We start from the raw sequence: 55,148 nt of genomic DNA, 5'->3' as shown, positions 1-55,148 counted from the left end.
CGACAAGCATCGCGGCATGGCGGCGCAGAAGGCCACCGATATCCGTCGCGTGATCGCCGACGTCGAGGCCAACGCGAAGCTGCTGCGTGACAAGCAGGGCGTTGTCGAAATCGAGATCCTCGGCGCGCCAGCCACCTCGTGGCCCGAGGCGGTGGCCAAGGCGCGCTACGTGCTCAACCTGTATTCAGCCGGCCTGCCGGCGATGGACACTCATCACCGTGACCTCGTGGCCGCGGTACTTGCGGATCTCACCCGGCTTTCCGCAGAGGAGAGCTGAACAAGACGCTCGGCCCAATAGAACGATGCACTTCATCCAGCCGTCCCGACCAGGATCGAACGGCGTAAACCGAAAGCACCTGATGCAAAATCTCTCGCCACGTCACGTCCTGATGGAAGAATCGCTTCGTCTCGGCGTCGAGTCCGGCTGGTACTCGACCAAGGTCAGCGGAACCTTCGTCTCGGGGCCGCATTCTTCTGAAGCGGACTGCCTGCGCAGGATCGCGGAAATCAATCCGCCGCCGACGAAAAGGAAGGCCTAGCCGGAAGATCGTTCCGTTTCGGGAGGAGAAGCCTGATGACATTCGCGCGCGGCAACATCCGGGGCTATGACGACGACCGAATGGTCCTGTTGTTTTCCATGATGGACGACGGCAGGGAAGTGCCCTGCGCCGTCAGTGCTTCGGCGATGGATGAACTGGAACACGTGCCACGCACGCCGGCAGCCCGGCGCGAGGAACAGTTCGCGCGGTTGCGGGACCGGATCGAGGCCTGTGCGTCCCGCAAATTCCAGGCGCGGGAGTTCGAGGGCACTCCTCCCGGCATCATCGTGCGTGGCATCGATTTCCGTTCCTAAAAGACGCTGCCGCTCGACGGCCGTCGCTGATGTCACGATGAACCGGTGTGCGGGCCGGTGAAAAGCAGTTCCGCCTGTTCCTCGATCATGTTTTAAGGTCCGAGCTATTTTCGAAGGGGCCGATTGCATGAACTTGCCGATGAGCTGGGACGAATGGGCTGACCACGACGGCGTCGCGCTTGCCGCGCGCGTCGCCAAGGGTGAACTGACGGCCGCGGAGCTGGCCACGCAGGCGGCCGCCGGCATCGCCAAGGTCGATCCCGCGCTTTCAGCCGTCGTCGAAATCTTCGAGGATGCGATCACAGACCCCGGCACCGACGGCACCAATCTCGACGGACCGTTTGCCGGCCTGCCGTTCCTGATGAAGGACCTCGGCCCGACGATGCAGGGCCGCCTGCAGGAAATGGGCTCGCTGATGATGCGCGGCAATCGCGCCGCGGCCGATACGTTCATGACGTCGAAGATGCGCGGGGCCGGGCTCAATCTGATCGGCCGCACCACCACGCCGGAATTCGGCGTCTGTAGTTCGGCCGAAAATCCCGCCGTCTATGTCACGCGCAACCCCTGGAATACCGATTACACCACCTGCGGCTCATCCGCCGGCAGCGCCGCGATGGTCGCCGCCGGCACGGTCCCGATCGCGCATGCAACGGATGGCGGCGGCTCGATCCGGATTCCTGCAGGGGTCAACGGCAATATCGGGCTGAAAGTCTCGCGCGGCGTGTTCTCGCTGTCGCCGCTTCTGTCCGACCTCAGCGGGCTGGTCTCGATTCAAGGCTGCCAGTCGCGCACGGTGCGCGACACCGCGGCCTTCGTCGACGCCTGCCGCGGTCCGGCGCCCGGCGAATTCATGCCGTTCTGGAGTCCGCCGGAGCCCTATACGCGGATGATCATGCGCGATCCGGGGCGGCTGAAAATCGCGCTGTCGTACCAGTGGGGCGATTACCAGGCGACGCCGCATATTGCGGCCGAGCTGCAGAAGGTGGGACGCTTCCTCGAAGGCCTCGGCCATCACGTCGACCACGCCTTGCCGGAGCTGGACTATCGCGAAGCGTTTGCGGCGCAGACCACCTGCTACATCAGCAATTTCGCGATCGTCATCGGCAACATGCTCACCGCGCGCGGGCTGACGCAGCCGCCGGCCGATCTCATCGAACCGGTCAATGTGCGGATCTGGGAAGCGGGCCGGCACATGAGCTTTGCCGACCGGGCGCGGATGCAGGCGGTGTTCAACACGACCTCGCGCGGCTTCGGCGCCTTCTTCGAGGACTGGGACATCATCCTGACGCCGATCACGGCATTGCCGACGCCGAAGGTCGGCACCACGGAGTATCTGACCATCAGCGACAATCCGTCGGTTCTGGACTGGTTCGGCAACCTCTGGCGCAATTTTGCCTTTACGCCGCTCGCCAATCTCTGCGGCATCCCCGCGATCTCGCTGCCGCTCGCCACCCATGAGCACGGCCTGCCGCTCGGCATCCAGGCAATCGCCAGGCAGGCCAATGACGGGTTGCTGCTGCAACTGGCCGCGCAGATCGAGCGAGCGATCGGCGGCAAGTGGAATGCGGGCGAGAGGCCCGGTGTGCATGTGACGAGCGGATGAATGGCTGATAATCTCAATCGTCATTGCGAGCGATGACAGCGGAGGGTCTGCCAACCGCGGCAAGTGGGAGAACACCGATGCCGGTATCTGTTGATTGGAATGAGCTGCTACATGCGTTCGAATTCGCCAGCTTCGGACAGCCGGGCGAGCATGAGGCCCTCCTCTGCCGGAAGACCGGCAAATTTCTTTGGCAGACCGACGTGGAGGAGGACATCGAAGCGTGGCCGGACGATGCCGACGACGAGGAAAAATATCTCTCGATCCCTCACAAGAAGGAACTCGACCTCGGCAAGCCGCTGGTGTTCGAGTTCGCCAGGCAAATTCTTCCGGACGAATACGATGAAATCCGGCGAATGTTCGACAAGAGGGGCGCCTATGCGCGGTTCAAGGATCTGCTGCAACGAAAAAACGCGCTCGATCGATGGTACGATTTCGAGAACAAGGCGACCGAGACGGCGTTGAGGGATTGGAGCGAAGTCAACGGCATAACGATCGAGCCTGCGGCCGGCCCGGCGTCGGAGCCGGACCGGCGTTGACTGGCCCCTGTTGATTTCGCTGCGAGTGATTGCAGACCATCATTGGAACGATAGAGTAACGCCACGGACCGCGGTCGACGGTCCCATGGTGGAGCCGGAATATGGCGCGCAAGCATTTGCTCGAGGGGCTGATGAAATGGACGACGCGCGAGCCATGGCGCGACCGGTTTGAAGCGGTCCTCGAAGATCACGTGTTTCCGACCTGCGACGAGACCGGCCTCGAGGCCGGCGCGATCGTCTCGGCCCTCGGCGAGGATCTGTTCATGCGAACGGTCTGGGCCAGCGCCTTCGAGGACCTGCTGACGCGGGAGTTCGACGACGGCAGCAACATCGTCGACGAGTATCTGAAGCGCCCTGGATCGACGGAAACCTCATCCGTTCGCGCCTATATGGCCGCTTTGCGAAATTCGGTGGTTAGTATCTACGAAGTGAGCGACGTCGTGCCCGATAAATCGTTTCGCGCGCGCGATCTCGTGCGCGGAGGCGAGCCGGTGCTGATCAGCGAGCGGTCGGCAACCCGCACCCTCAAGCAATGGGACCGCTTCGCCGGGCGCGTCGTTCAGGTGGGGCAGCAGACGCAGATCAGCGGCGCCGTGTTGTCGTACGAATACGAGACATCGGAAGATCTCATCAAAGGCTTTCGCAGCATCGGCAAGCTCACCCGAAAGGAAAAGAAGGAGTTAGCCAAAGCGATCGGAGAAGACTTCGACGCAGCCGTCATCACCAACCTTTCGGAAACCGAAAGGCTGCGTGCGGTAAGCTCGACGTTCACGACCTGCTGGCTCCTTGACGCGATCGATCGGGCCGAACAGCCGGAAATGCCCGATTTGCGCAACGCCGACGGCGATGAGCTCCTTCAATGCACGATTAGCTATCCGCTCGCCGACGGCACGGCGGACGACGACGTCCGCGCGGCGCTGGATTTATGCGCCGATCTCCGGCCGGCAACCGCGACGCAATGGAACTGGGTCCGTTTGAAGAAACGCGCCGCAGTATCGGCCGCCCGAGCCCGACCGTCGAAATCCCTGACCATCGAAACGACGCGCGACAACGGCGCGCTCGTGCTCGGCAGCGTTGAACTGGACGGCAGAACCCTGGTGCTATCGGTCAATTCGCTGGAGCGTTCGGAACGGGGGATTGAACTGTTGTCCACGATACTTGGAGAGCGCATCGGGCAGCCTTCGGTCGTGACGGAAACCGTCGAGCAGATGTTGGCGTCATACGATGCGGATGCGCCGCAGCAGTACGATGTTTCAGAGCAGGAGCGGAGCGCGATGATCCACGAAACCATGGACCGGCATTATCGCGACACGCTCGATCAACCCGTCCCGGCGCTCGGAAACAAATCGCCACGCGCGGCGGTCAAGACCGCAAGCGGGCGCGCGAAAGTCGCCGACTGGCTCAAGATGATGGAAAACCGGACGGCCAAGGCCGGCGAGTCCAATAGTGCGATGGCGACTTACAGCTTCGACTGGATGTGGACGGAATTGGGCATTGCCGAGTTGAGACGATAGATCACCAACCATGCTCCGTCATTGCGAGCCGCCGGGTCGACGCAAGGCACCGGCCGAGGCCCCGCGAAGCAATCGGCGGCTCTAGAATCTTCGTGAGGTTGAGGTCCCCGCGACTTCACTTCCCTTGCCGAGCAGAGCGTCACGGGCTTCCTTCAGGCGCTTCAAATTCTCCACGTTGGTCTCGCGCCTTTCCTCCAGACGATTGAGATAGGACAGTTCGGCCTTGACCTGGGCGAGGTTCAGAGCTTCGGCCATGCTGTTCAATCCTTGCTTTGCGGGCTGATCGGCTTCTTCAGGGGCTTTGTCGTGGGCGGGGCGAATTGATTTTAGCATGAAGATGCCGGTCCGGTTGTGAAGCTCACCACACATGGCGAACGCCCCCTTAGCCTGCGCCGCTGCGGGTGACATTGGAGAACTCGCCCTTGAAGGTGGCGCCGACCGCAAAGCCGTTACGCCATTTCACTTCGGCGGACGCCGTGGCCAGCGCGGCGTCGCGCCGCTCAACGTAGCAATAACGTGTATCGACCATTGTCCGCCCGGCCTGCCGAGACCCGCGCCTGTCCGGCATCGCAGTCCCCATTCGGCACGACTCCCAAATCAATTTGGCCCATACCTGTCATTTTGCGCTCCGAACGTCCTGAGATTGCACCCGGGACATTCTGAAATTTTTCTGATATTCGGCGCACCTGTGGGTCTGGGCACATTTTTGAGGTCGATCCGGGGACTAAATGGGGACAGTTGCCGGCGGGAGGGGGACGGTGCTGCGCTTTTCTGGTTTCGAGCTCGATTCCGAGCGCGCCGAGCTGCGCGCGCCCGATGGCGGGACGATCAGGCTCCGGCCCAAGACCCTGGAGATACTGCGGCTGCTCGCCAAGAATGCCGGCCGCGTCCTGAGCAAGCAGCAGTTGATGGAAGCCGCCTGGCCGAACGTCCATGTCGGCGAGGACAGCCTTTTTCAATGCATCCGCGAAATCCGCACCGCGCTCGGCGACGACAAGCGCAAGGTGGTCCGGGTGATCTCCGGCCGCGGCTACCTGTTCCAGGCCGAAGTGACTGAGGTCCCCGTCCCTACGGTGCCGGAAATTGCGCCCGTCAGCCAGCCCGAACCGGCCGTACCGGACACGATGGCGACGGTTGAAACGAACAGCGAACCCGCGAAACGCTTTTTCGACTTCAGCCGGCGTCGCATCGCGTTCGCTTCTGTCGCGGGGCTCGCCATCCTGTGCGCGGCGATTGGCGTGTGGATGTTGCGCCCCGGCCTGATCTTTGCGCGCGGGCCCGCGACCATCGCCGTGATGCCGATCGCGGATGCGAGCAACGATCCCCTCGTCGCCCAGATGGCGGCCGAGGTGAGCGACCGCCTCACCGACGGGCTGGCGAAGATCGAAAACATCCGCGTGCTGGCCCCGGAAACGGATGCACCGAAGGCCGACTTCGTGGTGAAGGGCGAACTACAGAAGAGCGAGCAGGCCTGGACGATACGAACGCGCATGACCAACACGGCAACCGGCGAGGTCAAGTGGACCGCGTCGTACTCGGTCAACCCTGCGGATACCGACCTGCAGATGCAGCAGTCCCGGCTCGCGGCGGGCGTCGGTCACGCCCTGGCGCTGCGCATCAACGAACTGCTGAATGCCGACACGCCACCCGCCTCGAAGAGCAAGGTCGTGATCGAACAGGCCACCGCCCATATCAACCAGACCTCGCCGGAACGTTTTCAGGCGGCGCAGGCCATGCTGGAGAAAGCGCTCGCCGAGGATCCCGACAATGTCGACGTACAGGTGGCGCTGGCCGCGCTCTTGATGCGCGGCGTGCAGATGGTGTGGCTGAGCGGACCCGAGCGCGAAGCGGCGGAGGCCAAGACCGACGCGATGCTGCAGCAGGCGCTGCGCGCAAAGCCCAATCATATCCCGACGCTCGAGGCCTATTGCCGCTTCCTCAACGCGACCAACCAGTTTCGCGCCAGCCTTGTCGCGTGCGCGAGAGCCTTGAGCTTCGATCCGTGGAACGGGATCGCGCTGTATCATGTCGGCCTTGCGCAGATCCAAACGGGACGATTCGAGGACGCGCTGGCGACGTTCAAGCAGGCGGACCGGTTCGACACGCCGCAGGTGTCGCGCTGGACATGGATGATCGGCGCGGGCTGGGCCAACATGCTGATGGGCCGTGCCGAAGACGCGGTGCCCTGGCTACTCAAGTCGATCGCGATCACCGCAGCCAGTGGTCGCACGCATATGCTGCTGGCGGCGGCCTATCAACAATTGGGAAAAACTGACGAAGCCAGAGCGGCGATGGAAAAGGGCCGTGAATTGCGGCCCGGCTCGACCGTGCAAAACGTCCCGACGCCCAGAAAGAATTGCAGCCCGGTCTATCTCGAGGCGGCCGAACGGATCATGCAATTGATGGCGGCGGCGGGCTTGCCGGAGGGCTGATGTACCTCGCGTTGTGATTATTCCGTCACCCGGACCGGTAACGTGCCCTGACTGCGGCCAGCTTCAGTCGCATCCCACCAGCTACCGAGCGCGTCAAGTAACGGCACGAGCTTGAGGCCGGCCGGCGTCAGATCATATTCCACGCGCAACGGATATCCCTCGAATTCACTGCGCGCGACAATGCCGGCATCCTCCAGCTTGCGAAGCTCCCGAGTGAGCATCCTGTGCGAGATGGCGGGGTTGTCCCTGCGCAAATCACTGAAGCGTTTCGTGCCCTGCTTCAGATAGTAGATCAGCAGGCCGGGCCAGCGGCCGCTGATGACCTGCATCACTTCTTCGATGGGACAGCGGGAGACGAGATCTTTCATCCGATCACTCGTGGTTACAAAAAGGTGCGTAATTTACTTGGGCAGCGCGATCCGTAGATTCCAGCCACGCTGCGCAGCGCGATCAGCGGAAATCACGGAGAACAAACCAATGGAACCGGTTCTTGTTTATGGCTTCCCGGCCGGAAGCTCGATGGGACTTGTCGCCGCCCTCGAATGGCTTGGCAAACCCTATTCGCTCTGCCGGGTCGATATGCTCAGCGAGATGCGCGACCCTTCCTATGCCCGCATCAATGCCCGGCATGAAACGCCGGCCCTGATCACGGACGCAGGGCGGGTGCTGACCGAGACGATGGCGATCGCAAGATGGCTGGAGGCAAGAGACAGCGAGCAGCGCATCAGTTTTGCGCCTCTGTCGCCGGAAGCCGACCGGATGCACCAGCTGATGGCCTTTGTTAACACCGGCTTCACCGGCGCCTTCTCGCCGCTATGGGTGGCGATGGAGATGGCGAAACCGAACCCGCAAATGCAGGCATCGCTGCGTGAGTTCGGCGCCGCGCGGGTGATCGAGCGGCACGACAAGATCGAGGCCATGATCGGGGATCAACCTTTTCTCATGGGTGAGCGCCCGACGCTGGCCGATGGCCTTCTGGTCGGCGTCGCGCGATGGCTCGACTTCCATCAGGTCGCCAATCCTTCACGCTGGCCCAAGCTCGCCGCCCTGCGCCGGCGCATCGAGGCCGACCCGGCCGTCATCCATGCAACGGCGTTGGAGAACGGCGACATCGGTCCGAGAACAGGCGCTTGTGTCGGCCATATCCCGCTCGCGGATGTTATCGAGCGGTTCGGCAGTTGAGGTCACAGACGCGGCTTGGCAGTGCCGCCCTCATTGCGAGCCAGCGGGTCGCGCCGTGCCCACCATACGGGACGTCGCCGGTAATGGTGGGCGCGCTGCGTTTTGCCCACCCCACGAAGTTCTTACGCCGCTAGTCGAATGCTACGCCGACCCTGTACGCGCTGCGCCAAACGACATGGCAGGGCAGCTTCAATCCGTCCTCGGGGAGGATCAACGTGAATTCATCGGGAATACGGATCAGGTCCGGAAAATCCAGCGCCGCGCCCGTGGCGGAAATATCGCGAACGGTACAGGCATACTTGTCGCCGCCATACTCGATTTTGGCGGCCTTCATGATACGGACACGTGGTGCAATCCGGGTTTCGACCATCGCGAAAAAACTCGGGCGGACATTAAGGGAGACTGTATCCAAAGAAGGTACTATGCAGCCGAAAGATTAAATATTCGGGAATTCCGGGCTGCCGGGAGAGGTGAGCTCCACGGCATTCGGTCGCGGGGCCGAAGCCCCGCGCAGTGCACGTGACGAACGACCGCAGTGAGGTCCGGCTTTATTTCCACTTCGCCAGATAAAACCGCGGCAGTTCGTCCTGATACGGCGTGAAATCGAGCTGCCTGGAGTAACCGTAGGTCGTCACATAGGTGTGCAGCGGCGCCCAGTAGGCCTGCTCGGTGATCTTCTTGATCACCGCCGAATAGGCCTCCTTGCGCACCTCCGGGTTAATGGTCGATCCGCCCTGGAGCAGTCCTTTCTGCACGTCGGGATCGCGCGCATAGTCGTCGGCGCCGCCGTCGAAGAAGTTCGGCAGAAACGCCGAGACGTCGTTGATCGAAAAGCTGCCCCAGCTTCCGAGATACATGCGCAGCTCACCCGCCTTGGCGCGCTGGATCAGGGCCGCCGTCTGGAGCTGGTTGAGCTTGGCGCGGATGCCGACCGCATGCAGGTAGTTCTGAACCGCCGAGCCCCATTGCGGCAGCACGTAGCTGGCAAGCTCGACATCGAAGCCATCGGGATAGCCGGCTTCAGTGAGGAGCTGCTTCGCTTTCGCCGGATCGTAGTCGTAAGGCACGGCGATTTCGGCGTCGCATCCGAACTGCGACGGGAAGCATGGTGCTGCCGGAACGCGGCTGCCACCGGTGACAAGCTTGTCGGCGATCGCCTTGCGATCGATCGCATGCCAGATCGCCTGACGCACCTTCTGCTTGGTCAAGGGATTGTCGGCGCCGGTGCGGCCGGCCGCATCGAGCGAGAGATAGCCGACCCGCATCGATTCTTTCCGCACCGCCTGCAGATGCGGCATCCGGTTCACGGGCTCGAGTTGGTCCGGATTCATGTTCCAGATCCAGTCGGCGCGGCCGGCGAGCAATTCTGTCATCTCGGTCGTGGCGTCAGGCACGAAGCGCACGCTCATCTTCTTGATTGCAGGCTTTCCCTTCGGGCTGCCGGCCCAGTAATCCTCGAACCGCTCGAAGTCGATGGAGACGCCGGGTTCGACCTTGGTCATCTTGTAGGGACCCGCGCCGACCGGCGCCTTGGCGTAGCCTTCGGCCCCGACCTTCTCGCGATAGGCCTTGGGATAGATCGGAATCACGAGCGCGAAATATTCCAGCGCCGCGGGGTTCGGCCGCTTCAGCGTGACGCGCACCGAGAGGTCGCCGGTCTTCTCGGCCTTGTCGAGCCAGTTGTAGTTCGCCGGCGTCGACAGCCGGCTCGCCGGATCGGCGATCAGGTTGATGGTGTAGACGACGTCGTCCGCAGTGAACGGGCTGCCGTCGTGGAATTTTACGCCCGGGCGCAGCGTGAACTCGATGGTGGTCGGATCCGGCAGCTTCCACTCGGTGGCGAGCAACGGCTCGAGCTTGAACGTATCCGGATTGCGGTAGACCAGCGCGTCCCAGCCCTGATGGTGCATCACCACGCCGGTGCGCAAATTGTTGTAATAGGGATCGATGTTGGGCAGCGCATCGCGCATCACGATCCGCAACGTGTCGGCGGATTTCTGGGCTGTCGCGGGTACCGCACCGGCGCCGAGCAGCACCACCGCCAGAATTGCCGCGCCGAGCCTGTTTTGCATACGCATATCGCCCTCCATTATCCGTGTTTTGTGACGTGGCGTGACGCACGCCCTATGCCAGATGACATTCTACCATCCCCTGCGGCGGCCGGACCATGCGCGTTGGTGCCTCATGGCGGCAGCGTTCGACCGCGATGCGGCAGCGCGGGTTGAACCGGCAGCCCGGCGGAATATTGGCCGGATCCGGCATGACATCGCCGAGGCCGATATCAGGCACGCCCTTGCCCGGCTCCGGCGTCAGCACGCTCTCCAGTAGCGCCTTCGTGTAGGGATGCCGGGGGCTGCGAAACAGCGCGTCGGTTTCGTTGCGCTCGACAAAACGGCCGAGATACATCACCGCAACTTCGCTCGCGACATGTTCCACGACCGCGAGATTGTGGCTGATGAAGAGGTAGGTGAGCCCGAGGTCGCGGCGCAGATCGGCGAGCAGATTGAGAATTTGCGCCTGCACCGAGACGTCGAGCGCGCTGGTCGGCTCGTCGCAGATCACGATCCTGGGCTCCAGCACCAACGCGCGCGCAATCGCCGCGCGCTGGCGCTGCCCGCCAGAAAGCTGCGCCGGCATGCGCTCGCCCATGGCGGCCGACAGCCCGACGCGCTCGAGAATGCCTGCGACCCGGCGCTCGATCTCGGTCCGCGAGAAGGTCCCTTGCGCGGCCAGCGGCAAAGCGACGATGTCCTTGATGCGCCGGCGCGGATTGAGCGAGGCGAACGGATCCTGGAACACGGGCTGGATCAGCCGGGCGCGCGCCTTGCGGTCGAGGTCGAACAGGCGCTTGCCATCGACCAGCACGGCGCCCGCCGTCGGCTTGAGCAATCCGAGGATCAGGCGCGCGAGCGTGGATTTGCCGCAGCCGGATTCGCCGACGACGCCGAGCACGCTGCCGGCCGGCACGCTGAAGCTGACATCGTCGACCGCGACCACGCGCTTTTCCGCCGACATCAAGCCGGTATGGACGCGGAATTCACACCGCAGATTCTCGACCTCGATCGCGGCGGTCATGCGGGTTGCAGCTCCGCACTATCAGGCGCGAGCCGGCAAAGATAGTCGTGCGCATCGCCTGCCTGCCGCCGCGGAATCGTGCGCGTGCATGTCTCGTCGGCATGGGCACAGCGCGAGCGGAAGGCGCAGCCGGCAAAGCCGGGGCCGATCGCCGGCACAACACCGGGGATCGAGCCGAGCGGCCGGTCGCGCTGTACGCGGCCCGGCACCGGCACGCAGGATAAGAGACCGCGCGTATAGGGATGCTGCGGCGCGCGGAACAATTCCGCGGTCGTCGCACGCTCGACCACCTCGCCGGCATACATGACAGACACATGGTCGGCGACGCGCGCGACGATGCCGAGATCGTGGGTGATCAGCAGGATCGAGAGGCCGAGTTCGCGCTTGAGGTTGGCGAGCAGCCGCAGGATCTGCGCCTGTACGGTGACGTCGAGCGCAGTGGTCGGCTCGTCGGCGATCAGCAATTCGGGATCGCACATTAGCGCCATCGCAATCATCACGCGCTGGCGCAAGCCGCCCGAGAGCTGGTGCGGGAACTGGCCGAGCCGCATCCCCGGCGCGGTGATTCCGACGCGGCCCATCAGTTCGGCGGCGCGGTCCAGCGCCGCGGCGCGCGAGCCGCCCTTGTGGCGCGTCAGCACTTCCGCCATCTGCGAGCCGATCGTAAACGCCGGATTGAGGCTGGTCATCGGCTCCTGAAAGATCATCGCCATGCGATTGCCGCGCAGGCGCGCCATCTCGCGGTCCGACAGCGACGTGAGGTCAGTGCCGGCAAAGCTCATCCGTTTCGCCGAACGCTGGCCGCCGCGCGCGAGCAGGCTCATGACCGCCAGCGCGGTGACCGACTTGCCGCAGCCGGATTCGCCGACCAGGCAATGGGTCTTGCCCTTCTCGACCCGGAACGAGGCACCGCGCACCGCCGCGGTACGGCCGCCGAAACTCACCTGAAGTTCCTCGACCTCCAACAGCGCGCTCATCGCAGCCGCTCCGCGCCGAGCAGATTACGCAATCCGTCGCCAACCAGATTGATGCCGAGCACCAGAACAGCGAGCGCAACGCCCGGGATCATGATCACCCAGGGTGAAAAGAACATGTAATCCTTGCCCTCGGCGATCATCAGCCCCCAGGACGGCAGCGGCGGCGGCACGCCGAGGCCAAGGAACGACAGCGCGGCTTCGAGCAGGATTGCGAGCGCCATCTCCAGCGTTGCCACCACGGCGAGATGGCTCGCGATGTTCGGCAGGATCTCCTTGATCAGGATATGCGGCATCGAAGCGCCGGCGCACCAGGCCGCGCTGACATAGTCATGGTTGCGGACCTGCATGGTGGTGGCGCGCGCCACCACCGCGAAGCGGTCCCATAACAACAGTCCAAGGGTCGCGACGACGAGCCCGAGGCCCGATCCCATCAGGCCGACCACCGCGAGCGCGACCAGCACGACCGGGATCGACAAACGCGTCGTGATGGCGAACAGCACGACATCGTCGACACGGCCGCCGAAGAAACCGCCGAGCACGCCGAGCGTGATGCCGATCAGGCCCGACGTGATGACCGTCATGATGCCGATCAGTAATGAAATGCGCGCACCATAGACCAGCCGCGCCAGATAATCCCGCCCGAGCTGATCGGTGCCGAGCAGGTGCCCGGCCTGGCTGCCCTCCATCCAGAACGGTGGCTTCAATCGATTGCCGAGATCCTGAATGAACGGGTCCTGCGGCACCAGCGCATTGCCGACGACGGCGGCTGCGACGACGAGCGCGACGATGGCGATCCCGATCGCAAAGCCGGCGGTGCCGATGCGCGAGCTACCTGTGCTCGAAGGCTGCGGCGCCAGAATGGCAATCGGCTCGCTCATCCCGTGCGCAGCCTCGGATCAAGCAGTGCATTGAGGATGTCGGCCAGTAGCGTGAGGCCGATATAGAACACGGCGAGCACCAGCACCACCGCCTGCACGACGGGAAAATCATTCTTGGCGATGCTCTCCCAGCCGAGGTAGCCGACGCCATGCAGCGCGAACACCGTCTCGATGACGATCGAGCCGCCCAGCATGAAGCCGAGCTGAACCGCCGCGATCGACACGACGGGAATGGCGGCGTTGCGCAGCGCATGCTTGAAGATGATGCGCGCCCGCGACAGGCCTTTGGCGCGCGCGGTGCGGATATAGTCGGACGCCATCGCCTCGATCATCCCCGAGCGCGTCAGCCGCGTCAGCGCCGGGATCGCCGTGAAGGCGAGCACGATCCCCGGCATCACGAAATGCTGCCAGGTGCCGGTGCCCGAGATCGGCAGGATGCCGAGCTGCAGGCCGAGCACGATCATCAGGATCAGCGCCAGCCAGAAGCTTGGCACCGCCTGCCCCACCATCGTGAACAGGGTGACGCCGCGGTCGACCCAGGTATTTTCGCGCAGCGCCGCCAGGATGCCGAGTGGAATCGAGATGACCAACGCAAGGCTCAGGCCGACCAGGCCGAGCGTGACCGTGATCGGCAGGCGCTTCTGGATCAAGTTGGCCACGCTGTCCTTGAAGAAATAGCTCTGGCCGAAATCGCCGACCATGGCGCGGCCGGTCCAGGCGAAGAACTGGATATAGAGCGGGCGATCGAGGCCGTAGGCCTTGCGCACGATTTCGACGTCGGCCTGCGTTGCCGACGGGCCGGCGATCGAAACCGCAAGATCGCCCGACAGCCGCGTCAGCAGGAATGCGAGCGTCATCACGGTGAATGCGACCAGCACACCGATGGCAAGACGCCGGGCAATCAAACGCAACATCACCAAAACCCCAGGACCGGCGAGCGCGCCCCCACGTTCTCAGGCCGGCCAAGCGAACGCAACGGTGTCACCAAACCGTCGTCCCACGCAAGAGCGAGTTAGCGATTGCCAAGATTGCCCACGGCGACGACGGCCCGTCGCGATGGTTGCAATGTGTGTGCCAACGCAGAATGTAATCTCCCGATCCTACCTGATTGAAGAATTTGGGCCGTTCCCGAACCAAATCGAGCACGAGGGTCCGCCGCTCAAGACGCCGCGGGGCTTCGGCGCCCTGCTGCCTGACCTTTGTAAAGCTCAACGCCCATTTTTCGAGCGATCGCAGTCGGCCAGCTCAGGCCCACCGCAACGTTCCTGTTGCGGTGCGCAGATCATGAAATGTAGCGCCCCGGCGCAAACGGCCTAACGTCGAAAGAAGGCGGCGCGCCACCGATCATGGCGGCAATGGCCGCGCCGGTCGCGGGACCCGTCGTGAAGCCGATGTGCTGGTTGCCGAAAGCAAGCCACAGCCCGGCATGCCGGGGCGCCGCACCGATCATCGGCAGGCCGTCGGGCAATGTCGGCCGCGATCCTCGCCACGGATCGCCGACAGCGTCGCCGAATTCAGCCACGCCACGCGCGAGAGGAACGACCTGATCGAGCTGGGCGAACGAGGAAGGCGCATCGCGACCGGTCAGTTCGACGCCCGAGGTGACGCGGATGCCCTGCTCCATCGGGGTCATGATGAAACCGCCGTCGATATCATAGACCGGACGCTGCAGCGGGCGTGCGGGGTTCGGCTTGAATTCGCGGTGGTAGCCACGCTCAAAGGCGAGCGGAACGCGATAGCCGAGCGGCCGCAAAATATCCGCGGACCACGGTCCCATTGCGACCACGACATGGCGCGCCAATATCCCACTATCGGCCAGCGCCACACGCCAGCGATCACCGTCGGGCACGATCGCCTTGATGTCTGCCTGCCTGACATCGCCGCCGGCACGAGCGAACATCCGTGCATAGGCCTTGACCACCGCGCCCGGCGAGTCGACCGAGGCGGTCTCTGTGTGCAGCAGGCCCACTTTATAGACCGGCACGATATCAGGCTCGAGCGCGGAGATAGCCTGCCGGTCGAGCAATTCGCTGGCGATGCCGTATTCGGCCAGGAACGCCTGCTCCTGCTTCGCTGACTGTTCCGCATCGCTCCGCCACGCCCTGAGCCAGCCGGTCTCGCGAATGCGATGCCCCGCTTCCGCCTTCACGATCCATTCCCGGTGCAGTTTCGCCGATGCGCCGATCAACCCATGCAGCGCGGCTGCGCGCGGCCGAAGACGCGAGGCGGCCGAATCCGCCAGAAAACGCGCGACCCATCCCATATTCTGAAGCGCCCAGATCGGATTCCAGCGCAAGGCCGCGTGGCGGTTGGTCAGGTATTTCGGCAGCGCCTTCCACAGCGACGGATTGTTGAGCGGCGTTATCGAGCCGCTGCTGATGATGCCCGCATTGCCATAGGAGGTCTCGCTGCCGGGCTCGCGCCGGTCGACGAGAACGACCGACATCCCGCACTGCCGCGCCGCATAGGCTGTTGATACGCCGACGATGCCCGCACCGAGCACCACGACTTCAGCTTTTTCCGCCATCGACTTTCCAAACACCTTCCCGGATTTCACATCATGGTCGGCCCGCCTTCGACCGGCAACACCGGAAGTTCCGCTCCCAACAAATGATCACCTGCGCGTTTCGCGTGGCGCCGAGTCGGACAGCGCTGCGGCCGCGACTTCCTCGTCGGTCATGACATCAAGGCGCGCCCAATCGGGATCGCCTCGCGACAGGGGTTACACGACCTGGTGGCGCAGGGCCCCCCACGTGGCTGGTGTCTTTTCGAGGAATACGCGAAACGCCCGCGCGCAAACCCGCCTTGTTCCGGTCAAAGAAGCGGAGAACTATCCCAATGAGAAAGACCACATAACAACCGCGGAGGATCGTCCATGAACCGCCTGCGCTTCGGTATCTTTCTTGCGCCCTTTCACAAACCCGGCATCAACCCGACGCTCGCGCTGCGAGGCGATCTCGAGCTGATCCAGTGGCTCGACCGCTGCGGCTATGATGAGGCCTGGCTCGGCGAGCACCATTCGGCTGGAACCGAGCTGTCGGCCTCACCCGAAATCATGATCGCCGCGGCCGCCGAGCGAACCCGTCACATCAAGCTCGGCACCGGCGTCATCAGCGTGTCCTATCACAATCCGCTGTGGGTGGCTGAACGCATCGTGCTGCTCGACCATCTGACTCAAGGGCGTGCCATGCTCGGTCTCGGTCCGGGCTCGCTGCCGACCGACGGCATTATGATCGGCTTGCAGCAGAGCCAGACCCGCGGCCTGCTGGAAGACGGGATGGGCATCGTCACGAAGCTTCTCACCAGCGACGAGCCGGTCACGTTCAAGAACGATCGCTGGGATTTGCGCGACGCGCGGCTGCATCTGCGTCCCTACTCCAATCCGCTGTTCGACGTGGCGGTCGCGGCGGTCGCCTCTCCGACCGGCGCGAAGCTCGCCGGCCGGCATGGTGCCGGCATGCTCTCGGTCGGGGCCACCACCGCCGCCGGCTTCGACGCGCTGGCGCTGCACTGGGACGTGCTGACGACAGAAGCGAAGGCGCACGGCAAGACCGCGGACCGCAGCAAGTGGCGGCTCGTCGGATTGTGCCATATCGCAGAAACCAAGGAGCAGGCGTATCGCGATGTCGAGTACGGCATCGAGCACTGGTTCCGCTACTTCCAGCAGGTCGCAGCGTTTCCGCAAATGGCTGTGGCCGGCAACTCGGTCAGCGAGATGATCGAGTTCATCAACGGCTCCGGTCTCGGCGCCATCGGCACGGCGGACGCCTGCGCCGCGCAGATCGAGCGGCTGTGGCAGCAGTCGAATGGCGGGTTCGGCGCGTATCTCCTGCTAGCGCACAACTGGGCCAATCCGGCGGCGACACGGCGCTCGTACGAGCTGATCGCGCGCGAGGTGATGCCGCAATTCCAGGGCCACGCCCAAGCAACCCTCGATGCCGCGCGCCGTGCCAAGGATGTGCGCGAGAATCTCGCGGCGGCACAGGCCCAGGCCGTGGAGGACGCGAGAGCGCGCTACGGCGCGGAGGTCGCCAAGCGAGGCGGCTGAGGTTTGCGCATCTTCACGTCGACTAAAGAGCCAGCGCCGCCGCGGTCGCGCAGCAGAAGATCGGCGGCATAGCTGCGGCGACGAAGTGCGGCATTCGACCGACGCCGGCAGGCTTCGGCGGCGAAATTACACAAAATCGCGGAGTGGCGCGCCACGGTCGATGAAGATGGGCACTATTGTTTCGCTGTAGCGCTATGATGGAGCACCCCATCATCCGCCCCAAACCGCGGCGCTCCGACTTCGTCCGATCTTGCGCTACGCCCTGCGTCGCGAACGTGTCGCCCAAGCGCTCAAGCGACTCTGCGGCGCTTCGACGTCTGGCACGCTCCGTTGACAGAACAAACCAAGAACGATATGTTATGTGCTGATCACGGACCATCGCAATGCCCGGCAGCCCGGAACCAAATCAGCAGCCTGAACCAGACGCGCTGGAGATCGCGACCGACCAAGCGATCACGGCATGCGACGGCGACCTGCGCGCCACGGTGCAGGCGCTCATTGTGGCCAACAGCCTGCTGGAAGCGGAACTCCGTGGCGTGTACGCCACCGCGTCTAGAGGATTTGCGCGCGGCAAGGTTAAGAGGCGACGCGAAGTGTCAGGGGAGACTTGAAATTATGGGCATTGACGATTTAACAACGGAGGCCACATAGGCTATAGAACCTATGTGCGTTCGTTGCGGATGGCGCGCTCGGCAGGACTCGAACCTGCGACCTCGGGCTTACTAGGCACCTGCTCTATCCAGCTGAGCTACGAGCGCATTGGGTTGTTGGCCTTGGCCTTCGGCGTTCGGATCGGTGTGCAACCACCGATCCGGACGCCCCCACCCCCTTCAGGTCCGGGTGGTACAGGCGACCTCAATCATTCACTTCGGCGCTCATGCAGTCCTCCTAGAACATCGCCATCTGGTCGGTCGGCTGAGGGAATTTTCCCTCCGCCTCGTACTTGCTCCACATGACCTCGGCCGCGTAGCCGGTCATCTTGCAGGCTTCCGCCGCCTCCGCCGCGTTCGAGAACAACGGCAGGTGGCGCGGCGACATCATCAGCGATCCGGCAAACGTGTCTGCCTGCCACTCGGCGTCGCAGAAAATCTTGTCGCTGTCCTGACGGGCGCGGGCCATGGTGATCGTCCGATGCATCAAGAAATGACCGAGCTCGTGGCAGGCCGTAAACCGATCCCTGCGATTGCCTGACCAAGCACCTTCGTAGACATCTTCACGCAACAGGATGCAGTTGCTGCCTGCAGTCACTCTTCCCTCGTCATCGCCCATGAACTCTGCGTCTCTGGGATCGATGTAGAAGCCCTCGAAAATTCTTGCCATCCGAAATTCCAAGACGTCCATGATGGGGAATTCGATGGTGTTTCTTTCAACGAAGGCATCACGGACCTGCTCGGAGAAGCCGCGAATAGTTTTTGTGGAAAGCGGCGGGACGATCATTCCCCTCCGCGACCGGCGAAACGGCACTTCTCCCGCGATCGACTTCAGCACGGCCTTCTTGAGCTCGGCCATCACATGCTTGGGCACGTGATCGAGTCTGCGGGCGAACGCAGCCACCAATTCGCGCTGCTCTTCCGGCAACGTCTCGACCAACACTTCCTTACGGGTCCGGTCGCATGCCCCACGCAACTCTCGTATTTCTGCCGGCGAGAGGTCCATCGCTCTGGCGACCGATAGCATGTAGGCGTCTGGAATGGGCTTCCGCCCGGTCTCGATAGCGGAAATGAAAGCCGAACTACAATTGAGCTTGCGAGCTACGTCCATCAGCCGCAGCCCCTTATCCAGCCGGAGCTTCCGGCAGGTGATTCCAAACGGGGTAAGGTTGCTCATGGCTCTGTTCCTAATGCCGCGATTCGAACACGCGGAACATTAGCCGAAAACGCAAAAAATTCAACCTAATCGGTTAACTGGTAGACCGCGCTGGGGATAGCGGCGGCGCATCCCTGATCGGGGGCAATCCAGATCGCGAATGGGACTCACCGGCGCGTCTGCGCGCAAAGGCGCATGACAAGCAACGCTCCCGGTGCACCGCGGTGTGCGGGCTCTATACGCGAGCCGGCGTCCACAAAAGACCGTTCGCACCCCGCGATTTTGCTTATTTGGCCCTCGCGCCAAATAACCATGGAAAGACAAGCTACTGTTCTGGAAGCGTATTCTGGCGCGCCCGAAGAGATTCGAACTCCTGACCCCCAGATTCGTAGTCTGGTGCTCTATCCAGCTGAGCTACGGGCGCGTTTTCGCTTGTGCATTTGGGCCGCTTGGCCCTGATGCGTCCGAATAAGGTCCGGACGGTCGCGAAAGAGCGCTTTAGCTACCCGCTCCGGCCCCGCTTTGCAAGGTCTCGGAAAGCAGGTTCTGACCGGCCAATCAGGGGCGGTTAATCCGATGCCGTTACGGAACGTATGGCAGCGTGGAGGTCGATTCTCCCTGTAATCACATCGAGATTCCGGGTTCATCGCTTCGCGATGCCCCGGAATGACGGATCGGGCGCCTCAAGCCCGCGCCCGCTCGTTGCGGACGCTCTGCAGTTCCACAGGGCGGTCGGGGATCGAGACCCGGAAGGTGGCGCCGATGGTGCCTTCGACCAGATGGATGTCGCCGCCGTGGGCGCGCACCAGTTCGGCGGCAATCGCCAGCCCCAGCCCGCTGCCGCCGGGGCGGCCTGAGGTCTGGAACGCCTCGAACAAATGCTCGCGCGCCTTCGCCGGCACGCCAGGGCCGGTGTCGGACACCTCGAGGATTGCAACCGAGCCTTCGCGGCGGCCGGTGATGCGGATCTGCAAGGTCGCGGCATCGCCCTTGGCGCTTTCCAGCGCCTGGGCGGCGTTGCGCACCAGGTTGAGCAGCACGCGAAAGAGCTGGTCGGGATCCGCGTCGATCGAAAGCGAGCGCTCGATTGCGCTGATCCATGTGACCGAAGCATCAGCGGCGAGGCCGGCGGATTCGCGCACCTCGGCCACCACAGGCTCGACCAGGATCATGCGGCGGTCCGGTTCGGCTTCCTGCGCGCGGCCGTACGAGAGCGTCGACTGGCAGAAATCGATGGCGCGCTCCAACGAACGCATCAGTTTCGGCGCAAAGCGCTGCACGCGCGGATCCGGCACGCTGGCGAGCTGGTCCGATAGCAATTGCGAGGACGCCAGAAGATTGCGCAGATCGTGATTGATCTTCGACACCGCGAGGCCGAGCGCGGCGAGCCGGCTCTTCTGCGAGAGCATCGAGACGAGATCGCGCTGCATGTCGGACAATTCGCGTTCCGCGACCCCGATCTCGTCGCCGCGCTGGCTCGGCACGATGATACGCGCCGCACTTTCCGGGTTTTCGTGGAAGCCTACCAAATTGGCCGTCAGCCGCCGCATCGGACGGACGAACAGATAATGCAGCGCGAGGTAGACCAGCCCCGCGGTGAGCATCGCGATGCCCAGCGAAACCAGCAACAGATTGCGGGAAAACCGGAGCATCGCCTGCCGCAACGGCTTTTCATCGACCACGACCTCGATGAATTGCGCAGCTCCCGGCGCAGGCCCCACCACGCGAATGGTCTGGTTGCCGGTCTCCAGCATCGTCTCAAACGATTCGACGATCGCGGACCACACCGTCAGCGTCCGCATGTCGATGTCGCGGTCGATCGCCGCCGGCAGGTCGGCGCTGGCGAGCAGCCGACGCTGCTGCCCCATCTTGATGGCGACCGCGCGGGCGCCGACGCTGGTCAGGATCTGCCGCGCCAGCGAATCCGGCACCATGCCGAGCGGCGCGGCATCCAGCACCAGAGCGGCGGTGTTGGCCGCCGCGAGGCGGTCGTTCAGCCGGTTGGTCCAGAAATTCGCGATCGAAGGCACGTAGATCATCAGCAGCGCGATCATCACGAGCGGGATCGTCAGCAGCAAAAGCTTGCCGGACAGCCCAAGGCGCCGCTGGCCCGAGGACTGCGGCGCTTGAGGGGTCGGCTGGTCGTCGGTCGCTGACACGAATATCCGCCTTGATATCTTTGTGTTTGGAGCCCCATGTTTGGAGCTTCGCCGGGACACAAGACCGGCGCCGGTCCTGACGTACACTGATTCCGAGGATGCGTTCTGCGCCCCTGACCGGTCAAATTACCGATCGCTAATGTCCGCTGGTTCCGATCGGGGCACGCCGCCTTCTCGCCCACAAAAACCCCGCGAAAACAGATATATTCGCCCCAATTGCGACGTTTCAAAGAACGGCCGATGCGACAACCCCCGACATTGACGAAAACAGGTCGCTCCCGTATAAGCCGCGCCAACTGTCCGCGATGGCCCGGTTCCACCCGGGGGCGGCTCGTTTGGGCCGTAAATGGCCCTTTTTCGGGCCGGCCCGCATCACCGGACTTGATCTCAATCCAACAGGCAAATTGCCCGGTCAGCGGAGAAACTACCCGTGAAGCGGACTTATCAACCCAGCAAACTGGTGCGCAAGCGCCGTCACGGCTTCCGCGCCCGTCTCGCCACCGCCGGCGGCCGCAAGGTTCTCGCCGCCCGCCGTGCGCGTGGCCGCAAGCGTCTGAGCGCCTGAGCCGGATCTTCCGGAGATTTCATTCATGGATCGGCTGAGGCAGCGGGCGGACTTTCTCGCCGTTGCCAATGGCACGCGGGCGAACAGCGCTGCCTTCGTGGTGCAGGGCCGCCTCCGCAACGATGATGGCCCGATCCGGATCGGTTTCACCGTTACCAAAAAGAACGGTACTGCCACCGAGCGCAACCGCATCCGGCGCCGGCTTCGCGAACTCGTGAAGCGGCTGGACGTCATATCCATGCGACCACACCATGATTATGTGCTGGTCGGCCGCCGCGCCGCGCTCACCCGCGACTTCGCAACCATGCTCGACGATCTCCGCTCGGCGCTGCATCGCCTCGACCGGCAGCCGAAACCACAGCGCGGCAGCGAAGCCTTTTCGAGCGAAGTGGATACCGGTTCGCGTAAAGAACGCGCGTCCAGACCTAACGGGAGGGCCCCGGTTCAGACGTCAGTCGGAACCGAAAGGCCCCGCAATCCGAATTGAATGGCGAGACCCCAAAACGATGACCGATAATCGCAACACCATCCTCGCCGTCATTCTGTCCGGCCTGGTGCTGATCGCATGGCAATATTTCTACAACGCGCCGCAGATGGAGCGGCAGCGCGCGCAAAGCCAGACCCAGGCCGAACTCGCCAAGCCGCCGCAGCAGACGACCCCAGGCGCCACCCCGCAACCGGGCACGACGCCGTCGGCTACCACGCCGACCAATCAGCCGGGCGCGGCCCAGGCCATCGTCAGCCGCGACACCGCGATTGCGGGCACGCCCCGCATCAAGATCGAGACGCCGCGGCTTTCCGGCAGCATCTCGCTGAAGGGCGCGCGCATCGACGACCTGTCGCTGGAGAAATTCCGCGATACCGTCGATCCGAAGTCGCCAGCGATCGTGCTGTACTCGCCTTCGAATACCGCGCACCCCTATTACGCGGAATTCGGCTGGGTACCGGCGTCAGGTTCGACCGCGCGCATCCCCGACCAGAACACGATGTGGCAGCAGGAAGGCTCCGGCAATCTGTCGCCAAGCAATCCGGTGATACTCAAATACGACAATGGCGAGGGCCTCACCTTCCGCCGCACCATTGCGGTCGACGACCGCTATCTCTTCACCATCAGGGACGACGTCAGCAATGTCGGCGCAGCGCCAGTCACGCTCTATCCGTTCGCGCTGATCTCGCGCCACGGCACGCCGGAGGTCTCGGGCTACTACATCCTGCATGAAGGCCTTATCGGTTATCTCGGCGAGCAGGGCCTGCAGGAATACGGCTATAAGAAAATCGACGACGCCAAATCCGTCGCCTTCAACGTCACCAATGGCTGGCTCGGCATCACGGACAAATACTGGGCGTCGGCGCTGTTGCCCGACACCACCGCCAAGCTGGCGGCCCGCTTCGCCTCCAATCTGGTCGGCACCCAGCGCCACTACCAGACCGACTATCTGCTGGATCCGCAGACCATTGCGATCGGCGGCACCGGCAGCGCCAATGCGCGGCTGTTTGCGGGAGCCAAGGAAGCCGGCGTCGTCGGCATCAATTTCCCGCTGGCCGGCCATGGCGGCTACAACAAGCAGCTCGGGCTGAACCATTTCGATCTCTTGATCGACTGGGGCTGGTTCTACTTCATCACCAAGCCGATGTTCCTGGCGCTCGACTATTTCTATCACCTGGTCGGCAATTTCGGCCTCTCGATCCTGCTGGTGACCGTGCTGGTGAAGCTGTTGTTCTTCCCGCTCGCCAACAAGTCTTATGCCTCGATGGCGAAGATGAAGTCGGTGCAGCCGCAACTGGCGGCGCTGAAGGAACGCTATCCCGACGACCGCCAGAAGCAGCAGCAGGAAATGATGGAGATCTACCGCAAGGAGAAGATCAATCCGATTGCCGGTTGTCTTCCCGTGGCGCTGCAAATCCCGGTGTTCTTCTCGCTCTACAAGGTGCTGTTCGTCACCATCGAAATGCGCCACGCGCCGTTCTACGGCTGGATCAAGGACCTGTCGGCGCCGGACCCGACCAATCTATTCAACCTGTTCGGGTTGCTGGCTTTCGACCCGACGCATTTGCCGGTGTTCGGCCATTACCTCGCGCTCGGCGTCTGGCCGATCATCATGGGCATCACGATGTGGTTCCAGATGAAGCTGAATCCGACGCCGCCGGATCCGACCCAGAAGATGATCTTCGACTGGATGCCGCTGATCTTCACCTTCATGCTCGCGGGCTTCCCGGCCGGCCTCGTGATTTACTGGGCCTGGAACAACCTGCTCTCGGTGCTGCAGCAAAGCTACATCATGCGCAAGAACGGCGTGAAGGTGGAGCTGTTCGACAACATCAAGGCGACGTTTCAAAAAAAAAGCGTGAAGACAGAGACTAAGAACTCGACCGTTTAGTCGCACTTCCATCCAGACGTATGCCCGGGCAAAAGCGCGAAGCGCGTCTTCGCGCCAGATGTCCCGGGCATAGTCGTTTTCGGGACCGAGAAGACGCGCTTCGCTTTGACCCGCGTTCAGCTTCCCCGCATTTGCGTCGGCGAGGCGCCGAACCGCCGGCGGAAGCAGCGGTTGAAATAGGACACCTCGTTGAAGCCGCAGGCGTAGGCGACGTCGCTCACCCGTATTGCAGTGTGCGGCGGCGCTGGACGGTCGGCGGCGCCGAATGGGCATTTGCCGCCAACTGGAGCGCCAAGGCCGAGTATCTCTATTACGACCTTGGAAGCCTGTCGCACCTGATGACCGACCCCAACTTTCCGTCGATCTTCAACGCCAAAGCCGATTTCACCGGCCACATCGCGCGCCTCGGCGTGAATTACCGGTTTTGACGGCGAAACTGTCCGCCAGGCCCTGCCGGTATCGGCGGACATATTCGCCTTTCGTCCCCTGCCACGCTTTGCTAAGCGTCGGCGCATGAACGCTGACATCGATGCGAAGCTGATCGAAGAGGGCCGAAAACTCTTCGCTGGCGAATTTAAGTTCGTTTGGGCCTCGCCCTCGATCGAAACCCTGCCGCCGATGGCGGGCGTGGAAGTGGCGTTCGCCGGCCGCTCCAATGTCGGCAAATCGAGCCTGATCAATGCGCTCACCGGCCGCAACGCGCTGGCGCGCACCTCGCATACACCGGGCCGCACCCAGGAACTGATCTTCTTCGACGGCCCCGACGGCGCAGGGCTGCGGCTGGTCGACATGCCCGGCTACGGCTACGCCTCGGCGCCCAAGACCCAGGTCGCGTCCTGGACCAAGCTGATCCATCAGTTCCTGTTAGGACGCGCCACGCTGGCGCGGGTCTATGTGCTGATCGACGCGCGCCACGGCATCAAGGATGTCGACCAGGACGTGCTGAAGACGCTGGATAAGTCGGCGGTGAGCTATCAGGTGGTGCTGACCAAGGCGGACCAGGTGAAGGCGACTGAACTCGAAAAGAACATCGCCGAAACCACGGCGGCGCTCGCCAAACACCCGGCGGCGTTTCCGGAAGTATTGGTGACATCCTCGCGCTCCGGCGCCGGCATGCCGGAATTGCGCGCCGCGATGGTGCGCCTGTTGAAGGAGCGCGGCTGATGAACCGCGCGAGCCGCATCCTGATCGTGCTGGCGGCCATCATGGGCGCCGACGGCGTCATGCTGGCGGCCGCCTCCGCCCATGGCGCGGATGCGACACGGCTGGCTTCCGCCTCGTCGATGCTGCTGTTTCATGCCAGCGCCGTACTGGGCGCCGTCGCGCTGGCCGAGCGCGGGATTGTCCACACGAAAATCGGCATCGCAGCTGCTTTCGGATTCGTTGTCGCGGCCGGTCTGTTCGCCGGCGACCTGACGCTGCGGCACTATGCGGGGCACGGGCTGTTTCCTTTTGCCGCGCCGACTGGCGGGACGCTGATGATTGTGAGCTGGCTGGCGCTGGCCGTGGCGGCGGCCTGGCCGAGGCGGAGGTAAGAATTCCCCACTTTGCGCCCTGCCCGCCAATCGGATAGAACCCGGCCCACATCTGGAATGGCGAGACCCGCTTCATGACATCAGCGCCGAATATCAGCCCGCTCGATCAGGCCCGCATCCTGTCGGAAGCGCTGCCGCATATGCAGCAATATGACGAGGAAACCATCGTCATTAAATATGGCGGCCACGCCATGGGCGCGGAGGAAACCGCAAAAGCCTTTGCCCGCGACATCGTGCTGCTGGAGCAGACCGCGATCAATCCGGTGGTCGTGCATGGCGGCGGCCCGCAGATCGCGACCATGCTCAAGCGGCTCGGCATCCAATCCGAATTCGCCGCAGGACTTCGCATCACCGACGCCGCCACGATCGAGATCGTCGAGATGGTGCTGGCCGGCTCGGTCAACAAGCAGCTGGTCGGCTACATCAACGAAGCCGGCGGCAAGGCGGTGGGCCTAAGCGGCAAGGACGGCAACATGGTGAAGGCGTCGAAGACGACGCGCACCATGGTCGATCCGGATTCCAACATCGAAAAGGCCGTCGATCTCGGCTTCGTCGGTGACCCCGACAAGGTGGATCTGACGCTGCTGAACCAGTTGATCGGCTATGAGCTGATCCCGGTGCTGGCGCCGCTTGCGACCTCGCATGATGGCCAGACGCTGAACGTGAATGCCGACACCTTTGCCGGCGCGGTGGCGGGCGCGCTGAAGGCCAAGCGGCTGCTGCTCTTGACCGACGTTCCCGGCGTGCTCGACAAGTCGAAGAAGCTGATTCCGGAATTATCGGTGAAGGATGCGCGAAAACTGATCGCCGACGGCACGATTTCCGGCGGCATGATCCCCAAGGTCGAGACCTGCATCTACGCGCTGGAACAGGGCGTGCAGGGCGTCGTCATCATCGACGGCAAGATGCAGCACGCGGTCTTGTTGGAATTGTTCACCAACCAGGGCACCGGCACGCTGATCCACAAGTGACCCGCGCGATCTCCCCGACCCCTGCGCTCGCGCTCCGCGCAAGAATGCGGCGGTATGGGAGACGCACGATCCTCGCGCTGCCGGCGGCGGCGATCTCGCTGTTCGTTTCCGCCCCGCCCGCATTTGCTGATCTGAAACTCTGCAACCGCATGAGCTATGTGGTCGAGGCCGCGATCGGCATCGACGACAAGGCAGCGACCGCCACACGCGGCTGGTTCCGGATCGATCCCGCCGCCTGCCGCGTGGTGCTGCAGGGCGCGCTGACCGCCGACCGCATCCTCTTGAATGCCCGCGCGCTTGGCGTCTACGGCGCCTCGCCGATCCCGCAGAACGGCAGCGATACGCTGTGCATCGGCCCGGAGAATTTCGTGATCGCCGCCGCCCGCCAGTGCCGCGGCAACCAGACGCCTGCGCCCTTTACCCAGATCACGCCGACGCGGACCGATGACGGCAACCTCGTCGCCTACCTCGCGGAGGATTCCGAATATGACGACGAGCAGGCGCGGCTGGCCGGCATCCAGCGGCTGCTTATCATCGCGGGCTATGATGCCGCGCCGATCGACGGTGTCGACGGACCGAAGACGCAAAGCGCGCTCGCCGCGTTCCTGAAGAGCCGCGGGCTCGCCGCCGAAATCGTGCAGTCGCAGAATTTCTTCACCGCCATGATCGAGGCCGTGCAGAAGCCGTCCTCTTCGGGGCTGACCTGGTGCAACGACACGCCGCACAAGATCATGGCGGCGGTCGCCACCGACGACGGCAAGGCGGTGACCAGCCGCGGCTGGTACCGCATCGATCCCGGCAAGTGCCTGCATCCCGACGTGACCGGCCAACCCAAACAGGTCTACAGCTTTGCCGAAGCCATCGACGGCGAAAACCGCGCCATCAAATACCGGGACAGGCCGCTGAACTGGGGCGGGGCGAAAGAGCTCTGCACGCGCGAGAGCAAGTTCGAAATTAGCGAACAGGGCGATTGCGGCACCCGCGGGCTTGCGCCGATCGGCTTTGCGCCGGTCGATATGAGCAGCGGCGGCAAGACGCTGCGATTTGCGATGCCGTGATGGGACTGCACCACTCTATCGTCGTCCCCGCGTACGCGGGGACCCATAACCACCGAACTGAGTTTTGGTTACGACGCCACCCAAGACCAAAGGCGACAAGCACCGTGCACACCAATAACCGCCGCGGCGTATGGGTCCCTGCGTTCGCAGGGACGACGGATTGAGACGGCAAATGAAAACAAATTCGCCCCGCCCCTTCACGCATATCGAGACCTGGGTGTTCGATCTCGACAACACCCTCTACCCGCACCACGTCAATCTGTGGCAGCAGGTCGACGCACGGATCGGCGAGTTCATCAGTGCATTTCTGAAAATCTCCGCGGAAGAAGCCCGCGTGATCCAGAAGGATTATTATCGCCGCTACGGCACCAGCATGCGCGGCATGATGACCGAGCATGGCGTGCACGCCGACGATTATCTGGCCTATGTGCACAAGATCGATCACTCGCCGCTGGAGCCGAATCCGGCGATGGGGGCTGCGATCGCAAAGCTTCCCGGGCGCAAGCTGATCCTGACCAACGGCTCGACCGATCACGCCGGCGCGGTGCTGGAACGGCTCGGTCTGGCTGCGCATTTCGAGGCGGTGTTCGACATCATCGCCGCCGAACTGGAACCAAAGCCGGCGCCGCAGACCTACGACAAATTTTTGCGCGTCCATGGCGTGGATCCCTCGAAATCGGCGATGTTCGAGGATCTCGCCCGCAACCTCGTGGTGCCGCACCAGCTCGGCATGACCACGGTGCTGGTGGTGCCTGACGGCGCAAAGGAAGTGGTGCGCGAGGATTGGGAGTTGGAAGGCCGCGATGCGGCCTACGTCGATCATGTCACGGATGATTTGACGGGGTTTTTGCAGAGGTTGAGCGCCTCGTAGCCCGGATGGAGCGAAGCGCAATCCGGGGGCTCCCTCGCAAGTGGAGAGCCGTCCCGGATTGCGCTTCGCTCCATCCGGGCTACGAGGCTTTCGCAGGGACGACATCCCGCCTTGACTCTCCCCTCCCAAATCCCGAAAAAGCCCGTCAACTTCGCCCGAAAGCCTAAGGAAATCCCGATGTCCCTGTCCGCGCTCGAATCCACCGTCAACGCCGCCTTCGATGCCCGCGACGGCGTTTCGACGTCGACCAAGGGCGAGGTTCGCGAGGCTGTCGATCACGCGCTCGAACTGCTCGACAAGGGCGAGACGCGGGTTGCCGAGCGCGGGACTGACGGCAAGTGGAAGGTCAATCAGTGGCTGAAGAAGGCGGTGCTGCTGTCGTTCCGCCTCAACGACATGAGCGCCATTCCCGGCGGCCCCGGCAAGGCCGCGTGGTGGGACAAGGTACCGTCGAAGTTCGAGGGCTGGGGCGAGAACCGTTTTCGCGACGCAGGTTTTCGCGCCGTCCCCGGCGCGATCGTGCGCCGCTCGGCCTTCATCGCCCGCAACGTCGTGCTGATGCCGTCTTTCGTCAATCTCGGCGCCTATGTCGATGAAGCGACCATGATCGACACCTGGTCGACCGTCGGCTCCTGCGCGCAGATCGGCAAGCGCGTACATATTTCCGGCGGCGTCGGCATCGGCGGCGTGCTCGAGCCGCTGCAGGCCGAGCCCGTGATCATCGAGGACGACTGCTTCATCGGCGCGCGCTCGGAAGTGGCCGAAGGCGTGATCGTACGCAAGGGCGCGGTGCTGGCGATGGGCGTGTTCCTCGGCGCCTCCACCAAGATCGTCGACCGCGTAACCGGCGAGACTTTTATCGGCGAGGTACCGGAATATTCGGTGGTGGTTCCCGGGGCGCTGCCCGGCAAGCCGCTGCAGAATGGCCAGCCCGGCCCGTCGACCGCCTGCGCCGTGATCATGAAGCGCGTCGACGAGCGCACCCGCTCCAAGACCAGCATCAACGAGCTGCTGCGGGATTAAGGCACGACCGGCTCCGGGAAACAGAACCAGGCTTTCATTCGATCCGAACACGCCGCGCCCCGCCATTTGAGGCGGGACGCGCGAAAACTTTTGCAGCACAGGTTATCCCCCGCGACGACGCTGCCGTCCGCCGATCAATCCTCCGTGCGCAGTGCTCTTCGCGCTGGAGTAGCAGGCGCGAAGATGCAATTATAGATCGATTATTTTAGCAAAGTTTATTTTAGCGGGAGATTTCCCATGCACAGATGCATCTTGCTCGGTGCGACGTTCTTGGCTTTTGCCGTTCCAGCCACGGCTGTAGCCGGCACCTTTCCAGATTCGCATGATCCGGTGCCGGCGAACTGGCGCGGACCCGTTTTCCGGTTGAGTCAGCAATTCCCGACCATCGACCCATCGAAAGCAACACCTGCGCCGACCTATCCCTGGCAGCAGATCGATTTCCATACCAAGCCGGCAGAGTACATCAAGGCGGTCTTCGACTACGTGCAGGAAGGCAACCGCGAAGTCGACTGGGCTGTCCAGAACAATGCCGTCCGGCCCTGGTACCACGCACCGTGGATGCATTCTGGCGAGAAGGGCCGCGAGTTCGTCAGAGGTCTGACGCGTGAACGCTTCACGCCGGCGCCGCGGCCGGGGGAAACGGGCGAACTTGGACCGCAACAAACCGTATGCGCGCAGAATTGGGCGGTCGGCTTTCTCAATGCGCCGGGCGGCTATGTTCTCGGGCAAGTCTGGGCCAATCCCGACGCGCCCGATCCCCTCAAGGCGCTGTTTCCCGAGGGGACTGTCGCCGCCAAGTTGTTGTTTACCGCCGCATCCCTCGATCAGGTTCCCTACCTGAACGACACGCTGGAATGGGACGCCAATATCAACACGCTGACCGCGGGCGATACGCGATGTACGACCGGCACCGCGCGATCGATCCAGAAGGTCCGTTTGCTGCAAATGGACCTGGCGATCAGGGACAGGCGCGCCACTGAAACCGGATGGGTGTTCGCAACCTATTCCTACGATGGCAGCCGCGGCGGCGCTGGCTGGTGGGAGCGGATGGTGCCGGTCGGCGTGATGTGGGGCAATGATCCCGACCTCAATCAGGCGGCGTTCGACGCCGGAAAGCGGGTGACGCAGAGCTGGATCAATCCCGACCTGCGGACCCCGCAGCATCTCGGCTATCTCGGTAGGCTCAACGGCCCCGTCGATAACCCCATATCATCCTGTCTCTCGTGCCACATGACGGCGGAAGTACCGGCGCGAACCAGTATACTTCCCCCTACTCAACGACCACCGCCCGCTCCGGTCATTGATCCGATGCCTTGGTTTGGAAACATGCCGGCAGGAAATAGTCTCGATCAACGCTCGATCGGCACGGATTACAATCTGCAGATATCCAACGGCATCCAGAACTTCCAGATGTGGAAGCAGGCGAAGGACGGCTTCGTGGCACCACAGCCGCGGCCTACGGCCGGCCCTGGGCCGCTCGCTATGCCCGCGCCGAGCGCTGCGGCGCCGGCAGCGGATGACGGGCAAGTTCTCGTCATCGACGGCCAGCGGGTCTACCGGGTCGAGCGGTAGCGTTCGAACCGATCGGCCGCCCATGCGACCAATGTCCGGAGCCGCGGTTTGCCGCGGCTGCGGAGTTTCGCATGGACTGGACCTGGTACCTGTTCCGCTTTGACGGCCGTATCAACCGCGCCAAATTGTGGCTCGCGGGGCTGGTGCTCTTGGCGCTGATGATGGCGGTGGGGACGGCGATCGCTGCGATCCACAGCCTGTTCGGCGGCGGCACAGCCTTCCATTTCGGCGCCTCGGATCTCTTCAAGCTCGTCGATCCCGAAGCGTACCGGTCGCTGACATGGGCCGACCTGCCCCGGCTCGTCGTCAAGCTGTTCGTGACATCGCCGCTGATGTGGGTCTATTTCGCGATCTCCATCAAGAGGCTGCATGACCGCGACAAGAGCGGCTGGTGGATGGTGCCGTTCTTCGCGGTGCCCGGCCTCTACAACCAGTTTGCAGACCGGCTTCCGGATTCACCTGCCGACCTGCCGCTCGCGTTTGCCACGGGTGCGCTCTACCTGTGGGGCTTCATCGAGATGTACTGTCTGAAGGGCTCGCGTAAGACCAACCGGTTCGGCGCCGACCCGCTTGCACCGAAGCCGCGGCCCGATACGCGGCCGCCGTGGGACCAGCAGAGCGAGATCGAAATGGTGCCGCACAAGGCTGGCCCGCCGCCGGTTTGGCGTGTTAAGCCGGGGTATGAATGACGCCGTTACCATTACCCGCGACCTCGTCCGCTGCCCGTCCGTCACTCCTGCCGATGCCGGCGCGCTCGGCGTCCTCGAACGCCTGCTGAAGGACGCCGGCTTCGAGGTGCATCGCGTCACCTTCGGCGAGCCCGGCACATCGGACATCGACAACCTCTACGCCCGCATCGGCGACAGCGCGCCGCACATCACCTTTGCCGGACATACCGACGTGGTGCCGCCCGGCGACGAAACCGCGTGGACGCTCGGCGCGTTCTCGGGCGAGGTGAAGGACGGTTTCCTCTATGGCCGCGGCGCGGTCGATATGAAGGGCGGCATCGCCTGCAGCGTCGCGGCGGTGCTGCAATATCTCGCCGACGTCGGCGGCAAGCCGAAGGGCTCGATCTCGTTTCTGATCACCGGCGACGAGGAGGACATTTCCGTCAACGGGACCATCAAGCTGTTGAAATGGTGCGCCGAGCGCGGCGAGAAATTCGATCATTGCGTGCTGGGCGAACCTTCCAATGTTGAGGTCTTAGGCGACTGCATCAAGATCGGCCGCCGCGGCTCGCAATCCGGTACGCTCTATGTCGACGGCGTGCAGGGCCACGTCGCCTATCCGCACCGCGCGGCCAATCCAGTGCCGGATATTTCGCGGCTGATCGTGGCGCTCTCCGACGAGCCGCTCGATCACGGCAGCGCGCAGTTTCAGGCTTCCAACCTCGAATTCACGTCCGTCGACGTCGGCAACACCGCAAGCAATGTGATCCCCGGGCAGGCGCGCGCAAAGTTCAACATCCGCTTCAACGACAACCACACCCAGGAGACGCTGCGCGCGCTGGTCGAGGAACGCCTGGCCAAAGCCTGCGGCAACCGCATCCGCGCCCGTATCGTCTGGGAATATTCCAACTCAAACGTGTTCGTGACAAAACCCGGCGCCTTGACCGATCTCGCTGTCAGCGCGATCGAGGAAGTCACGGGGCGCAAGCCGGAGCTCTCCACCTCCGGCGGCACCTCGGATGCGCGCTTTATCTCGGGCTATTGCCCGGTGATCGAGTTCGGTCTGGTCGGCCAGACCATGCACCAGATCGACGAACGCACGCCGGTGTCGGATCTGGAGAAACTGACGAAGATCTATCGCGGAGTGCTGGACAGGTATTTTGAGTGAGCACGAGGCAGAGCAACCTCAACATGTGCCGTCGCCGGATTTTGTCGGCAGTTGGAGCACTGGTCGCAAGTTTTGGATGCTTTTCCGCCCACACTCAAGATATTCAGATTCTTGATGACTTTGTCTGGGCTCGCATCAAGGCGACCGGCGAGGTCGTGGCCCTTTCGCGAAGCGATCCCTCGTTTAACTACTTTGACATTGGAGATCTCGCTCTTGATAGGCGTCCCCTGGTTGAGAGGAGCCTCGATCGCTTAGCCGTGGCGGCAGGGCTGACGATAGAGCACACCCCAAAGAAGAGCTCTTCGATTGCGATCTTTCACGACACAAAGGTATTCACCCGCCTCAAGAACGACAAGCAAGCTTTCCGCAGCTTGGGCATCCCGGATGACATAATCGGCGATCTGGAGAATCGACTCGTTGACGACATAAAATGCCTCACGGCGACAAGATCGGACGACGCGCAAGACATTTTCCTGACGATTGTCTTGCTATCCGAAAAATCCGATGTGCACGGCTGTATGCTCTCTGGATTGATCAATTCCTTCGGGGTTCGCGCTCGTGAAATCGATGAAAAAACTCTCCTCAGCACCTGCATTCTGCATGAAGGTCGCCGGCTCGGATTCCGTAACCGCGATAGTCTCTCCGGTGAAATGGCGGGGCTTCGGGATCGTTGCCTGACGAAGTTGGGCGGGCTTGATCGGAAATGAGGGACGAGTCTCAGCAATGCAGAAGCGGTTGAGAGCCGCTTCTGCAGATCACTGAATCAATACTCCACCCGCACCAGATAGAGCCCCTCCGGCGGCGCCACGGGGCCGCAGGCGGCGCGGTTGCGCGCGGCGAGTGCGGCGGCGAGGTCGTCGGCGCTCCAGCGGCCTTCGCCGACCCAGACCAGCGAGCCAACCATCGAGCGCACCTGGCTGTGCAGGAACGACCGCGCGGAGGTGAGGATCGAAACCTCGTCGCCGTCCCTGATCACGTCGAGCTGGTCGAGTGTCTTCTCCGGCGATTTCGCCTGGCATTCGGTGTCGCGAAAGGTCGTGAAATCGTGCTTGCCGAGCAGGCGTTGGGCGGCGATGTGCATCGCGTCCGTATCGAGATGACGCGGTATCCGCCAGCTTCGCTTGATGTCGAGCGCGAGATTGGCGCGGTGGTTGGTGATGCGGTAGCGGTAGTGACGCCTTTTGGCGGAGAAACGCGCTTCGAAATCATCGGCAACGATTTCCGCCGAGAGCACGCCAATCGGATGCGGACGCAGATGCGCGTTCAGCCCATCGCGCAGCCGCCCTGGCGGAAACGGCTTTTCGATATCGCAATGCGCGACCTGCGCCAGCGCATGCACCCCGGCATCGGTGCGCCCCGAGCCATGGACGCGCACGTCCTCGCCGCAGATCGCCTTTACCGCCGTCTCCAGCGCGCTCTGCACGGTCGGCGCGTTGTCCTGGATCTGCCAGCCCGAGAACGGCGTGCCGTCATATTCGATGATGAGTTTGTAGCGGGGCATCAGTTTAGCCGCGCGGGAGGCTTCAGTGCCGTGCCACGCAGGAATTCCGCGGCCTTCATCGGCGCCTTGCCGGCGCGCTGCAGCTCGATGATACGAATGGCGCGGTCGCCGCAGGCGATGGCAAGATTGTCGTCAAGCACGTCGCCGGGCGCACCCGAGCCGTTGACGAGCTCACAGCGCAATATCTTGAGGCGTACCGGTTCCGCTTCCGCCGGCAGCTCGCACCAGGCGCCGGGAAACGGTGACAGCCCGTGAATGTGCCGCAGCACTTCGCGCGCGGGCCGCGTCCAGTCGATCCGCGCTTCGGCCTTCTCGATCTTGGCCGCGTAGGTGACGCCGTCTTCGCTCTGTTTCTGGAGTTGCAGCCCGCCGCGAGCGAGCCCACCCATCGCGCGCACCATCAAGTCGGCGCCGAGCGGCGCCAGCGCATCATGCAGATCGGCGGCGGTCATGGTGTCCGTGATCGCCAGCCGCTCGGCCATCGCGACATCGCCGGTGTCGAGGCCTATATCCATCTTCATCACCATCACGCCGCTCTCGGCATCACCTGCCATGATCGCGCGGTTGATCGGCGCGGCGCCACGCCAGCGCGGCAGCAGCGAGGCATGCAGGTTGAAGCAGCCGAGCGGTGGCGCATCGAGGATGGCCTGCGGCAGGATCATGCCGTAGGCGACGACGACGGCCGCATCGGCATGGTGCGCGCGAAATTCGTCGAGCGCTTCCGGGGTCTTCAGCGTCGTCGGCGTCAGCACGGGAATCCCGAGCCGCCGCGCTTCCTGTTCGACTGGCGTCGGCTGCAGCTTCATGCCGCGCCCCGCCGGCTTCGGCGCGCGGGTGTAGACGGCCACGACCTCGTGGCCGTGGGCGACGAGTTCCAGCAGCGTCGGCACCGCGAAATCGGGCGTGCCCATGAAGATCAGGCGGAGGGACATGGCGCGGACGAACCCGTTCTGAGCTAGGTCTATCCGTCATGCCCGGGCTTGTCCCGGGTATCCACGTTCTTCCTTCCTGGCGCGAAGGACGTGGATGGCCGGGACGAGCCCGGCCATGACGGCTGAGAGAATCGCGAATTACTCCGCCGCGCGCTTGGCGGCCTTGGTAAATTTCTTCATCACGCGGTCGCGCTTCAGCTTCGACAGATAGTCCACGAACAGCACGCCGTTGAGGTGGTCGATCTCGTGCTGGATGCAGGTGGCGAACAGGCCGTCGGCGTCCTCTTCGTGCACCTTGCCGTCGAGATCGGTGAAGCGGATGCGAACCTGCGCCGGGCGCTCGACCTCCTCGTAATATTCGGGGATCGAAAGGCAGCCTTCTTCGTAGACCGACAATTCCTCGGACGAGGAGATGATTTCCGGATTGATGAACACCCGCGGCCTCGGCTTGGTCTCGCCGTTCTCGTCCTTCTTGGCGAGGTCCATGGTGATCAGCCGCAAGGGCTGCGCGACCTGGATCGCCGCGAGCCCAATGCCGGGCGCGTCGTACATGGTCTCGAACATATCGTCGGCGAGCTTGCGGATCTCCGTCGTCACCTTCTCGACGGGCTTGGAGACAAGCCGCAATTGCTTGTCCGGCAGGATGATGATTTCTCTTAAGGCCATAGCGCGCGATTTAAGCTGCTGATTTGTCGCGGTCAATGCGCCGGGGCCTCCGTTAAGGCGGCCTTAACCATGATTTTTAAGGCGGCGTTAACCACGAAAATTAATCCCTCATTTACCATAAATGTTCCCTCTTCGTTCGCGAAAGCCGGCGAATCGGGCTACAAGTCGGGCATGAATGAAATTCTCTTCATCGTCGGCGATCTGCCGATTCACGTCGGCGAGGCGCTGGCAGGTTTTGGCGTGCTCGCTTTGCTGCTGCTGCTGACGATTGCCATCGTCATTGCCCGCTCCGGCCGCCGGGGTGCGGAACTGGCGATGGCGCAGGCGATCCGCGCCGACGAGTTGGAAGAGCGCTTGAGCGAGATGCTGCGGGCGCAGAGTGAGTCGACCGGCCGGGTGGACGCCATGGCCCAATCGCTGGCCGGCCGCCAGGCCGAGATGGCGCGCGCGGTCAACGAGCGGCTGGATTCGGTGACGCACCGCGTCGGCCAGTCGATGGAAGCGACCACGCGCCACACCATGGACAGCCTGCGTGTGCTGCACGAGCGGCTTGGCATCATCGACAACGCGCACAAGAACCTCACCGACCTGACGTCTCAAGTGACCACGTTGCGCGACGTGCTCGCCAACAAGCAGTCGCGCGGCGCGTTCGGCCAGGCGCGGATGGAAGCGATCGTGCAGGACGGCATGCCGCAGGGCTCCTACGAGTTCCAGTATACGCTCTCATCAGGCAAGCGGCCGGATTGCGTGGTGTTCCTGCCCGACCAGCGCCCGCTTTGCATCGACGCGAAATTTCCGCTGGAAGCGATGACCGCGCTGCACGACGCGCGCAGCGACGAGGAGCGCAAATTCGCCACCCAGCGCCTGCGCAACGACGTGATGAAACACGTCAACGATATCGCCGAGAAATATCTGATCACCGGCGAGACCCAGGATACCGCGCTGATGTTCGTGCCGTCGGAATCGGTCTATGCCGAAATCCACGACGGTTTTGACGACGTGATCCAGAAGGCCTACCGCGCCCGCGTCGTGCTGGTGTCGCCCTCGCTCTTGATGCTGGCGATCCAGGTGATGCAGCAGATTTTGAAAGACGCGCGCATGCGCGATGCCGCCGACCAGATCCGCACCGAGGTGCTCAACCTCGGCGACGATCTGGGGCGCCTGCGCGAGCGCGTGCTGAAGCTGCAGAAGCATTTTGGCGACGTCAACGAGGACGTTCGGCAGATATTGATTTCCGCCGACAAGATCGAGAAGCGCGCCGGGCGAATCGAGGAACTCGATTTCAGCAAGACCGATGCGCCGGTGGAAGTGCCGCGCTTCGTCAAGAGTGAGACGGCCGAACTGTTCCCCGCCCCGCGCAAGCTGCAGGCGGGGGAGTAGTATTTCTTGGGCTGCAGCGACAAAAATCGCCCGGCTTGACCGGGCGACCCAGTATTCCAGAGACGGCAGATGGGAGCACGCAGCTACTACGTCTACATTCTCGCCAGCCGCATCGGCGGCACACTTTACATCGGCGTGACGAATGACCTCATCCGACGGGTTGGTGAGCATCGTCTCGAACTCATGAAAGGCTTCACGAAGCGATATGGCGTTCACAAACTGGTCTATTTCGAACAGTTCGATGATATTGAGAATGCGATAGTTCGCGAGAAACGACTAAAGAAATGGAATCGAGCTTGGAAAATCCGACTGATCGAAGAGCTCAATCCGAATTGGGACGATCTTTATCCGGGCATAGCAGGCGGCTGACTTTCCCGGGCACATGCCAGTTTCCGCTGTCATACCCGCGAAGGCGGGTATCCAGTATTCCGAGGCGTCACTGCTAATCACGGACTTCGCGGAATACTGGATCGTCCGCCTTCGCGGACGATGACAGCCGTTGGGTGGAGATAACTGTCTTTCTGCGGCCCGAATCTCTGCTAACACCTCTTCATGACAGCACCTGACGCCGCCCCAGCATCAGCCACGCCGCCCCCCTCACCTTCCTGGCGTGACGGCCTGGCTGTCTATCTCCAGCCGCGCGTGCTGATCGTGCTGATGCTCGGGTTCTCCTCCGGACTGCCGCTGGCGCTATCGGGCTCGACACTTCTGGTGTGGATGCGCGAGTCCGGCGTCGATCTTGTCACCATCGGGCTGTTCGCAATGGTCGGCACACCCTACACGCTGAAATTCCTCTGGGCGCCGCTGGTCGATGCGCTGCATGTGCCATTTTTCACCCGCGCCTTCGGTCGCCGCCGCGGCTGGCTGGTGTTTTCGCAATTGCTGTTGATCGGAGCGATCCTGTTGCTGGCGCTGACGGACCCGGCGCGCTCGCCGCTATTCGTGGCGCTCGGTGCGCTGCTGGTCGCGACCATGTCATCCACCCAGGACATCGTGGTCGACGCGTTTCGCGTCGAGAGCCTGCCCGAGAGCGAGCAGGCCGCCGGCATGGCGTCCTATGTCGCGGCCTATCGGATCGGCATGCTGGTCTCTACTGCCGGTGCGCTGTTCATCGTCAGCGGATTCGAGGGCACCGGCATCACACGCAGCGCGGCGTGGATGTGGGGCTATGTGGTGATGGCCGCGATGGTGCTGATCGGCACGATCACGGCCCTTGTCGCGACCGAGCCCGAGCAGTCCGCGCGCGCCGAGGCTGCGACGCGCAGTGAAAGCGCGTTCACCCGCGTGCTGCATGCCGCGATCGGCGCGTTCTCCGAATTCCTGGCCCGCCGCGACGCCTTCGCGGTGCTCGCCTTCGTGGTGTTGTTCAAGTTCACCGACGCGTTTTCCGGCACCATGACCGCGCCGTTCGTGATCGACCTCGGCTTCACCCGCAACGACTATGCCGCGATCGTCAAGGGCGTCGGCCTCGCGGCGACCCTGATTGGCGGCTTCGCCGGCGGCTTCGTGGCGCGACGCTATTCGCTGACGACGAGCCTGTGGATCGGCGGTGTGCTGCAGGCGGTCGCCAACCTGTCGTTCTCGTGGCTTGCGTTTGTCGGCGTCAATCAGTGGGCGCTGGCGTTCGCGATCACGGCGGAAAATTTCACCAGCGCCATCGGCACCGTGATCTTCGTCGCCTATCTCTCGGCACTGTGCCGAAATCCGCTGCACACCGCGACCCAATATGCGTTGCTGACGGCGCTGGCGGCCGTAGGGCGGACGTATCTTTCATCGGGCGCAGGCTATGTGGCGAAGGCAACCGGCTGGCCGATGTTTTTTGTCATCTGCATGCTGGTCGCAATCCCGAGCCTGATCCTGCTCGCCTGGCTGCAGCGCCGCGGACACTTCGAGGCGCTGGGGCCGGTGAAGGTTTAGTCACTTGTAGCCCGGATGGAGCGAAGCGAAATCCGGGGCAGGTCCGACCGCGGCGAAGAAATCCCGGATTGCGCTTCGCTCCATCCGGGCTACGAGGTTCGTCCGACAACAATAATCCAGCGCCCGATCCGCGTGAAAGATCCTAGTGCTTGGTCACCACGCTCCATTTGGTGATGACGGCTTCGCTCATCTGCCCGGCGTCCTGCGCGCAGGCGACCTCGTCGACCTTGACGGATATTTCCTTGCCGATGAAGTTCTTCAGCTGCGCGGCCTGGGCGTCGCTTGAGGTGACGAGCTGGAACGTCTCGGGTCCGGTTTCGAGATTGCATAGCCCGTTCGGCGGTGGCAGCCGGCGCGGTTCGCTGGTGATCTGGTAGGTCGCGGCGCGCTTGCTCTTCTTGCCGCCCTTCATGGCGTTGAGTTCACCGGACAGGACATCGCCGGCATTGATCGGCTTGCCGGGCTTCGGATCGGCCTGCTGCGCCCCCGCGGACGGCGCGGCGAAGGCCACCGCCATCATGAAAACAAAACAGGAGCGCTTGCCGAATCGTCGTTTCGTCATGTCGATCAGTTCCGTTGTGTTGGCTAAAACAGCGTTCGCTGCCGCATGGCAGCCGATAGCGTACCTTCGTCGAGATAATCAAGCTCGCCGCCGACAGGCACGCCATGCGCGAGCCGGGTCACCTTGACGTTGGCGTCCTGCAGGAGATCGGTGATGTAATGGGCGGTGGTCTGGCCATCAACCGTTGCGTTCAGCGCCAGAACGATCTCGCCGACTTGTGATTCGTGCGCGCGCGCCACCAGCGCATCGATGGTCAGGTCCTGCGGACCGACGCCGTCGAGTGGTGACAATGTGGCGCCGAGCACGTGATAGCGGCCGTTGGTCGCGTTCGCCCGTTCCAGCGCCCAGAGATCGGCGACGTCGGCGACCACGACGATGGTCGAGGGATCGCGGCGCGGGTCGGTGCACACCGTGCAGGGATTTTGCGTGTCGATATTGCCGCAGGTCTTGCAGACCTGAATCTTGTCGATCGCGACCTGCAGGGCGCCCGCGAGCGGCATCATCAGCGCTTCGCGCTTCTTGATCAGGTGCAGCGCCGCGCGCCGCGCCGAGCGCGGACCGAGCCCCGGCAGGCGCGCCAGGAGCTGGATCAGACGTTCGATCTCGGGGCCGGCAACGCTGGCGGCCATTTCAGGTGAGGCCAAGTCCGGGGGGCAGGCCGAGCCCGCCGGTCAGCGCCTGCATCTTTTCCTGCATCGCCAGTTCCGCCTTGCGCCGCGCGTCGTTGTGCGCGGTCACCAGCAGGTCTTCGAGCACCTCGCGCTCTTCCGCCTTCATCAGTGACGGGTCGATCTTGACGCCCCTCACTTCCATCTTGGCGGTCATGCGCACGGCCACCAGTCCGCCGCCGGAAATGCCCTCGACCTCGACGTTGCCGAGCTCTTCCTGCATCGCCTGCATCTTGGATTGCAGCTGCGCTGCCTGCTTCATCATGCCGAGGAAATCAGCCATTCGTTCGTCCTCTTGAGAGTTCGATCAGTCGTCGTCGCCGTCGGAACTCTCGTTCAGGTCGTCAGCGTTAATATTGGATTCCGGCGGCTCGGCGGCAAGCCGGCGCACCTCGACCACTTTGGTGCCGGGAAATCGCGCCAGCACCTCCTGCACCCGCGGATCGGCCTCCGCGGCACGCGCGTGCTCGTTCCTCGCCTGCTCATTCTGCGAGCGCAGCGTCGGCTGGCCCGCCTCGTTGGAGACGACCACGGTCCAGCGCCGCCCGGTCCATAATTCCAGCTTGCGGGAGAGGTCGTTGACCAGCCCCCGCGCCGCATTGCGCTCCAGCGCCACTTCCAGCCGCCCGTCCTCGAAGCGAACGAGGCGCATATCGGATTCCAGCGCCTGCTTGGTCAGGATATCGCGCTTCTCGCCGGCAAAGGGCTACGAGCTGCGGAAAAGTGGCGAGCCGCAGCACGGGTGCGGACTCGGCTTGCGCCGAGGGCGACATTTGCGGCCGCGCGAACGCTTCCGCGCCGGAGCGGGGCGAAGCAGGCGCGCGCATCGGCGAAGCGGCAGACATTGAAGATGCCGGTGCAGTCGGCGCAGCCCGTGACGGTGCAGCGCTGCCGGAGGTAACCTGCGATCCGCCGCCGTTCTGGTCGAGCATTTTCATCGCCTCGTCGGGCGTCGGCAAATCGGCGACATAGGCGATGCGGACCAGCACCATTTCGGCGGCGGCGGCCGGCCGGGTTGCGGTCTGCACCTCGGTGATGCCCTTGAGGAGCATCTGCCACATCCGCGACAGCACCCGCATCGAGAGCTTTGCGGCAAATTCGCGGGCGCGGACGCGCTCGGTCTCGCCGAACGCGACGTTATCGGCGGTGGCGGGGACGATCTTCACGCGGGTGACGAAATTGACGAATTCGGCGAGGTCGGACAGCACCACGACCGGATCGGCGCCGACGTCATATTGGGCACGGAATTCGCCAAAGGCGCTGGCGATATCACCGCGCGCCAGATGCTCGAACAGATCGATCACCCGGGTGCGGTCGGCGAGACCGAGCATCTGCCGCACGGCGTCGGCACGGACCAGGCCCGCCGCATGCGCGATCGCCTGATCGAACAAAGAGAGCGAATCGCGCACCGAGCCTTCCGCGGCGCGGGCGATGATGCCGAGCGCCTCGGGCTCGACCTCGACGCCTTCCTTTTTTGCGATGTTGGAGAGATGCCCCATCAGCACATCCGCCTCGACCCGGCGGAGATCAAAACGCTGGCAGCGCGACAGCACCGTGACCGGGACTTTGCGGATTTCCGTAGTGGCAAAGACGAATTTGGCGTGCTCGGGCGGCTCCTCCAGCGTCTTCAGGAACGCATTGAAGGCCGCCGTCGACAGCATGTGGACTTCGTCGATGATGTAGATCTTGTAGCGGGCGCTGGCCGGCGCATAGCGCACGCTGTCATTGATCTGGCGGACGTCGTCGACGCCGGTATGGGAGGCGGCGTCCATTTCCAGCACGTCCATGTGCCGGCTTTCCATGATCGCCTGGCAGTGCACGCCGAGGTCGGGCATGTGGATGGTCGGCCCCTTCACCGAGCCATCAGGCTTCTCGTAATTGAGCGCGCGGGCGAGAATCCGCGCCGTGGTGGTCTTGCCGACGCCGCGGACGCCGGTCAGGATCCAGGCCTGCGGAATCCGGCCCGTTTCGAACGCATTCGAAACGGTTCGGACCATGGCCTCCTGGCCGATCAGGTCGTCAAAACTGGAGGGGCGGTATTTTCGTGCCAGCACCCGGTAGGGCTTGGCGGTCTCGCCCTGGCCAAGAGCAAAACCGCCTTGGCCGGCGCCGTCGGACTTGTCGGGGGGAGCGCCAGCATCACTCATCGGTCGATCCGCAATTGATTGTCACTCGGGGCCGGCTTGCGGAAAGGAACGAAATCAGGCGCACGGCGCGGACCTCTCCGCCCCTGGCGCGATTCGCTCGAAAAACAGGTAGGAGACTGACGAGCGACCCGATCCGGACCTCGTTAGGGCTGCTTCCTTCCGGACCTGACCCGGTTGGCGAGTGGCTCGTCCACCGCCAATCTCCCGGTCCTTATTTGGGGCCAAAAGGGCCGGAAAGCAAGCGGGGTTGGTGGGTACCACGCGCCGGAACACCCCCCATTTCGTCATGGCCGGGCTTGACCCGGCCATCCACGTCTTGCCTTTTTAGTCGCGCACAAAAAAAGACGTGAATGCCCGGGACACCTAGCGCGAAAACGCGCTTCTGCCCGGGCATGACGGGGAGTTGTTTGCGGCGCTACTCTCTGCAAGGCTACTTTAGGAATAGAGAACACGTATGCCCTCTGACGCCTCCGACTGGTCACTGCACTCCCAGCTCAAAAAGGACACGATCGACATCGGCGACCTGCCGCTGTGCAAGGTCCTGGTCATCAAGGATGCGCATTACCCGTGGCTGCTGCTGGTGCCGCGCCGGGAGGGTGCGGTGGAAATCATCGACCTCGACGAGGTCGCACAGGCCCAGTTGATGACCGAAATCTCACGCGTTTCGCGCGCGCTGAAAGAGGTCACCAAATGCGACAAGCTCAATGTCGCGGCGCTGGGTAATCTGGTGCCGCAGTTGCATGTCCATGTCATCGCGCGGCGCACCAGCGACGCGGCCTGGCCGCGCCCGGTCTGGGGCGTGATGTCGCCGCTCGCGCATGACGCCGAGGAAGTACAGAATTTCATCAACGCGCTTCGCCGCAAGATCTGGTTGGGTTGAACAGATGTCCGCATTTGAAAAATATCCGCTGGGGAAACCCGCTTTCGTTACCCATATTCTGGACCGCGCCGCGCATCTGCGCAGCAATGACGAAAAGCTGTTCGCGCTGGAGGGCCAGCGCAACGCCGGCGCCTATGTGATCTACCGCGACTCGCTTCTGGTGAAGCAGGAGGCCGATGGGCCGCGCGTGCTGCTCGGCATCGAAGAGGCCGTGAAGCTCGGCGCCAATCCCGGCACGATCTTTTTGGGGCTACGTGACGGCGCGCCAGTTTTCGGCATGGGCATTTCGGCCACGGCGGTGGAGAAGCTGATCACGCGCGACGACGTCGCCGTGACCGAGCTGCGCGGCATGGCGATGCAGGGCGCGGTGCCGCCGGAGCAGCTCTCGGCCATCGCGATGGCCAAATCGATGGTGACCTGGCACCAGCGCCACGGCTTCTGCGCCAATTGCGGCACCCGCACCGCGATGAAGGAAGGCGGCTGGAAGCGCGAGTGCCCGAGCTGCAAGGCCGAACATTTTCCGCGCACCGATCCGGTCGTGATCATGCTGGTCACGTCAGGCGAGAAATGCCTGCTCGGCCGGCAGAAGCAGTTCATGCCGGGGATGTGGTCGTGTCTGGCCGGCTTTGTCGAAGCGGCGGAGACCATCGAAGACGCGGTCCGCCGCGAGATTTTCGAGGAATCCGGCATCCGCTGCACGGACGTCAGCTATTACATGACGCAGCCATGGCCCTATCCGTCATCGCTGATGATCGGATGCGCCGCGCGCGCGCTCAACGAGGATATCGTGGTGGATCGCACGGAGCTCGAGGACGCGCGCTGGTTCAGCCGCGATGAGGTCGCGCTGATGCACCGGCGCGAACATCCTGACGGCTTATTTGCGGCGCATCCGTTTGCGATTGCGCACCATCTGATCGGCCGCTGGGTGCATGGGGGAAACGACACCGACGCATAGCGGGAACCGTCCAGGGACGAGTCGATTAACTCCGGACATTGGTTCCGGTTAGAGGCGGAACCGACATGACGGATTCCCGGATGAACTTTCAGGACAAAGCACCCAAAATCCCGCCACGCATTCTCTGCATCGGCATGCCGGTGCGCGACCTGACGTTCAATACACCCGGTGTTCCGGGGCGTGGCTCCAAGGAGAATGCGACAGGTTTCGACGAAATCTGCGGCGGCAACGCGCTCAATGGCGCGATCGGCATCGTTCGGCTCGGTGGCCGCGCCTCGATCTGCGGGCCGATGGGCGATGCCAAGGAAACATCGAGCCGCTTCATCTTCGATCAGATGGCGCATGAGGGCATCGAGACGAAACATCTCATCCACATGCCGGGGCTGGTGACTCCGATCTCGGCGGTGATGATCGATCCTTCCGGCGAGCGCACCATCGTGACCTTCCGCGATCCGGAACTGTGGCACGTGAAATTGCCCGATTTCGACACGCTGCTGGACGACTGCGCCGCCATTCTCACCGAGAGCCGCTGCGCGGAATTCTGCACCGAGCTGTGTGCCGAGGCGATCAGGCGCGGCATTCCGGTAATCGTCGACGTCGATCGCGCGATGTCGCTGCGCGAGGGGCTGCTGAACGCCTCCTCGCATTTGGTCTTCTCCAGCGAGCCGCTGCAGGAAACCGCTGACGTCACCGACGACGCCCAGGCGCTGAAGAAGATTGCAAAACTGACCCCGTCGTTCCTGGCGGGAACACGGGGCCCGAGGGGCACGATCTGGCTCGACGAGAAGGGCGAGATCCAGGAAACCCCGGCCTTCCCGGTGCATACGGTGGATACCCTCGGCGCCGGGGACGTATTCCATGGCGCGTTCGCGCTGGCCATCACCGAGAAGCAGGAGCTGCGGCAGGCCCTGCGATTCGCCTCAGCCGCTGCAGCGCTGAAATGCACCCGTTTCGGTGGCGCCTTCGCTGCCCCGCAACGTGCTGAAGTTGAAGAGCTTTTGAGTCACGGCCAAGTGGCCGACCGGGCATCGACTGAGCGATAGCAGGGCTTGCTATAGAAGAATTTTCTATATATGAGGGTATCAAACCTTTCGTATGGAACATTCTTCTCATGACCGACCTAGCCGTTCAGCTCCCTGAAGCCAACCGCCGCCTGGATGCCATCGATCGCAAGATCCTGACCGTGCTGCAGGAGGACGCCTCCCTGTCGGTCGCCGAGATCGGGGACCGGGTCGGGCTGTCGTCGACCCCGTGCTGGAAGCGTATCCAGCGGCTGGAAGCCGACGGCGTGATCCTGCGCCGGGTGGCGCTGGTCGACCAGAACAAGATCGGGCTCGGCATTTCGGTATTCGTCTCGGTCGAGAGCTCCGATCATTCGGAAGCCTGGCTGAAGACCTTCGCCAGTGCGGTCAGCGCCATGCCCGAGGTGATGGAGTTCTATCGCATGGCCGGCGACGTCGACTACATGCTGCGCGTCGTGGTCGCCGACATGGCGAGCTATGACGTGTTCTACAAGAAGCTGATCAGCGCCGTGCCGCTGAAGAACGTCACCTCGCGCTTTGCGATGGAGAAGATCAAGTCGGTGACGGCGCTGCCGGTGCCGGCCGCGTAAGTAACCTCCGTAATTCTACGGAGCGGGTCCGTTCACCGAACATTAGCCCTGTGTCCATAGACAGGGGGGATGGGTCGGAATGTCACACTCAGCCACAGGTGGCCCGCATGGCTCAACGCCGTGCTGTTGCTGATCGCCAGCTTCATCGGCGTCGCAGCACTGTCTTTTCAGGCTCGCCCAGGCACCGAAGTCGTGGCCGTAGCATTTCCCGTTTGGTGGGATTCTCAGCAGGCCTTCTCGGCCGCCGCTTCAGCCAATGCTGCAATCGTCCGCGTGACCGCCGTTCCATCGCTGCTGGTGGTGCGGCCCGACGGCATTGAGGGATTGTCACGGCTGCACGAGGCCGGGGCCTGGTTCGTAATCGATCCGCAAGCGATTGCGGCCTGTTTCACAAACAAAGCAGCTATTTATTGAATGCATATTGGGAAATCGGAAATGACCATTGAAAGCGATGATCTTGCAGCTTTGCGCGAAACGACCAGCAAGGCCTTGCTGGGATTGCTCTGGCTTCATGTTCCCATTGCGCTCGCCATCGGCCTGATGCGCGATAGCGGCTGGCTGGCGCCAACCGCGCTGATGGCGGCGATGGCGCTGGCCGCGACCCTGTCGTGGCGCACCTCGGGTAACGGGCTTTCGACGCGGCTGATCTTTGCCGTCGCCCTGATGGGCAGCGTGTCGGTGTTTACCTTCCAGTTCGCTGGCCATGCCTGGCAGGTCGACACGCACATGTATTTCTTCGCCACGCTGGCGTGTCTCCTCGCCTATTGCGACTATCGCCCGATCCTCGCCGGCGCGGTCGCGGTCGCGCTGCATCATCTGGTGCTGAACTTCCTGCTTCCGGCGGCGGTTTATCCCGGCGGCGCCGATCTCGGCCGCGTCGTGCTTCACGCCGTCATTCTTCTGATCGAGGCCGGCGTGCTGAGCTGGCTGGCGGTGAAGCTGTCCGGCCTGTTCGAGACGACCGCGCAGAAGACCGCCGAGGCGGAAGCGGCAAATGCCGCCGAAGCCCGAGCCAATATCGACCGGATGACCGCCGAACGGCAGGCCAAGCAGGACAGCGACGCGGCGCGCCGCGAACTCGCCGCGGGCTTCGAGCGCAAGATCGGCAGCATCGTCGAGGCGGTCACGATTGCTGCAACGAAAATGCAGGGCCTGTCATCGACCGTGAGCGGCGGCAATGCGGAAACGACGCGCAAGACGGCTGCCGCAGCAGCGGCTTCGAGCCAGGCTTCAACCAATGTCGAAACTGTAGCATCCGCGACTGAAGAGCTCACCGCGTCGATCAACAGCATCGCCCAGCAGGTGACGCGTTCGGCGGAGATCGCCGCCAAGGCCGCCGGGGACGCACGCCGCACCAATACCGTCGTCGAGGGGCTTGCCGCCGGTACGCAGAAGATCGGTGAGGTGGTGACGCTGATCCAGAATATCGCCAGTCAGACCAATCTGCTCGCCCTGAACGCCACGATCGAGGCGGCCCGCGCGGGTGAGCATGGCAGGGGATTCGCCGTGGTGGCGAGTGAAGTAAAGGCGCTGGCCAATCAGACCGCCAAGGCGACGGAGGAAATCTCCGCGCAGGTGCAGGATATTCAAAACGCCACGGGCGAAGCCGTCAACGCCATCCAGGTCATCGGCGGCACGATTGCCGAGATCGACGAAATATCGAGCCAGATCGCCGCAGCGGTCGAACAACAAGGCGCCGCGACGCAGGAGATAGCCGGCAACGTGTTGCAGGCAGCGAATGGCACCAAGGAAGTCAACGCCAACATCCTCAGCGTTACGCAAGCCACCGAACAATCCGGCAAGGCGGCGTCGAGCCTGCAGGAGGCCGCGAACGGATTGTCGTCGCAGTCCGCGCACCTGAAAGCCGAGGTGGGCAGCTTCCTCAATTCGCTACGCGTCGCGTAGGAATTAGAGAACACTGTCATCGCCCGCGAAAGCGGGCGATCCAGTATTCCAGAGACGTCAGCGATCTCACCGGGAAGCTGCGGCGTACTGGATCCCCGCCTGCGCGGGGATGACGAGCGCCCTGTACGAATGTCGCCTGCGATCAAATCTTCTGATTATACGCGCCGACTTCCGGATGCGCGCGCAGCACGGAATCCATCGCCTCGAACATGTCGCGCATCCGCGCTTCGCTCACCGGGCTCTCGACCACCACCACCAGTTCCGGCTTGTTCGATGAGGCCCGCACCAGGCCCCAGCTGCCGTCCTCGACGGTAACACGCACGCCGTTGACGGTGACGAGATCGCGGATCTTCTGGCCCGCAACCATGTCGCCCTTTTCCTGCAGCGCCTCGAAATGCTTCACCACGGCGTCGGCAACGCCGTATTTGGTTTCGTCGGCGCAATGCGGCGACATCGTCGGCGACGACCAGGTTTTCGGAATTGCGTTCTTCAGGTCGGCCATCGACTTGCCGGATGCGCGGTCGAGCATTTCGCAGATCGCAATCGCCGAGACGAGGCCATCGTCATAGCCGCGGCCGAACGGCTTGTTGAAGAAGAAGTGGCCGGACTTCTCGAACCCCGCCAGCGCGCCCATCTCGTTGGTGCGGCGCTTCATGTAGGAATGGCCGGTCTTCCAGTAGGCCACCTTCGCGCCCTGCTTCTGCAATATCGGGTCGGTTACGAACAGCCCGGTGGACTTCACGTCGACCACGAACTGCGCGTCCTTGTGGATCGCCGACATATCGCGCGCCAGCATCACGCCGACCTTGTCGGCGAAGATCTCCTCGCCGGTATTGTCGACCACGCCGCAGCGGTCGCCGTCACCGTCGAAGCCCAGGCCGACATCGGCCTTGTGCTTGAGCACCGCATCGCGGATCGCGTGCAGCATCTCCATGTCTTCGGGGTTCGGATTGTATTTCGGAAAGGTGTGGTCGAGTTCGGTGTCGAGCGGGATCACCTCGCAACCGATGGCTTCCATCACCTGCGGCGCGAACGCGCCCGCGGTGCCGTTGCCGCAGGCGACCACGACCTTCAGCTTGCGCGTGAGTTTTGGCCGCTTGGTGAGATCGGCGATATAGCGCGCCGGGAAGTTCTCGTGGAACTGATAGGAGCCGCCGGCCTTGTTGTTGAACTCGGCGTTGAGCACGATTTCCTTCAGCCGCGTCATCTCGTCGGGACCGAAGGTGAGCGGACGGTTGGCGCCCATCTTGACGCCGGTCCAGCCATTGTCGTTATGCGACGCGGTCACCATCGCCACACAGGGCACGTCGAGATCGAACTGCGCGAAATAGGCCATCGGCGTCACCGCCAGCCCGATGTCGTGCACCTTGCAGCCCGCCGCCATCAGGCCGGAAATCAGTGCATATTTGATCGAGGCCGAATAGCCGCGAAAATCATGGCCGGTAACGATTTCCTTGGCGACGCCGAGTTCCGCAATCAGCGCGCCGAGCCCCATGCCCAGCGCCTGAACGCCCATCAGGTTGATTTCCTTCTCGAACAGCCAGCGCGCGTCGTATTCGCGAAAGCCGGTTGCCTTCACCATGGGTCCGGATTCGAACTCATAGGTATTCGGAACCAGCACGGATTTGGGCTTGGGGAACATGGGCTGCCTTGTCGTGAAAATGCGTAAGGGAACACCGCAGCCATAGCGAATACGCAGGCCGGGCGATAGGCGGGACTGGCGCCTTGTGGCAGCTAATTAAGGCAGATTGGTAACCGGTAAACCTTACTGTTCCAGCACCAGCCTGCCGTTGGCGTATTCGAAGCGCTTTAGCTTCGACAGGAACGACAGGCCCAGCAGGTTCTCCGACAGCGCCTCATCAGGCAGCACCACGGCGTCGACGTCGCGCACCACGAGGCCGCCGAGATCGATCATGGCAAGCCGCGTGCGCGCGGCCTTGATGGTGCCGTTGGCGGTGGTCACGGTCGCGTTGTAGTCGTTGCGCGAAGGACGCAGGCCAAACCGGGCCGCGGACTTTTCGTTCAGCGCCACCAGCGAGGCGCCGGTGTCGACCATGAAATTGATGCGCTGACCGTCGATGTCACCGTCGGTCTGGAAATGGCCGCGCGCGTCGCTAGGAATGTCGAGGCTGCGGCCCGAAGCCTGCGCGACCGTTTGCGCGGGCACTTTTTTCGGCGACGGGCTGGCGGAGGCCGGCGCGAGCGACATCTTGTCCGCCATCTGCGCCATGTAGGTACCGAGACCAGCGAGAACGGCGGCAAGAATCATCAGGTTACGCATTACGCCACACTCGATTGCCAGACCGCCGATAACACCACGCCTGGGGCCAAGCCGCGACTAAACAGCAACGGCCGAGGCTGCCATTTTGACGAAAAGGATGAGTGAAGCGTTAACGGCAGCGCGTCTACGTCCCGCGCGGCTTGACCCGCCGGGTCGGCAGTGCGGTAGCCGGGTCTTCCGGCCAGGGGTGGCGGGGATAGCGGCCGCGCAGGTCGGAGCGCACGCCCGCATAGCTGCCGCGCCAGAAGCCCGGTAGGTCGCGCGTCACCTGCACCGGGCGTTGCGCCGGCGACAACAATTCCAGCACCAGCGGCACCGCGCCCTTGGCGATGGAGGGATGGGTGTTGAGCCCGAACAATTCCTGCAGGCGTACGGCAATCGTCGGGCCCTGCTCGGCTTCGTAGTCGATGGCCAGCATGGTGCCGGTCGGCGCTTCGAAATGCGTCGGCGCCTCGCCCTCCAGCCGTGCGCGCAATTCCCACGGCAACAGCGTCATCAGCGCATCGGAGAGATCGCCGGGGGAAAGCTCCTTCAGCGAGGTCTTGTCGTAGAGAGCAGGCACCAGCCAGTTCTCGCCGTCGGCGGCGAGCGCCGCGTCCGACAGATCGGGCCAGCTATCGCCTTCCGCCCTGCGCAGGAACATCACGCGGTCGCGCCATTGCTTGAGGGCTTTCGACCACGGCAGCTTGTCTAGCCCGGCGGCGACCAGCCCTGCGGCAAAGATGCGCGCGGCCTCCGCCGAGGGCGACAGCCCCATCGGCGCTTCCGATAGCGTAATCGCGTGCAGCGTGCGCTTGCGGCGCGCCCGCAATGCCATTGCGTTTCGATCGAATGAAATCTCTTCCGTGTTTTCGATCTGGTCGGCGAAGCGTGCCTCGATATCTTCCTGCGCGATCGGCGCCGCCAGCAGAATGCGCCCCTGGGCCGCGGTGCCGGTGAGTTCGGCAACGGCGATATAGGGCGCGCGCGCCAGCGACGAGGTTTGCTCGACGGCAGCCCCTCGCCCATTGGCAAGCACAAAACTGCCATTACCGCGGTTGCGCGCGACCCGGTCCGGGAAGGCGAGTGCGAGCATAATCCCGGTGGACGGCGAGGCGTCCGCGCCCGGCCGCCCTTCCGTCGCCGCTACCTGCTGTGCCCAGCGCTGCGCGAGGCTGCGGGCGCTGCTGGCGCGCGGCGAGCGGTCGCGGCGGAACTGGTCGAGCCTGGCATCGAGATCGACGCTGTCGCCGCCGAGGCCGCGTTCGGTCAGGATGGCGGCGATGTCGGCAGCCTCTTCGCCAGCGCCCAGCCGATGCGAGTCCACGATCATGCGCGCCAGCCGTGGCGGCAGCGCCAGCGCGCGGAGACTCTGGCCTTCGGCCGTGATGCGACCGTCGACATCGAGCGCGCCGAGTTCGTGCAGCAGGCTGTTGGCTTCCTTCAGCGCGGGCGCCGGCGGGAAATCGAGAAACGCCAGCGTCGCCGGGTCGCGGACGCCCCATTGCGCGAGATCGAGCACCAGCGAGGAAAGGTCAGCCGAGAGGATTTCGGGCTGGGTATAGGCGGCAAGCGATGCCGTCTGCGGCTCATCCCACAGCCGGTAGCACACGCCGGGCTCGGTGCGGCCGGCACGGCCGCGGCGCTGGTCGACCGCGGCGCGCGAGGCGCGCACGGTTTCCAGACGGGTCAGTCCGATATCAGGCTCGTAGCGCGGCACCCGCGCCAGGCCGGAATCGACGACGATGCGGACGCCCTCGATGGTCAACGAAGTTTCCGCAATCGAGGTCGCCAGCACGACCTTGCGTTGGCCCTTTGGCGCCGGCGCGATGGCGCGGTCCTGCACGGCGGGGTCGAGCGCGCCAAACAGCGGCACGATCTCGACGCTCGCATCATGAACCCGTTCAGAGAGAAAATTCTGCGTGCGGCGTATTTCGGCGGCGCCCGGCAGGAATGCCAGCACCGAGCCGGGATCGGCGCGCAGCGCGACGGCGATCGCATCCGCCATCTGCCGCTCGATCGGCGCACCGGCCTTGCGGCCGAGATAGCGCGTCTCCACAGGATAGGCGCGGCCCTCACTGGCAACGACAGGCGCGTCGCCCAGCAGTTTGCCGACCCGCGCGCCGTCGAGCGTCGCCGACATCACCAGGATGCGCAAATCCTCGCGCAAGCCGGTCTGCGCATCGCGCGCCAGCGCCAGCCCGAGATCGGCATCGAGCGAGCGCTCGTGAAACTCGTCGAACAGCACGGCGGCGACGCCTGACAGTTCGGGATCGTCGAGAATCTGCCGCGAGAAAATGCCTTCCGTGACGACCTCGATCCGCGTCGCGCGCGAAATCTTGGAGCCGAAACGGACGCGATAGCCGACGGTCTCGCCGGCACGCTCGCCCAGCGTCCGCGCCATCCGCTCGGCACTGGCCCGCGCCGCGATCCGCCGCGGCTCCAGCATGATGATTTTCTTGTTCTTCAGCCAGGGCGCGTCGAGCAGCGCCAGCGGCACCCGCGTGGTCTTGCCAGCACCGGGAGGCGCCACCAGCACCGCGGCGTTATGATCCGTCAGCGTGGCCGCGAGTTCATCGAGCACCACGTCGATCGGGAGAGGTGTGTCGAAGCTGCGGGGCAAAGTGTCTCATCCGTCATCGCCCGCGAAAGCGCGGGCGATCCAGTAAACGCAGATGTCACCGATTACGAAGATCGGGAGTACTGGATACCCCGCATGCGCGGGGTATGACAACCATAGTTACGTCTGCGGCTCGGACGTCCGCCCCACGCTCTCATACGTAAACCCGTGCGCCGCCATGTCTTCGCGACGATAGATGTTGCGCAAATCCACTACCACGGGCTGCGCCATCTCGCTCTTGATCCGGTCCAGATCAAGCGCACGGAATTGCACCCATTCGGTGACAATCACCATGGCGTCCGCCCCCTTCACGCACTCATAGGGGTCGTCGCAATATTCGATGTCGGGCAATTCCTTCTTCGCCTGCTCCATGCCGACCGGATCGTGCGCGCGCACCTTGGCGCCCAAGTCAAGCAGGCCGGTGACCAGCGGGATCGACGGCGCCTCGCGCATGTCGTCGGTATCCGGCTTGAAGGTGAGGCCGAGCACGGCGACGGTCTTGCCGCGCAGGCTGCCGCCCGCCGCGTTGGAAACTTTTCGCGCCATCGCGCGTTTGCGGTTGTCGTTGACGCCGAGCACCGCCTCGACGATCCGAAGCTGCACATCGTGATCAAGCGCGACCTTGACCAGCGCGCGGATGTCCTTGGGAAAACAGGAGCCGCCAAAGCCCGGTCCGGCATGCAGGAATTTCGTGCCGATGCGGTTGTCGAGGCCGATGCCGCGCGCGACTTCCTGGACGTCGGCGCCGACTTTTTCGGAAAGATCCGCCATCTCGTTGATGAAGGTGATCTTGGTGGCGAGAAACGCGTTCGCGGCGTATTTGATCAGCTCGGCGGTGCGCCGCGCGGTGAACATCAGCGGCGCCTGGTTGAGCGAAAGCGGCCGATAGATGTCGCCGAGCACCTTGCGGCCGCGCTCGTCCGAAGTGCCGACCACGACGCGATCGGGGAATTTGAAGTCGCGGATCGCGGCGCCCTCGCGCAGAAATTCCGGATTGGAGGCGACCACCACGTCGGCCGACGGATTGGCTTCGCGGATCAGCCGCTCGACCTCGTCGCCGGTGCCGACCGGCACGGTCGATTTGGTGATGACCACCGTGAAACCCGACAGCGCAGCCGCGATCTCGCGGGCGGCGCTGTACACGTAGGTCAGATCGGCATGGCCATCGCCGCGCCGCGACGGCGTGCCGACCGCAATGAAGACGGCGTCGGCTTCCGCGACCGGCACGGTCAGGTCGGTGGTGAAATCCAGCCGCTTGGCCTTGACGTTGGAGGCGACAAGCGCGTCGAGCCCGGGTTCGAAGATCGGGATCTCACCTCTCCGCAGGGATTCGATCTTGCCGGCATCCTTGTCGACGCAAGTGACCTGGTGACCGAAATCGGCAAAGCAGGCGCCGGATACCAGCCCCACATAGCCCGTGCCAATCATGGCGATTCGCATGAAAACAACCCGTATCTGATGGTTAACGCCAACCCCGATTTGCGGGCGTCTTAGAGCATTTTTCGACCAAGGGGAAACCGGAAAAGCGCTCAATCCCGGCATGTCATTTGTATGAATAAAGGAGAAAGCAACGGATCGGGCCGAAGATGCGGCCACGTCGCGCCGAAAAGGGACATCGATGACTTTAAACGGTACAACCGGACCTCAGCGTTCCCCCCGCATCGACTGGGTGGACTACGCCAAGGGCATCTGCATCGTCATGGTGGTGATGATGCATTCGGTGCTGGGCGTGGAAAAGGCGGCCGGCGACACCGGTTTCATGCATGCGTTCGTCATGTTCGCGCAGCCGTTCCGTATGCCGGATTTCTTCCTGATTTCAGGCCTTTTTCTCGCCGTCGTGATCGACCGCGACTGGCGCACCTATCTCGACCGCAAAGTCCTGCACTTCGCTTATTTCTACGTGCTGTGGATGACGATCCAGTTCGGCTTCAAGGCGCCGGGCTTCGCCGCCGAGAGCGGCTGGCAACATGTCGGATTTATGTATCTGGAATCCTTCGTCGAGCCGTTCGGCACCTTGTGGTTCATTTATCTGTTGCCGATCTTCTTCGTCGTCACAAAACTGTCACGCGGCGTCCCCGCGATAGCGATCTGGCTTGTCGCCGCCGCGCTCGAGACGATGCATGTCGTGACCGGCTGGACGGTCATCGACGAATTCTGCGCACGCTTCGTCTATTTCTATTCCGGCTATCTGTTCGCTTCTTACGTGTTCGCGCTGTCGGATCGGTCACGGGAGAAACCCGCACCGGCACTGGCCGGACTGGTGCTATGGAC

General features: G+C 63.5%; 56 protein-coding genes, 2 tRNA genes, 1 other RNA gene and 2 pseudogenes (2 of these 61 cut by a window edge). 34 read left to right on the top strand and 27 right to left on the bottom strand.

Annotated features, from left to right (window positions below; translation table 11 throughout):
* From V1283_RS41015 to V1283_RS40990, 6 genes are all read left to right on the top strand, one after another.
* Positions 1-277, top strand: the 3' portion of a protein-coding gene (locus V1283_RS41015; protein WP_334392253.1) for a hypothetical protein. It extends 23 nt beyond the left edge of the window; 277 of the gene's 300 nt are visible here — the last part of the coding sequence; its start codon lies beyond the left edge, outside the window; it ends in the stop codon at positions 275-277.
* 82 nt (positions 278-359) lie between these two features.
* A complete protein-coding gene (locus tag V1283_RS41010; RefSeq protein WP_334392252.1) occupies positions 360-539 on the top strand; it encodes a hypothetical protein in 180 nt (59 codons plus the stop codon).
* A gap of 35 nt (positions 540-574) precedes the next feature.
* Complete coding sequence (locus tag V1283_RS41005; RefSeq protein WP_334392251.1) at positions 575-853, top strand: DUF1488 domain-containing protein; 279 nt, start codon at positions 575-577, stop codon at positions 851-853.
* A 127-nt stretch (positions 854-980) separates the two neighbouring features.
* Positions 981-2,456, top strand: coding sequence for an amidase (locus tag V1283_RS41000; RefSeq protein ID WP_334392250.1), 1,476 nt, complete (start codon positions 981-983; stop codon positions 2,454-2,456).
* 77 nt (positions 2,457-2,533) lie between these two features.
* Entirely contained in the window at positions 2,534-2,992 is a 459-nt protein-coding gene (locus tag V1283_RS40995; RefSeq protein WP_334392249.1) for a hypothetical protein, read from the top strand.
* A gap of 428 nt (positions 2,993-3,420) precedes the next feature.
* Positions 3,421-4,506 (top strand): hypothetical protein, encoded by a 1,086-nt coding sequence (locus tag V1283_RS40990; RefSeq protein WP_334392248.1) that lies wholly within the window; start codon positions 3,421-3,423, stop codon positions 4,504-4,506.
* A gap of 81 nt (positions 4,507-4,587) precedes the next feature.
* On the opposite strand, the gene V1283_RS40985 is transcribed toward V1283_RS40990, so the two are convergent.
* Both V1283_RS40985 and V1283_RS40980 read right to left on the bottom strand, forming a co-directional pair.
* A complete protein-coding gene (locus tag V1283_RS40985) occupies positions 4,588-4,914 on the bottom strand; it encodes a hypothetical protein (RefSeq protein WP_334392247.1) in 327 nt (108 codons plus the stop codon).
* Positions 4,889-5,035 carry a hypothetical protein gene (locus V1283_RS40980; protein ID WP_334392246.1) on the bottom strand — a complete coding sequence of 49 codons (147 nt, stop codon included), beginning with the start codon at positions 5,033-5,035 and terminating at the stop codon, positions 4,889-4,891. The genes V1283_RS40985 and V1283_RS40980 overlap by 26 nt, the downstream gene beginning before the upstream one ends.
* A gap of 229 nt (positions 5,036-5,264) precedes the next feature.
* Between V1283_RS40980 and V1283_RS40975 the strand changes: the two genes are divergently transcribed.
* Positions 5,265-6,938 (top strand): tetratricopeptide repeat protein, encoded by a 1,674-nt coding sequence (locus V1283_RS40975; protein ID WP_334392245.1) that lies wholly within the window; start codon positions 5,265-5,267, stop codon positions 6,936-6,938.
* Between the two features lie 17 nt (positions 6,939-6,955).
* Here V1283_RS40975 and V1283_RS40970 read toward each other — a convergent pair whose 3' ends face one another.
* Positions 6,956-7,306: a winged helix-turn-helix transcriptional regulator gene (locus V1283_RS40970; RefSeq protein WP_334392244.1), complete on the bottom strand. Its 351-nt coding sequence runs from the start codon at positions 7,304-7,306 to the stop codon at positions 6,956-6,958.
* Positions 7,307-7,415: 109 nt separating this feature from the next.
* Between V1283_RS40970 and V1283_RS40965 the strand changes: the two genes are divergently transcribed.
* Positions 7,416-8,120 (top strand): glutathione S-transferase family protein, encoded by a 705-nt coding sequence (locus tag V1283_RS40965; RefSeq protein WP_334392243.1) that lies wholly within the window; start codon positions 7,416-7,418, stop codon positions 8,118-8,120.
* Between the two features lie 130 nt (positions 8,121-8,250).
* Here the strand turns inward: V1283_RS40965 and V1283_RS40960 are convergent, their stop codons facing one another.
* From V1283_RS40960 to V1283_RS40930, 7 genes are all read right to left on the bottom strand, one after another.
* Positions 8,251-8,490 (bottom strand): PilZ domain-containing protein, encoded by a 240-nt coding sequence (locus tag V1283_RS40960; RefSeq protein WP_334392242.1) that lies wholly within the window; start codon positions 8,488-8,490, stop codon positions 8,251-8,253.
* 178 nt (positions 8,491-8,668) lie between these two features.
* The gene (locus V1283_RS40955; RefSeq protein ID WP_334392241.1) at positions 8,669-10,198 is read right to left on the bottom strand and encodes an ABC transporter substrate-binding protein; all 1,530 of its coding nucleotides are present in this window, start codon (positions 10,196-10,198) and stop codon (positions 8,669-8,671) included.
* A 46-nt stretch (positions 10,199-10,244) separates the two neighbouring features.
* A complete protein-coding gene (locus tag V1283_RS40950; protein WP_334392240.1) occupies positions 10,245-11,195 on the bottom strand; it encodes an ABC transporter ATP-binding protein in 951 nt (316 codons plus the stop codon).
* Complete coding sequence (locus tag V1283_RS40945) at positions 11,192-12,172, bottom strand: ABC transporter ATP-binding protein (RefSeq protein WP_334392238.1); 981 nt, start codon at positions 12,170-12,172, stop codon at positions 11,192-11,194. Before V1283_RS40945 ends, V1283_RS40950 begins: the two co-directional genes overlap by 4 nt.
* A complete protein-coding gene (locus tag V1283_RS40940; RefSeq protein ID WP_334392237.1) occupies positions 12,169-13,050 on the bottom strand; it encodes an ABC transporter permease in 882 nt (293 codons plus the stop codon). Before V1283_RS40940 ends, V1283_RS40945 begins: the two co-directional genes overlap by 4 nt.
* Positions 13,047-13,964 (bottom strand): ABC transporter permease, encoded by a 918-nt coding sequence (locus V1283_RS40935; RefSeq protein ID WP_334392236.1) that lies wholly within the window; start codon positions 13,962-13,964, stop codon positions 13,047-13,049. Before V1283_RS40935 ends, V1283_RS40940 begins: the two co-directional genes overlap by 4 nt.
* Positions 13,965-14,332: 368 nt before the next feature.
* Complete coding sequence (locus V1283_RS40930; protein WP_334392235.1) at positions 14,333-15,577, bottom strand: NAD(P)/FAD-dependent oxidoreductase; 1,245 nt, start codon at positions 15,575-15,577, stop codon at positions 14,333-14,335.
* Positions 15,578-15,925: 348 nt separating this feature from the next.
* Here V1283_RS40930 and V1283_RS40925 point away from each other — a divergent pair, with 348 nt between their 5' ends.
* Entirely contained in the window at positions 15,926-17,098 is a 1,173-nt protein-coding gene (locus tag V1283_RS40925; protein ID WP_334392234.1) for an LLM class flavin-dependent oxidoreductase, read from the top strand.
* Positions 17,099-17,481: 383 nt separating this feature from the next.
* On the top strand, positions 17,482-17,709 hold the full coding sequence (locus V1283_RS40920; protein WP_334392233.1) for a hypothetical protein: 228 nt from the start codon (positions 17,482-17,484) through the stop codon (positions 17,707-17,709).
* Between the two features lie 70 nt (positions 17,710-17,779).
* On the opposite strand, the gene V1283_RS40915 is transcribed toward V1283_RS40920, so the two are convergent.
* From V1283_RS40915 to V1283_RS40900, 4 genes are all read right to left on the bottom strand, one after another.
* Positions 17,780-17,856 (bottom strand) — tRNA-Thr (locus tag V1283_RS40915).
* Between the two features lie 130 nt (positions 17,857-17,986).
* Positions 17,987-18,925 (bottom strand): helix-turn-helix domain-containing protein, encoded by a 939-nt coding sequence (locus V1283_RS40910; RefSeq protein ID WP_334392232.1) that lies wholly within the window; start codon positions 18,923-18,925, stop codon positions 17,987-17,989.
* Positions 18,926-19,251: 326 nt separating this feature from the next.
* Positions 19,252-19,328 (bottom strand) — tRNA-Arg (locus V1283_RS40905).
* A 259-nt stretch (positions 19,329-19,587) separates the two neighbouring features.
* A complete protein-coding gene (locus tag V1283_RS40900; RefSeq protein WP_334392231.1) occupies positions 19,588-21,063 on the bottom strand; it encodes a HAMP domain-containing sensor histidine kinase in 1,476 nt (491 codons plus the stop codon).
* Positions 21,064-21,493: 430 nt separating this feature from the next.
* Between V1283_RS40900 and rpmH the strand changes: the two genes are divergently transcribed.
* Genes rpmH through yidC form a run of 3 tightly spaced genes read left to right on the top strand, consistent with a single transcriptional unit; the run spans position 21,494 to position 24,006 of the window.
* The gene (rpmH, locus tag V1283_RS40895; RefSeq protein ID WP_008542748.1) at positions 21,494-21,628 is read left to right on the top strand and encodes a 50S ribosomal protein L34; all 135 of its coding nucleotides are present in this window, start codon (positions 21,494-21,496) and stop codon (positions 21,626-21,628) included.
* Positions 21,629-21,653: 25 nt separating this feature from the next.
* Complete coding sequence (gene rnpA, locus V1283_RS40890; RefSeq protein ID WP_334392229.1) at positions 21,654-22,115, top strand: ribonuclease P protein component; 462 nt, start codon at positions 21,654-21,656, stop codon at positions 22,113-22,115.
* A 19-nt stretch (positions 22,116-22,134) separates the two neighbouring features.
* Complete coding sequence (gene yidC, locus V1283_RS40885) at positions 22,135-24,006, top strand: membrane protein insertase YidC (protein WP_334392228.1); 1,872 nt, start codon at positions 22,135-22,137, stop codon at positions 24,004-24,006.
* Between the two features lie 116 nt (positions 24,007-24,122).
* On the opposite strand, the pseudogene V1283_RS40880 reads toward yidC, so the two are convergent.
* A pseudogene (locus V1283_RS40880) lies at positions 24,123-24,230 on the bottom strand (helix-turn-helix domain-containing protein); the annotation flags it as partial.
* 9 nt (positions 24,231-24,239) lie between these two features.
* Here V1283_RS40880 and V1283_RS40875 point away from each other — a divergent pair.
* From V1283_RS40875 to V1283_RS40825, 11 genes are all read left to right on the top strand, one after another.
* Positions 24,240-24,434: an outer membrane protein gene (locus tag V1283_RS40875; protein WP_334393418.1), complete on the top strand. Its 195-nt coding sequence runs from the start codon at positions 24,240-24,242 to the stop codon at positions 24,432-24,434.
* Positions 24,435-24,519: 85 nt separating this feature from the next.
* Positions 24,520-25,170 (top strand): ribosome biogenesis GTP-binding protein YihA/YsxC, encoded by a 651-nt coding sequence (gene yihA / locus V1283_RS40870; RefSeq protein ID WP_334392227.1) that lies wholly within the window; start codon positions 24,520-24,522, stop codon positions 25,168-25,170.
* Entirely contained in the window at positions 25,170-25,541 is a 372-nt protein-coding gene (locus V1283_RS40865; RefSeq protein WP_334392226.1) for a DUF423 domain-containing protein, read from the top strand. The genes yihA and V1283_RS40865 overlap by 1 nt, the downstream gene beginning before the upstream one ends.
* A gap of 74 nt (positions 25,542-25,615) precedes the next feature.
* Positions 25,616-26,512 (top strand): acetylglutamate kinase, encoded by an 897-nt coding sequence (argB, locus tag V1283_RS40860; RefSeq protein WP_334392225.1) that lies wholly within the window; start codon positions 25,616-25,618, stop codon positions 26,510-26,512.
* Between the two features lie 44 nt (positions 26,513-26,556).
* The gene (locus tag V1283_RS40855; protein WP_334392224.1) at positions 26,557-27,570 is read left to right on the top strand and encodes a DUF1036 domain-containing protein; all 1,014 of its coding nucleotides are present in this window, start codon (positions 26,557-26,559) and stop codon (positions 27,568-27,570) included.
* 172 nt (positions 27,571-27,742) lie between these two features.
* Positions 27,743-28,441 carry a pyrimidine 5'-nucleotidase gene (locus V1283_RS40850; protein ID WP_334392223.1) on the top strand — a complete coding sequence of 233 codons (699 nt, stop codon included), beginning with the start codon at positions 27,743-27,745 and terminating at the stop codon, positions 28,439-28,441.
* Between the two features lie 177 nt (positions 28,442-28,618).
* The gene (dapD, locus tag V1283_RS40845; protein WP_334392222.1) at positions 28,619-29,464 is read left to right on the top strand and encodes a 2,3,4,5-tetrahydropyridine-2,6-dicarboxylate N-succinyltransferase; all 846 of its coding nucleotides are present in this window, start codon (positions 28,619-28,621) and stop codon (positions 29,462-29,464) included.
* Positions 29,465-29,701: 237 nt separating this feature from the next.
* Positions 29,702-31,036 carry a hypothetical protein gene (locus V1283_RS40840; protein ID WP_334392221.1) on the top strand — a complete coding sequence of 445 codons (1,335 nt, stop codon included), beginning with the start codon at positions 29,702-29,704 and terminating at the stop codon, positions 31,034-31,036.
* 71 nt (positions 31,037-31,107) lie between these two features.
* The gene (locus V1283_RS40835; protein ID WP_334392220.1) at positions 31,108-31,725 is read left to right on the top strand and encodes a DUF805 domain-containing protein; all 618 of its coding nucleotides are present in this window, start codon (positions 31,108-31,110) and stop codon (positions 31,723-31,725) included.
* Positions 31,718-32,872, top strand: coding sequence for a succinyl-diaminopimelate desuccinylase (gene dapE / locus V1283_RS40830; protein ID WP_334392219.1), 1,155 nt, complete (start codon positions 31,718-31,720; stop codon positions 32,870-32,872). Before V1283_RS40835 ends, dapE begins: the two co-directional genes overlap by 8 nt.
* Complete coding sequence (locus V1283_RS40825; protein ID WP_334392218.1) at positions 32,869-33,579, top strand: hypothetical protein; 711 nt, start codon at positions 32,869-32,871, stop codon at positions 33,577-33,579. The genes dapE and V1283_RS40825 overlap by 4 nt, the downstream gene beginning before the upstream one ends.
* A 56-nt stretch (positions 33,580-33,635) precedes the next feature.
* On the opposite strand, the gene truA is transcribed toward V1283_RS40825, so the two are convergent.
* The 3 genes from truA to def form a co-directional block, all read right to left on the bottom strand.
* Entirely contained in the window at positions 33,636-34,373 is a 738-nt protein-coding gene (gene truA, locus V1283_RS40820; RefSeq protein WP_334392216.1) for a tRNA pseudouridine(38-40) synthase TruA, read from the bottom strand.
* Positions 34,373-35,305 (bottom strand): methionyl-tRNA formyltransferase, encoded by a 933-nt coding sequence (gene fmt, locus V1283_RS40815; protein WP_334392215.1) that lies wholly within the window; start codon positions 35,303-35,305, stop codon positions 34,373-34,375. Before fmt ends, truA begins: the two co-directional genes overlap by 1 nt.
* A gap of 138 nt (positions 35,306-35,443) precedes the next feature.
* Positions 35,444-35,971, bottom strand: coding sequence for a peptide deformylase (gene def, locus V1283_RS40810; protein ID WP_247521734.1), 528 nt, complete (start codon positions 35,969-35,971; stop codon positions 35,444-35,446).
* Positions 35,972-36,142: 171 nt separating this feature from the next.
* Here def and V1283_RS40805 point away from each other — a divergent pair, with 171 nt between their 5' ends.
* From V1283_RS40805 to V1283_RS40795, 3 genes are all read left to right on the top strand, one after another.
* Positions 36,143-37,351 (top strand): DNA recombination protein RmuC, encoded by a 1,209-nt coding sequence (locus V1283_RS40805; RefSeq protein WP_334392214.1) that lies wholly within the window; start codon positions 36,143-36,145, stop codon positions 37,349-37,351.
* A 69-nt stretch (positions 37,352-37,420) separates the two neighbouring features.
* Positions 37,421-37,720 (top strand): GIY-YIG nuclease family protein, encoded by a 300-nt coding sequence (locus V1283_RS40800; protein WP_334392213.1) that lies wholly within the window; start codon positions 37,421-37,423, stop codon positions 37,718-37,720.
* A gap of 183 nt (positions 37,721-37,903) precedes the next feature.
* The gene (locus V1283_RS40795; protein ID WP_334392212.1) at positions 37,904-39,268 is read left to right on the top strand and encodes an AmpG family muropeptide MFS transporter; all 1,365 of its coding nucleotides are present in this window, start codon (positions 37,904-37,906) and stop codon (positions 39,266-39,268) included.
* Between the two features lie 142 nt (positions 39,269-39,410).
* On the opposite strand, the gene V1283_RS40790 is transcribed toward V1283_RS40795, so the two are convergent.
* The 5 genes and pseudogenes from V1283_RS40790 to ffs all read right to left on the bottom strand — a co-directional run bounded on the left by V1283_RS40790 (position 39,411) and on the right by ffs (position 42,850).
* Positions 39,411-39,830: a hypothetical protein gene (locus tag V1283_RS40790; RefSeq protein WP_442895822.1), complete on the bottom strand. Its 420-nt coding sequence runs from the start codon at positions 39,828-39,830 to the stop codon at positions 39,411-39,413.
* A 23-nt stretch (positions 39,831-39,853) separates the two neighbouring features.
* Positions 39,854-40,459: a recombination mediator RecR gene (gene recR / locus V1283_RS40785; protein ID WP_334392210.1), complete on the bottom strand. Its 606-nt coding sequence runs from the start codon at positions 40,457-40,459 to the stop codon at positions 39,854-39,856.
* A 1-nt stretch (position 40,460) separates the two neighbouring features.
* On the bottom strand, positions 40,461-40,781 hold the full coding sequence (locus V1283_RS40780) for a YbaB/EbfC family nucleoid-associated protein (protein WP_334392209.1): 321 nt from the start codon (positions 40,779-40,781) through the stop codon (positions 40,461-40,463).
* A gap of 24 nt (positions 40,782-40,805) precedes the next feature.
* A pseudogene (locus tag V1283_RS40775) lies at positions 40,806-42,645 on the bottom strand (DNA polymerase III subunit gamma/tau).
* A 108-nt stretch (positions 42,646-42,753) separates the two neighbouring features.
* Positions 42,754-42,850, bottom strand: an RNA gene (ffs, locus tag V1283_RS40770) — signal recognition particle sRNA small type.
* Positions 42,851-43,099: 249 nt separating this feature from the next.
* On the opposite strand from ffs, the gene V1283_RS40765 reads away from it, so the two are divergent.
* From V1283_RS40765 to V1283_RS40740, 6 genes are all read left to right on the top strand, one after another.
* Positions 43,100-43,525, top strand: coding sequence for an HIT family protein (locus tag V1283_RS40765; protein WP_334392208.1), 426 nt, complete (start codon positions 43,100-43,102; stop codon positions 43,523-43,525).
* A 4-nt stretch (positions 43,526-43,529) separates the two neighbouring features.
* On the top strand, positions 43,530-44,480 hold the full coding sequence (nudC, locus tag V1283_RS40760; RefSeq protein ID WP_334392207.1) for an NAD(+) diphosphatase: 951 nt from the start codon (positions 43,530-43,532) through the stop codon (positions 44,478-44,480).
* An 80-nt stretch (positions 44,481-44,560) separates the two neighbouring features.
* Complete coding sequence (locus V1283_RS40755) at positions 44,561-45,523, top strand: sugar kinase (protein ID WP_334393353.1); 963 nt, start codon at positions 44,561-44,563, stop codon at positions 45,521-45,523.
* 68 nt (positions 45,524-45,591) lie between these two features.
* A complete protein-coding gene (locus V1283_RS40750) occupies positions 45,592-46,092 on the top strand; it encodes an Lrp/AsnC family transcriptional regulator (RefSeq protein ID WP_108512319.1) in 501 nt (166 codons plus the stop codon).
* A gap of 120 nt (positions 46,093-46,212) precedes the next feature.
* Entirely contained in the window at positions 46,213-46,506 is a 294-nt protein-coding gene (locus V1283_RS40745; RefSeq protein WP_334392205.1) for a hypothetical protein, read from the top strand.
* Between the two features lie 21 nt (positions 46,507-46,527).
* Positions 46,528-47,997 (top strand): methyl-accepting chemotaxis protein, encoded by a 1,470-nt coding sequence (locus V1283_RS40740; RefSeq protein WP_334392204.1) that lies wholly within the window; start codon positions 46,528-46,530, stop codon positions 47,995-47,997.
* A gap of 142 nt (positions 47,998-48,139) precedes the next feature.
* Here V1283_RS40740 and V1283_RS40735 read toward each other — a convergent pair whose 3' ends face one another.
* From V1283_RS40735 to V1283_RS40720, 4 genes are all read right to left on the bottom strand, one after another.
* Positions 48,140-49,639, bottom strand: a complete 1,500-nt coding sequence (locus V1283_RS40735) for a phosphomannomutase/phosphoglucomutase (RefSeq protein ID WP_334392203.1) — start codon at positions 49,637-49,639, stop codon at positions 48,140-48,142.
* 123 nt (positions 49,640-49,762) lie between these two features.
* Positions 49,763-50,266 (bottom strand): TIGR02281 family clan AA aspartic protease, encoded by a 504-nt coding sequence (locus V1283_RS40730; RefSeq protein WP_334393351.1) that lies wholly within the window; start codon positions 50,264-50,266, stop codon positions 49,763-49,765.
* 136 nt (positions 50,267-50,402) lie between these two features.
* Positions 50,403-52,880, bottom strand: coding sequence for an ATP-dependent helicase HrpB (gene hrpB, locus V1283_RS40725; protein ID WP_334392202.1), 2,478 nt, complete (start codon positions 52,878-52,880; stop codon positions 50,403-50,405).
* Between the two features lie 117 nt (positions 52,881-52,997).
* Positions 52,998-54,317 carry a UDP-glucose dehydrogenase family protein gene (locus V1283_RS40720; protein ID WP_334392201.1) on the bottom strand — a complete coding sequence of 440 codons (1,320 nt, stop codon included), beginning with the start codon at positions 54,315-54,317 and terminating at the stop codon, positions 52,998-53,000.
* Between the two features lie 178 nt (positions 54,318-54,495).
* On the opposite strand from V1283_RS40720, the gene V1283_RS40715 reads away from it, so the two are divergent.
* Positions 54,496-55,148, top strand: the 5' portion of a protein-coding gene (locus tag V1283_RS40715; RefSeq protein WP_334392200.1) for an acyltransferase family protein. Its footprint extends 397 nt past the window's final position; the window shows 653 of its 1,050 coding nt (coding positions 1-653); the start codon lies at positions 54,496-54,498; its stop codon lies off the right edge, out of view.

Origin of the sequence: Bradyrhizobium sp. AZCC 2262 (assembly GCF_036924535.1) — a bacterium.
Lineage (GTDB): Bacteria > Pseudomonadota > Alphaproteobacteria > Rhizobiales > Xanthobacteraceae > Bradyrhizobium.
Note: the sequence above shows the minus strand (reverse complement) of the source record. Positions and strands in the feature narration are given on the sequence as shown.

What these genes read in the sequence shown, in the direction of transcription:
- V1283_RS41010 (WP_334392252.1), top strand. Translation starts at nt 360, where the DNA reads ATGCAAAATCTCTCGCCACGTCACGTCCTGATGGAAGAATCGCTTCGT.
- V1283_RS41005 (WP_334392251.1), top strand. Translation starts at nt 575, where the DNA reads ATGACATTCGCGCGCGGCAACATCCGGGGCTATGACGACGACCGAATG.
- V1283_RS41000 (WP_334392250.1), top strand. Translation starts at nt 981, where the DNA reads ATGAACTTGCCGATGAGCTGGGACGAATGGGCTGACCACGACGGCGTC.
- V1283_RS40995 (WP_334392249.1), top strand. Translation starts at nt 2,534, where the DNA reads ATGCCGGTATCTGTTGATTGGAATGAGCTGCTACATGCGTTCGAATTC.
- V1283_RS40985 (WP_334392247.1), bottom strand. Translation starts at nt 4,914, where the DNA reads ATGTCACCCGCAGCGGCGCAGGCTAAGGGGGCGTTCGCCATGTGTGGT.
- V1283_RS40980 (WP_334392246.1), bottom strand. Translation starts at nt 5,035, where the DNA reads ATGGTCGATACACGTTATTGCTACGTTGAGCGGCGCGACGCCGCGCTG.
- V1283_RS40970 (WP_334392244.1), bottom strand. Translation starts at nt 7,306, where the DNA reads ATGAAAGATCTCGTCTCCCGCTGTCCCATCGAAGAAGTGATGCAGGTC.
- V1283_RS40965 (WP_334392243.1), top strand. Translation starts at nt 7,416, where the DNA reads ATGGAACCGGTTCTTGTTTATGGCTTCCCGGCCGGAAGCTCGATGGGA.
- V1283_RS40960 (WP_334392242.1), bottom strand. Translation starts at nt 8,490, where the DNA reads ATGGTCGAAACCCGGATTGCACCACGTGTCCGTATCATGAAGGCCGCC.
- V1283_RS40955 (WP_334392241.1), bottom strand. Translation starts at nt 10,198, where the DNA reads ATGCGTATGCAAAACAGGCTCGGCGCGGCAATTCTGGCGGTGGTGCTG.
- V1283_RS40950 (WP_334392240.1), bottom strand. Translation starts at nt 11,195, where the DNA reads ATGACCGCCGCGATCGAGGTCGAGAATCTGCGGTGTGAATTCCGCGTC.
- V1283_RS40945 (WP_334392238.1), bottom strand. Translation starts at nt 12,172, where the DNA reads ATGAGCGCGCTGTTGGAGGTCGAGGAACTTCAGGTGAGTTTCGGCGGC.
- V1283_RS40940 (WP_334392237.1), bottom strand. Translation starts at nt 13,050, where the DNA reads ATGAGCGAGCCGATTGCCATTCTGGCGCCGCAGCCTTCGAGCACAGGT.
- V1283_RS40935 (WP_334392236.1), bottom strand. Translation starts at nt 13,964, where the DNA reads ATGTTGCGTTTGATTGCCCGGCGTCTTGCCATCGGTGTGCTGGTCGCA.
- V1283_RS40930 (WP_334392235.1), bottom strand. Translation starts at nt 15,577, where the DNA reads ATGGCGGAAAAAGCTGAAGTCGTGGTGCTCGGTGCGGGCATCGTCGGC.
- V1283_RS40925 (WP_334392234.1), top strand. Translation starts at nt 15,926, where the DNA reads ATGAACCGCCTGCGCTTCGGTATCTTTCTTGCGCCCTTTCACAAACCC.
- V1283_RS40920 (WP_334392233.1), top strand. Translation starts at nt 17,482, where the DNA reads ATGCCCGGCAGCCCGGAACCAAATCAGCAGCCTGAACCAGACGCGCTG.
- V1283_RS40910 (WP_334392232.1), bottom strand. Translation starts at nt 18,925, where the DNA reads ATGAGCAACCTTACCCCGTTTGGAATCACCTGCCGGAAGCTCCGGCTG.
- rnpA (WP_334392229.1), top strand. Translation starts at nt 21,654, where the DNA reads ATGGATCGGCTGAGGCAGCGGGCGGACTTTCTCGCCGTTGCCAATGGC.
- yidC (WP_334392228.1), top strand. Translation starts at nt 22,135, where the DNA reads ATGACCGATAATCGCAACACCATCCTCGCCGTCATTCTGTCCGGCCTG.
- yihA (WP_334392227.1), top strand. Translation starts at nt 24,520, where the DNA reads ATGAACGCTGACATCGATGCGAAGCTGATCGAAGAGGGCCGAAAACTC.
- V1283_RS40865 (WP_334392226.1), top strand. Translation starts at nt 25,170, where the DNA reads ATGAACCGCGCGAGCCGCATCCTGATCGTGCTGGCGGCCATCATGGGC.
- argB (WP_334392225.1), top strand. Translation starts at nt 25,616, where the DNA reads ATGACATCAGCGCCGAATATCAGCCCGCTCGATCAGGCCCGCATCCTG.
- V1283_RS40855 (WP_334392224.1), top strand. Translation starts at nt 26,557, where the DNA reads ATGCGGCGGTATGGGAGACGCACGATCCTCGCGCTGCCGGCGGCGGCG.
- V1283_RS40850 (WP_334392223.1), top strand. Translation starts at nt 27,743, where the DNA reads ATGAAAACAAATTCGCCCCGCCCCTTCACGCATATCGAGACCTGGGTG.
- dapD (WP_334392222.1), top strand. Translation starts at nt 28,619, where the DNA reads ATGTCCCTGTCCGCGCTCGAATCCACCGTCAACGCCGCCTTCGATGCC.
- V1283_RS40840 (WP_334392221.1), top strand. Translation starts at nt 29,702, where the DNA reads ATGCACAGATGCATCTTGCTCGGTGCGACGTTCTTGGCTTTTGCCGTT.
- V1283_RS40835 (WP_334392220.1), top strand. Translation starts at nt 31,108, where the DNA reads ATGGACTGGACCTGGTACCTGTTCCGCTTTGACGGCCGTATCAACCGC.
- dapE (WP_334392219.1), top strand. Translation starts at nt 31,718, where the DNA reads ATGAATGACGCCGTTACCATTACCCGCGACCTCGTCCGCTGCCCGTCC.
- truA (WP_334392216.1), bottom strand. Translation starts at nt 34,373, where the DNA reads ATGCCCCGCTACAAACTCATCATCGAATATGACGGCACGCCGTTCTCG.
- fmt (WP_334392215.1), bottom strand. Translation starts at nt 35,305, where the DNA reads ATGTCCCTCCGCCTGATCTTCATGGGCACGCCCGATTTCGCGGTGCCG.
- def (WP_247521734.1), bottom strand. Translation starts at nt 35,971, where the DNA reads ATGGCCTTAAGAGAAATCATCATCCTGCCGGACAAGCAATTGCGGCTT.
- V1283_RS40805 (WP_334392214.1), top strand. Translation starts at nt 36,143, where the DNA reads ATGAATGAAATTCTCTTCATCGTCGGCGATCTGCCGATTCACGTCGGC.
- V1283_RS40800 (WP_334392213.1), top strand. Translation starts at nt 37,421, where the DNA reads ATGGGAGCACGCAGCTACTACGTCTACATTCTCGCCAGCCGCATCGGC.
- V1283_RS40795 (WP_334392212.1), top strand. Translation starts at nt 37,904, where the DNA reads ATGACAGCACCTGACGCCGCCCCAGCATCAGCCACGCCGCCCCCCTCA.
- V1283_RS40790 (WP_442895822.1), bottom strand. Translation starts at nt 39,830, where the DNA reads ATGACGAAACGACGATTCGGCAAGCGCTCCTGTTTTGTTTTCATGATG.
- recR (WP_334392210.1), bottom strand. Translation starts at nt 40,459, where the DNA reads ATGGCCGCCAGCGTTGCCGGCCCCGAGATCGAACGTCTGATCCAGCTC.
- V1283_RS40780 (WP_334392209.1), bottom strand. Translation starts at nt 40,781, where the DNA reads ATGGCTGATTTCCTCGGCATGATGAAGCAGGCAGCGCAGCTGCAATCC.
- V1283_RS40765 (WP_334392208.1), top strand. Translation starts at nt 43,100, where the DNA reads ATGCCCTCTGACGCCTCCGACTGGTCACTGCACTCCCAGCTCAAAAAG.
- nudC (WP_334392207.1), top strand. Translation starts at nt 43,530, where the DNA reads ATGTCCGCATTTGAAAAATATCCGCTGGGGAAACCCGCTTTCGTTACC.
- V1283_RS40755 (WP_334393353.1), top strand. Translation starts at nt 44,561, where the DNA reads ATGAACTTTCAGGACAAAGCACCCAAAATCCCGCCACGCATTCTCTGC.
- V1283_RS40750 (WP_108512319.1), top strand. Translation starts at nt 45,592, where the DNA reads ATGACCGACCTAGCCGTTCAGCTCCCTGAAGCCAACCGCCGCCTGGAT.
- V1283_RS40740 (WP_334392204.1), top strand. Translation starts at nt 46,528, where the DNA reads ATGACCATTGAAAGCGATGATCTTGCAGCTTTGCGCGAAACGACCAGC.
- V1283_RS40735 (WP_334392203.1), bottom strand. Translation starts at nt 49,639, where the DNA reads ATGTTCCCCAAGCCCAAATCCGTGCTGGTTCCGAATACCTATGAGTTC.
- V1283_RS40730 (WP_334393351.1), bottom strand. Translation starts at nt 50,266, where the DNA reads ATGATTCTTGCCGCCGTTCTCGCTGGTCTCGGTACCTACATGGCGCAG.
- V1283_RS40720 (WP_334392201.1), bottom strand. Translation starts at nt 54,317, where the DNA reads ATGCGAATCGCCATGATTGGCACGGGCTATGTGGGGCTGGTATCCGGC.